This is a genomic window from Streptomyces sp. SCPE 10, from assembly GCF_051980735.1.
In the GTDB taxonomy this organism is placed as follows: domain Bacteria; phylum Actinomycetota; class Actinomycetes; order Streptomycetales; family Streptomycetaceae; genus Streptomyces; species Streptomyces misionensis.
The window spans coordinates 3,837,621-3,894,888 of record NZ_CP197069.1 but is presented as its reverse complement, the minus strand read 5'-3'; the positions used below and the strand labels follow the sequence as shown (position 1 = coordinate 3,894,888).

Annotated in this window: 50 protein-coding genes and 3 tRNA genes (1 of these 53 running past the window's edge); 31 read left to right on the top strand and 22 right to left on the bottom strand. The window is 71.7% G+C overall.

Features of this window, described 5'->3' with window-relative positions; genetic code table 11:
- The 3 genes in view from yidD to rpmH are tightly spaced (at most 21 nt apart) and all read right to left on the bottom strand, a layout consistent with a single transcriptional unit that may run on beyond the window.
- Positions 1-71: the 5' end (the start) of a membrane protein insertion efficiency factor YidD gene (gene yidD / locus ACSP97_RS18070; protein ID WP_355146518.1), read on the bottom strand. Its footprint begins 304 nt before the window's first position; the window shows 71 of its 375 coding nt (coding positions 1-71); its start codon is at positions 69-71; its stop codon lies off the left edge, out of view.
- Positions 68-439 carry a ribonuclease P protein component gene (gene rnpA, locus ACSP97_RS18065; RefSeq protein ID WP_071828733.1) on the bottom strand — a complete coding sequence of 124 codons (372 nt, stop codon included), beginning with the start codon at positions 437-439 and terminating at the stop codon, positions 68-70. Before rnpA ends, yidD begins: the two co-directional genes overlap by 4 nt.
- 21 nt (positions 440-460) lie before the next feature.
- A complete protein-coding gene (gene rpmH, locus ACSP97_RS18060) occupies positions 461-598 on the bottom strand; it encodes a 50S ribosomal protein L34 (RefSeq protein WP_003956500.1) in 138 nt (45 codons plus the stop codon).
- A gap of 394 nt (positions 599-992) precedes the next feature.
- Between rpmH and dnaA the strand changes: the two genes are divergently transcribed.
- The 10 genes from dnaA to ACSP97_RS18010 all read left to right on the top strand — a co-directional run bounded on the left by dnaA (position 993) and on the right by ACSP97_RS18010 (position 15,073).
- A complete protein-coding gene (gene dnaA, locus ACSP97_RS18055) occupies positions 993-2,954 on the top strand; it encodes a chromosomal replication initiator protein DnaA (RefSeq protein ID WP_355146515.1) in 1,962 nt (653 codons plus the stop codon).
- 1,290 nt (positions 2,955-4,244) lie between these two features.
- Complete coding sequence (dnaN, locus tag ACSP97_RS18050) at positions 4,245-5,375, top strand: DNA polymerase III subunit beta (RefSeq protein WP_070028856.1); 1,131 nt, start codon at positions 4,245-4,247, stop codon at positions 5,373-5,375.
- 212 nt (positions 5,376-5,587) lie between these two features.
- Positions 5,588-6,466, top strand: a complete 879-nt coding sequence (gene gnd / locus ACSP97_RS18045; protein ID WP_355525814.1) for a phosphogluconate dehydrogenase (NAD(+)-dependent, decarboxylating) — start codon at positions 5,588-5,590, stop codon at positions 6,464-6,466.
- Positions 6,467-6,496: 30 nt separating this feature from the next.
- Entirely contained in the window at positions 6,497-7,618 is a 1,122-nt protein-coding gene (gene recF, locus ACSP97_RS18040; RefSeq protein WP_358270026.1) for a DNA replication/repair protein RecF, read from the top strand.
- Positions 7,615-8,151: a DUF721 domain-containing protein gene (locus ACSP97_RS18035; RefSeq protein WP_070028859.1), complete on the top strand. Its 537-nt coding sequence runs from the start codon at positions 7,615-7,617 to the stop codon at positions 8,149-8,151. The genes recF and ACSP97_RS18035 overlap by 4 nt, the downstream gene beginning before the upstream one ends.
- Positions 8,152-8,536: 385 nt before the next feature.
- Positions 8,537-10,609, top strand: a complete 2,073-nt coding sequence (gyrB, locus tag ACSP97_RS18030; protein ID WP_358270027.1) for a DNA topoisomerase (ATP-hydrolyzing) subunit B — start codon at positions 8,537-8,539, stop codon at positions 10,607-10,609.
- Between the two features lie 42 nt (positions 10,610-10,651).
- A complete protein-coding gene (gene gyrA, locus ACSP97_RS18025; protein WP_355146503.1) occupies positions 10,652-13,246 on the top strand; it encodes a DNA gyrase subunit A in 2,595 nt (864 codons plus the stop codon).
- A gap of 19 nt (positions 13,247-13,265) precedes the next feature.
- A complete protein-coding gene (locus tag ACSP97_RS18020; protein ID WP_355525820.1) occupies positions 13,266-13,994 on the top strand; it encodes a DUF3566 domain-containing protein in 729 nt (242 codons plus the stop codon).
- Between the two features lie 89 nt (positions 13,995-14,083).
- A tRNA-Ile gene (locus ACSP97_RS18015) sits at positions 14,084-14,160 on the top strand.
- Positions 14,161-14,221: 61 nt separating this feature from the next.
- The gene (locus ACSP97_RS18010) at positions 14,222-15,073 is read left to right on the top strand and encodes an acyl-CoA thioester hydrolase/BAAT C-terminal domain-containing protein (protein ID WP_440558296.1); all 852 of its coding nucleotides are present in this window, start codon (positions 14,222-14,224) and stop codon (positions 15,071-15,073) included.
- Between the two features lie 272 nt (positions 15,074-15,345).
- Here ACSP97_RS18010 and ACSP97_RS18005 read toward each other — a convergent pair whose 3' ends face one another.
- On the bottom strand, positions 15,346-19,431 hold the full coding sequence (locus tag ACSP97_RS18005) for a WD40 repeat domain-containing protein (protein WP_355321516.1): 4,086 nt from the start codon (positions 19,429-19,431) through the stop codon (positions 15,346-15,348).
- A 597-nt stretch (positions 19,432-20,028) separates the two neighbouring features.
- On the opposite strand from ACSP97_RS18005, the gene ACSP97_RS18000 reads away from it, so the two are divergent.
- On the top strand, positions 20,029-20,217 hold the full coding sequence (locus tag ACSP97_RS18000; protein WP_355146495.1) for a ferredoxin: 189 nt from the start codon (positions 20,029-20,031) through the stop codon (positions 20,215-20,217).
- A gap of 16 nt (positions 20,218-20,233) precedes the next feature.
- Here ACSP97_RS18000 and ACSP97_RS17995 read toward each other — a convergent pair whose 3' ends face one another.
- On the bottom strand, positions 20,234-21,007 hold the full coding sequence (locus ACSP97_RS17995; protein ID WP_440558294.1) for a glycosyltransferase: 774 nt from the start codon (positions 21,005-21,007) through the stop codon (positions 20,234-20,236).
- Between the two features lie 196 nt (positions 21,008-21,203).
- Positions 21,204-21,593, bottom strand: coding sequence for a DUF6344 domain-containing protein (locus tag ACSP97_RS17990; protein WP_355321520.1), 390 nt, complete (start codon positions 21,591-21,593; stop codon positions 21,204-21,206).
- Positions 21,594-21,945: 352 nt separating this feature from the next.
- Between ACSP97_RS17990 and ACSP97_RS17985 the strand changes: the two genes are divergently transcribed.
- Together ACSP97_RS17985 and ACSP97_RS17980 are read left to right on the top strand one after the other, a co-directional pair.
- Positions 21,946-22,074: a DLW-39 family protein gene (locus ACSP97_RS17985; RefSeq protein ID WP_003999697.1), complete on the top strand. Its 129-nt coding sequence runs from the start codon at positions 21,946-21,948 to the stop codon at positions 22,072-22,074.
- Positions 22,075-22,324: 250 nt separating this feature from the next.
- Complete coding sequence (locus tag ACSP97_RS17980) at positions 22,325-23,656, top strand: hypothetical protein (protein WP_440558287.1); 1,332 nt, start codon at positions 22,325-22,327, stop codon at positions 23,654-23,656.
- Here the strand turns inward: ACSP97_RS17980 and ACSP97_RS17975 are convergent.
- Positions 23,620-24,969: a serine/threonine-protein kinase gene (locus ACSP97_RS17975; protein ID WP_440558286.1), complete on the bottom strand. Its 1,350-nt coding sequence runs from the start codon at positions 24,967-24,969 to the stop codon at positions 23,620-23,622. The genes ACSP97_RS17980 and ACSP97_RS17975 overlap by 37 nt on opposite strands.
- Before the next feature lie 66 nt (positions 24,970-25,035).
- Positions 25,036-25,584, bottom strand: a complete 549-nt coding sequence (locus ACSP97_RS17970) for a helix-turn-helix domain-containing protein (RefSeq protein ID WP_070028904.1) — start codon at positions 25,582-25,584, stop codon at positions 25,036-25,038.
- Positions 25,585-25,766: 182 nt separating this feature from the next.
- Here ACSP97_RS17970 and ACSP97_RS17965 point away from each other — a divergent pair.
- Positions 25,767-25,839, top strand: a tRNA-Ala gene (locus ACSP97_RS17965).
- 372 nt (positions 25,840-26,211) lie between these two features.
- Complete coding sequence (locus ACSP97_RS17960) at positions 26,212-26,640, top strand: DUF7144 family membrane protein (RefSeq protein WP_355525836.1); 429 nt, start codon at positions 26,212-26,214, stop codon at positions 26,638-26,640.
- Positions 26,641-26,719: 79 nt separating this feature from the next.
- On the opposite strand, the gene ACSP97_RS17955 is transcribed toward ACSP97_RS17960, so the two are convergent.
- Positions 26,720-27,391, bottom strand: a complete 672-nt coding sequence (locus tag ACSP97_RS17955) for a DUF5324 family protein (protein ID WP_355146483.1) — start codon at positions 27,389-27,391, stop codon at positions 26,720-26,722.
- 193 nt (positions 27,392-27,584) lie between these two features.
- On the opposite strand from ACSP97_RS17955, the gene ACSP97_RS17950 reads away from it, so the two are divergent.
- Positions 27,585-28,115, top strand: coding sequence for a peptidylprolyl isomerase (locus ACSP97_RS17950; protein WP_355146481.1), 531 nt, complete (start codon positions 27,585-27,587; stop codon positions 28,113-28,115).
- A gap of 133 nt (positions 28,116-28,248) precedes the next feature.
- Complete coding sequence (locus tag ACSP97_RS17945; RefSeq protein WP_355146479.1) at positions 28,249-29,166, top strand: rhomboid family intramembrane serine protease; 918 nt, start codon at positions 28,249-28,251, stop codon at positions 29,164-29,166.
- A 249-nt stretch (positions 29,167-29,415) separates the two neighbouring features.
- Here the strand turns inward: ACSP97_RS17945 and crgA are convergent, their stop codons facing one another.
- Complete coding sequence (gene crgA / locus ACSP97_RS17940; protein WP_070028916.1) at positions 29,416-29,670, bottom strand: cell division protein CrgA; 255 nt, start codon at positions 29,668-29,670, stop codon at positions 29,416-29,418.
- Positions 29,671-29,821: 151 nt separating this feature from the next.
- Here crgA and ACSP97_RS17935 point away from each other — a divergent pair, with 151 nt between their 5' ends.
- The 5 genes from ACSP97_RS17935 to ACSP97_RS17915 all read left to right on the top strand — a co-directional run bounded on the left by ACSP97_RS17935 (position 29,822) and on the right by ACSP97_RS17915 (position 33,356).
- Positions 29,822-30,610, top strand: a complete 789-nt coding sequence (locus ACSP97_RS17935) for a DUF881 domain-containing protein (RefSeq protein WP_355321526.1) — start codon at positions 29,822-29,824, stop codon at positions 30,608-30,610.
- A gap of 137 nt (positions 30,611-30,747) precedes the next feature.
- On the top strand, positions 30,748-30,909 hold the full coding sequence (locus tag ACSP97_RS17930; RefSeq protein ID WP_107409144.1) for a hypothetical protein: 162 nt from the start codon (positions 30,748-30,750) through the stop codon (positions 30,907-30,909).
- Positions 30,906-31,544: an aminodeoxychorismate/anthranilate synthase component II gene (locus ACSP97_RS17925; protein ID WP_070028919.1), complete on the top strand. Its 639-nt coding sequence runs from the start codon at positions 30,906-30,908 to the stop codon at positions 31,542-31,544. The genes ACSP97_RS17930 and ACSP97_RS17925 overlap by 4 nt, the downstream gene beginning before the upstream one ends.
- Positions 31,541-32,581 carry a class E sortase gene (locus ACSP97_RS17920; RefSeq protein ID WP_440558282.1) on the top strand — a complete coding sequence of 347 codons (1,041 nt, stop codon included), beginning with the start codon at positions 31,541-31,543 and terminating at the stop codon, positions 32,579-32,581. The genes ACSP97_RS17925 and ACSP97_RS17920 overlap by 4 nt, the downstream gene beginning before the upstream one ends.
- A 13-nt stretch (positions 32,582-32,594) precedes the next feature.
- Complete coding sequence (locus ACSP97_RS17915) at positions 32,595-33,356, top strand: class E sortase (protein ID WP_355146473.1); 762 nt, start codon at positions 32,595-32,597, stop codon at positions 33,354-33,356.
- A 73-nt stretch (positions 33,357-33,429) separates the two neighbouring features.
- Here ACSP97_RS17915 and pknB read toward each other — a convergent pair whose 3' ends face one another.
- The 6 genes from pknB to ACSP97_RS17885 form a co-directional block, all read right to left on the bottom strand.
- Entirely contained in the window at positions 33,430-35,424 is a 1,995-nt protein-coding gene (gene pknB / locus ACSP97_RS17910) for a Stk1 family PASTA domain-containing Ser/Thr kinase (protein ID WP_355146471.1), read from the bottom strand.
- A 169-nt stretch (positions 35,425-35,593) separates the two neighbouring features.
- Positions 35,594-37,069 carry a peptidoglycan D,D-transpeptidase FtsI family protein gene (locus ACSP97_RS17905; protein WP_355146469.1) on the bottom strand — a complete coding sequence of 492 codons (1,476 nt, stop codon included), beginning with the start codon at positions 37,067-37,069 and terminating at the stop codon, positions 35,594-35,596.
- A complete protein-coding gene (locus ACSP97_RS17900) occupies positions 37,066-38,514 on the bottom strand; it encodes an FtsW/RodA/SpoVE family cell cycle protein (RefSeq protein ID WP_355146467.1) in 1,449 nt (482 codons plus the stop codon). The genes ACSP97_RS17905 and ACSP97_RS17900 overlap by 4 nt, the downstream gene beginning before the upstream one ends.
- A gap of 27 nt (positions 38,515-38,541) precedes the next feature.
- Entirely contained in the window at positions 38,542-40,104 is a 1,563-nt protein-coding gene (locus tag ACSP97_RS17895) for a Stp1/IreP family PP2C-type Ser/Thr phosphatase (RefSeq protein WP_440558279.1), read from the bottom strand.
- Positions 40,105-40,244: 140 nt separating this feature from the next.
- Positions 40,245-40,781 carry an FHA domain-containing protein FhaB/FipA gene (locus tag ACSP97_RS17890; RefSeq protein ID WP_355146463.1) on the bottom strand — a complete coding sequence of 179 codons (537 nt, stop codon included), beginning with the start codon at positions 40,779-40,781 and terminating at the stop codon, positions 40,245-40,247.
- Between the two features lie 10 nt (positions 40,782-40,791).
- Positions 40,792-41,661 (bottom strand): DUF3662 and FHA domain-containing protein, encoded by an 870-nt coding sequence (locus ACSP97_RS17885; RefSeq protein ID WP_355146461.1) that lies wholly within the window; start codon positions 41,659-41,661, stop codon positions 40,792-40,794.
- 796 nt (positions 41,662-42,457) lie between these two features.
- Here ACSP97_RS17885 and ACSP97_RS17880 point away from each other — a divergent pair.
- The 6 genes from ACSP97_RS17880 to ACSP97_RS17855 all read left to right on the top strand — a co-directional run bounded on the left by ACSP97_RS17880 (position 42,458) and on the right by ACSP97_RS17855 (position 48,484).
- A tRNA-Leu gene (locus tag ACSP97_RS17880) sits at positions 42,458-42,541 on the top strand.
- 511 nt (positions 42,542-43,052) lie between these two features.
- Positions 43,053-44,519: an MFS transporter gene (locus tag ACSP97_RS17875; RefSeq protein WP_440558277.1), complete on the top strand. Its 1,467-nt coding sequence runs from the start codon at positions 43,053-43,055 to the stop codon at positions 44,517-44,519.
- A 240-nt stretch (positions 44,520-44,759) separates the two neighbouring features.
- The gene (locus ACSP97_RS17870; RefSeq protein ID WP_388312539.1) at positions 44,760-45,365 is read left to right on the top strand and encodes a MarR family winged helix-turn-helix transcriptional regulator; all 606 of its coding nucleotides are present in this window, start codon (positions 44,760-44,762) and stop codon (positions 45,363-45,365) included.
- A 266-nt stretch (positions 45,366-45,631) separates the two neighbouring features.
- Positions 45,632-47,086 carry a DUF2252 domain-containing protein gene (locus tag ACSP97_RS17865; RefSeq protein WP_355321534.1) on the top strand — a complete coding sequence of 485 codons (1,455 nt, stop codon included), beginning with the start codon at positions 45,632-45,634 and terminating at the stop codon, positions 47,084-47,086.
- 186 nt (positions 47,087-47,272) lie between these two features.
- Positions 47,273-48,085 carry a hypothetical protein gene (locus ACSP97_RS17860; RefSeq protein WP_355146453.1) on the top strand — a complete coding sequence of 271 codons (813 nt, stop codon included), beginning with the start codon at positions 47,273-47,275 and terminating at the stop codon, positions 48,083-48,085.
- A 69-nt stretch (positions 48,086-48,154) separates the two neighbouring features.
- The gene (locus tag ACSP97_RS17855; protein WP_355146843.1) at positions 48,155-48,484 is read left to right on the top strand and encodes a rhodanese-like domain-containing protein; all 330 of its coding nucleotides are present in this window, start codon (positions 48,155-48,157) and stop codon (positions 48,482-48,484) included.
- 183 nt (positions 48,485-48,667) lie between these two features.
- Here ACSP97_RS17855 and ACSP97_RS17850 read toward each other — a convergent pair whose 3' ends face one another.
- Genes ACSP97_RS17850 through paaA form a run of 5 tightly spaced genes read right to left on the bottom strand, consistent with a single transcriptional unit; the run spans position 48,668 to position 52,293 of the window.
- Entirely contained in the window at positions 48,668-49,732 is a 1,065-nt protein-coding gene (locus ACSP97_RS17850; protein ID WP_440558275.1) for a 2Fe-2S iron-sulfur cluster-binding protein, read from the bottom strand.
- On the bottom strand, positions 49,732-50,259 hold the full coding sequence (paaD, locus tag ACSP97_RS17845; protein WP_440558272.1) for a 1,2-phenylacetyl-CoA epoxidase subunit PaaD: 528 nt from the start codon (positions 50,257-50,259) through the stop codon (positions 49,732-49,734). Before paaD ends, ACSP97_RS17850 begins: the two co-directional genes overlap by 1 nt.
- Positions 50,253-50,984, bottom strand: coding sequence for a 1,2-phenylacetyl-CoA epoxidase subunit PaaC (gene paaC / locus ACSP97_RS17840; RefSeq protein ID WP_440558271.1), 732 nt, complete (start codon positions 50,982-50,984; stop codon positions 50,253-50,255). Before paaC ends, paaD begins: the two co-directional genes overlap by 7 nt.
- Positions 50,981-51,268: a 1,2-phenylacetyl-CoA epoxidase subunit PaaB gene (paaB, locus tag ACSP97_RS17835; protein WP_014673816.1), complete on the bottom strand. Its 288-nt coding sequence runs from the start codon at positions 51,266-51,268 to the stop codon at positions 50,981-50,983. Before paaB ends, paaC begins: the two co-directional genes overlap by 4 nt.
- Entirely contained in the window at positions 51,265-52,293 is a 1,029-nt protein-coding gene (gene paaA, locus ACSP97_RS17830; RefSeq protein WP_440558269.1) for a 1,2-phenylacetyl-CoA epoxidase subunit PaaA, read from the bottom strand. Before paaA ends, paaB begins: the two co-directional genes overlap by 4 nt.
- A gap of 348 nt (positions 52,294-52,641) precedes the next feature.
- Between paaA and ACSP97_RS17825 the strand changes: the two genes are divergently transcribed.
- The 3 genes from ACSP97_RS17825 to ACSP97_RS17815 are packed head-to-tail and all read left to right on the top strand — an operon-like array spanning position 52,642 to position 55,543.
- Positions 52,642-53,586 (top strand): DUF5819 family protein, encoded by a 945-nt coding sequence (locus ACSP97_RS17825; protein ID WP_440558266.1) that lies wholly within the window; start codon positions 52,642-52,644, stop codon positions 53,584-53,586.
- Positions 53,583-54,797: an HTTM domain-containing protein gene (locus ACSP97_RS17820; RefSeq protein ID WP_355146440.1), complete on the top strand. Its 1,215-nt coding sequence runs from the start codon at positions 53,583-53,585 to the stop codon at positions 54,795-54,797. Before ACSP97_RS17825 ends, ACSP97_RS17820 begins: the two co-directional genes overlap by 4 nt.
- Positions 54,794-55,543 (top strand): TrmH family RNA methyltransferase, encoded by a 750-nt coding sequence (locus ACSP97_RS17815; protein ID WP_355146438.1) that lies wholly within the window; start codon positions 54,794-54,796, stop codon positions 55,541-55,543. Before ACSP97_RS17820 ends, ACSP97_RS17815 begins: the two co-directional genes overlap by 4 nt.
- Here the strand turns inward: ACSP97_RS17815 and paaN are convergent.
- Positions 55,540-57,237 (bottom strand): phenylacetic acid degradation protein PaaN, encoded by a 1,698-nt coding sequence (paaN, locus tag ACSP97_RS17810; RefSeq protein ID WP_440558265.1) that lies wholly within the window; start codon positions 57,235-57,237, stop codon positions 55,540-55,542. The genes ACSP97_RS17815 and paaN overlap by 4 nt on opposite strands.
- Between the last annotated feature and the right edge of the window lie 31 nt (positions 57,238-57,268).

The following is a 57,268-nucleotide window of genomic DNA, read 5'->3' as shown; positions in this document are numbered from 1 at the left end:
CACACCGGCCCCAGCAGTGGACTGATCGTCCACTGGTACAGCTTGATCAGAGCCAGCAGCGGGTACTTCATCGCGTGCCCCCTCCCAGCAGCCGCCCTACGGCGGCGTCCAGGTCTTGGGCCAGCTGTGCATGGTCGGCGTCGCCCGCTCCGGGCAGCGCTCGTACGACTACCAGGCTACCGGGGGGAAACAGGTCGACTCGGTCACGCATCAGATGACGCAGTCTGCGCTTCACTTTGTTGCGCACGACCGCGCCACCCACGGCCTTGCTCACGACGAAACCCGCACGCGTCGGAGGAGCGCTCTCCCCAGGCGCGTGCGGGTCCGTGGCACCGCTACGAAGGTGGACGACGAGGGTCGGGCGGCCTGCCCGGCGACCCCGTCGTACCGCGGTCGCGAAGTCCTCGCGCCGCCTCAGCCGGTTCTCGGTGGGCAGCACGATGTCATGACCTGACCGGGATCAGGCGGACAGACGGGCGCGACCCTTGCTACGGCGGGACGCGAGAATCGCGCGGCCGGCACGGGTGCGCATACGCAGCCGGAAGCCGTGGGTCTTCGCGCGACGACGGTTGTTCGGCTGGAAGGTGCGCTTGCTCACTCGGGGGCTCCAGAAAGAATCGGTAGTTGGCGGGATGCCGTCCTGGCTGTCACCGTGCGCCCACGAGTAGCTCGCTTCACGCCCGAGTGCACCGCTTCCCGATCACCTGACGTGATCTGTGCCCATCGGAGGCAGGCGGCAGCAGCCATCGACAACTCGACCTGGTTACGGTACGCGGGGCTACGCCATTCGGTCAAACCGGGGGCGCCGGGGGACACTGTCCACAGGCTGGGGACAACAACTTGAACCGTACCGGCCACGCTGACTACCGTGGCTGGACTCCGATTCGTTCTTTTGTCCCCCGCCCCGGCGGGTTTGCCCCGCCGACCACCCGAATTCATCCCGACCCGTCCCGCGATCACACTTTCGTGGGACCTGCGAGAGAGCGTGCCCTGTGGCTGACGTACCTGCCGATCTTGCCGCAGTGTGGCCACGCGTACTGGAGCAGCTCCTCGGAGAGGGCCGCGGACAGGGTGTGGAGACGAAGGACGAGCACTGGATCCGGCGCTGCCAGCCGCTGGCGCTGGTCGCGGACACGGCCCTGCTCGCGGTGCCGAACGAATTCGCGAAGGGCGTACTGGAGGGCCGTCTCGCACCGGTCGTCAGCGAGACGCTGAGCCGTGAGTGCGGCCGTCCCATCCGCATCGCGATCACCGTGGACGACTCCGCGGGCGAGCCGCCGGCCCCGGCCGCGCCGCCCGCCCAGCAGTCGTCCCCGCCGCGCTACGAGGAGCCGGAGCTGCCCTCCGGGCCGTCGTCCTACGAGGGCTACGGCCGCCACCGCGCGGACCCGCACCAGGGCGGCGAGCAGGCGTCGCGCGCCGACCAGCTGCCCACCGTGCGGCCCGCCTACCCCTCCGAGTACCAGCGTCCCGAACCCGGCGCCTGGCCGCGCGGCGGACAGGACGAGTACGGCTGGCAGCAGCAGCGGCTCGGCTTCCCCGAGCGCGACCCGTACGCCTCGCCGTCCTCCCAGGACCCCTACGGCCAGCCGGCCCGCGACTACCGCTCCCAGGGCATGGACCGCCCGTCGTACGACCAGCAGCGCGGGGAGTACGAGCCGTCCCGCCCGGACCGCGACGCACCGCGGTCCGAGTACGGCGCGCCGCGCCCGGAGTACGACCGTTCCGACTACGACCGCGCCGACTACGACCCCTCGCGGACCGAGTACGACCAGCGCGACCCCGTCCGCCGGGAGCCGCCCGAGCGGCCGATGGGCGACGCGGGGCACCGCGGCGGGCCCGGACGTCCGGACGGCGCCCCGACCGGCGCGCCCGGGCCGCTGGGCGCGAAGCCCGCGCCCGCGAGCGGCCCCGGGGAGCCCACGGCACGGCTGAACCCGAAGTACCTCTTCGACACGTTCGTCATCGGCGCGTCCAACCGGTTCGCGCACGCGGCCGCGGTGGCGGTCGCCGAGGCGCCGGCGAAGGCGTACAACCCCCTGTTCATCTACGGGGAGTCGGGTCTCGGCAAGACCCATCTGCTGCACGCCATCGGGCACTACGCGCGCAGCCTCTACCCGGGCACGCGCGTGCGCTACGTCAGCTCGGAGGAGTTCACGAACGAGTTCATCAACTCGATCCGTGACGGCAAGGGCGACAGCTTCCGCAAGCGCTACCGGGAGATGGACATCCTGCTCGTCGACGACATCCAGTTCCTCGCGGACAAGGAGTCGACGCAGGAGGAGTTCTTCCACACCTTCAACACGCTCCACAACGCCAACAAGCAGATCGTGCTGTCCAGCGACCGGCCGCCCAAGCAGCTGGTCACGCTGGAGGACCGGCTGCGCAACCGCTTCGAGTGGGGCCTGATCACCGACGTGCAGCCGCCCGAGCTGGAGACGCGGATCGCGATCCTGCGCAAGAAGGCGGTCCAGGAGCAGCTCAACGCGCCGCCGGAAGTGCTGGAGTTCATCGCGTCCCGGATCTCGCGGAACATCCGCGAGCTGGAGGGCGCGCTGATCCGGGTGACGGCGTTCGCCTCGCTCAACCGGCAGCCGGTGGACCTGGGACTCACCGAGATCGTGCTCAAGGACCTGATCCCGGGTGGGGAGGACTCGGCGCCCGAGATCACGGCCACGGCGATCATGGCGGCCACGGCGGACTACTTCGGGCTGACCGTGGAGGACCTGTGCGGGACCTCCCGGGGCCGGGCACTGGTGACCGCCCGGCAGATCGCGATGTACCTGTGCCGGGAGCTGACGGACCTGTCGCTGCCGAAGATCGGGGCGCAGTTCGGGGGCCGGGACCACACGACCGTCATGCACGCCGACCGGAAGATCCGGGCCCTGATGGCGGAGCGGCGGTCCATCTACAACCAGGTGACCGAGCTGACCAACCGCATCAAGAACGGCTAGGGCCTCTCGTTTGGATCAAGCCGGGCTCGCGGGGCCCGGCACGCGCATCTGCCGCGTTGTCGTCAGTCGCCGACGCTCCGCGTCGACTCCCTCCTCCGCCTTGCATCTGCACGCACCGGGCCCCGCTCCCTGATCCGGCCTGATCCAAACGAAAGACCCTAGCGACGGGCCGCCGGCGCAGGTCCTGACCGGCTTTCGAGGGCGTCTCCGGGACGGTTGTCCCGGAGACGCCCTTCGGCATGTACGGGCGCGCCGCGCGGACGCCTGGCGCCGGGGTACGCCCGGCGCCGTTCCACGGGCGCCCGGCCCGTTCCGCGAGCGCCCGGCCCGTTCCGCGGGCGCCCGGTGCCGTCCACGGGCTTCCAGCGGCGTCCACGGGCGCCCGACGGTGTTTCCACGGGGCTGGGGGCGTTCCGTGTCGGCTTCGGTTCCGTCGTCGGCCGAGGGCGGAGACCCCCGATCGGCGCCTGCGGGGAGCGTTCACGGCCGAGCAGACGGCCGCGACCGGTGAACCCAGCGCTGGTCCCTGTTCGAATTGAGGGCCGGGTTACGGCCTGTCTCCACAGATTCGGCGACTTTCTTTCTTCCACATCCTGGGGACTGGGAAGTTGTCCCGAGGTGTGTCCACAGGGAGGCTGGGGGTTGTGCATCCGCGCAGCTCAGGTGGCTGTGGAATCGTGGACGAAAGAGATCCACAGGCTGTGGACGAAGCGGGGATCCACAGGCTGTGCAGAAAGTTGTCCACCGGCCACCCACAGGCTGGGGGCGGTTGTCCCCAGTCTGCCGCCGCTTCTCCACATGGCTGTCCACTGTTCGGCAACCCGACCCGCCCTCTCACCGCGTCGAGTGAAAGGCGTCACACGAAGCTGCCGGGTTGGGGTGTGGGAAACCTGGGTATTCCTGGGGACACAGCTGGGGAGAACTGCCCTCAGCCTGTGGGCGGTGTGTGCAGAACTTTCCGTTCTCCACAGCGAGCCCCGGTTGTCCACCGCCTCCACCCACAGGACCGGTGGATAAAAAATCCGTGCTGAGCTGGGCAAACGTGGTTATCCACGGTATCCACAGGCCCTACTACTACTCCCGACTAGAGAGAGCTCGGCAATCGTTTCGAAGCGGGGCCTGTGCACAACTCGGCGTCTGGGGCCCGGCTGCCTCCCGGAGCGACTTGACCCCGACGGGCACCTGCTGTCACTGCGGTGCGTCAGACTGGTCCCCGGTGTCCTTCCCTTCGCAGTGGGCGGTGACACCGAGTCGGAGGACTCAGAAGCAACAAGCAGGAGGCGGCTTACGGTGAAGATCCGGGTGGAACGCGACGTACTCGCGGAGGCAGTGGCCTGGGCGGCACGCAGCCTCCCGGCCCGTCCGCCGGCGCCTGTCCTCGCCGGCCTCCTGCTGAAGGCCGAGGACGGCCAGCTGAGCCTGTCGAGCTTCGACTACGAGGTGTCCGCTCGGGTGAGCGTCGACGCCGAGGTCGAGGAGGACGGCACCGTCCTGGTCTCCGGTCGGCTGCTCGCCGACATCTCCCGCGCGCTCCCCAACCGGCCGGTGGAGATTTCCACAGACGGTGTACGGGCGACCGTGGTCTGTGGATCGTCCCGGTTCACGCTGCACACCCTCCCGGTGGAGGAGTACCCGGCGCTGCCGCAGATGCCGAACGCGACCGGCACCGTCCCGGGCGAGGTCTTCGCGGCCGCCGTCTCCCAGGTGGCCATCGCCGCCGGCCGTGACGACACGCTGCCCGTGCTCACCGGTGTGCGCATCGAGATCGAGGGCGACACCGTCACGCTGGCCTCCACCGACCGCTACCGGTTCGCCGTCCGCGAGTTCCTGTGGAAGCCGGAGAACCCGGACGCGTCCGCGGTCGCCCTGGTGCCCGCCAAGACGCTGCTGGACACCGCGAAGTCGCTGGGCGCCGGGGACAGCGTGACGCTGGCCCTGTCGGGCTCCGGCGCCGGTGAGGGCCTGATCGGTTTCGAGGGCGCCGGCCGGCGCACGACCACGCGGCTCCTCGAGGGCGACCTGCCGAAGTACCGGACGCTGTTCCCGACCGAGTTCAACTCGGTCGCGGTGATCGAGACGGCACCGTTCGTCGAGGCCGTCAAGCGTGTGGCGCTCGTCGCCGAGCGCAACACCCCGGTCCGGCTGAGCTTCGAGCAGGGCGTGCTGATCCTGGAGGCCGGTTCCAGCGACGACGCACAGGCTGTGGAGCGCGTCGACGCACAGCTGGAGGGCGACGACATCTCGATCGCCTTCAACCCCACGTTCCTGCTGGACGGTCTGAGCGCGATCGACTCCCCGGTGGCGCAGCTGTCGTTCACCACGTCCACGAAGCCGGCGCTGCTCAGCGGCAAGCCAGCGGTGGACGCGGAGGCCGACGAGGCGTACAAGTACCTGATCATGCCGGTGCGGCTCAGCGGCTGACGTTTTCCACAGCTATGCACAGTGCCGGGCGCGTTCTGTGGGCGCCCGGCGCCGTGGCCGGCGGCGGTCTCGCCGCCCGCAGCCGGGCGGTCGGGATCACCGTCGTCGGATGAGCGCCTGAGCCCACAGCTGTGCGCCGAAGGGTCGGTTTAGGCTCTGGGCGGCACCTCCCGTGCCCCTCACGCCACCAGCGACCCTAAGGAACACAACTGATGGAGCTCGGTCTCGTCGGCCTCGGCAAGATGGGCGGCAACATGCGCGAGCGGATCCGCCGCGCGGGCCACACCGTCATCGGATACGACCGCAACCCCGACCTCGCGGACGTCCACAGCCTGGAAGAGCTGGTGGGCAAGCTCAGCGGTCCCCGGGTGGTCTGGGTGATGGTCCCGGCCGGCGCGCCCACCCAGTCGACCATCGACCAGCTGGCCGAGCTGCTGCAGCCGGGCGACGTGGTCGTGGACGGCGGCAACTCCCGCTGGACGGACGACGAGAAGCACGCCGAGGAGCTGGCCGCCAAGGGCATAGGCTTCGTGGACTGCGGCGTCTCCGGCGGCGTCTGGGGCCTGGAGAACGGGTACGCGCTGATGTACGGCGGCGACGCCGAGCACGTCGCCCGGGTACAGCCGGTCTTCGACGCGCTCAAGCCGGAGGGCGACTTCGGTTCGGTGCACGCCGGCAAGGTCGGCGCGGGCCATTTCGCGAAGATGGTCCACAACGGCATCGAGTACGCCATGATGCAGGCCTACGCCGAGGGCTGGGAGCTGCTGGAGAAGGTCGACTCCGTCACGGACGTCCGTGAGGTCTTCCGCTCCTGGCAGGAGGGCACCGTCATCCGCTCCTGGCTGCTCGACCTCGCGGTGAACGCGCTGGACGAGGACGAGCACCTGGACGACCTGCGCGGTTACGCCCAGGACTCCGGTGAGGGACGCTGGACCGTGGAGGCCGCGATCGACAACGCGGTGCCGCTGCCCGCGATCACCGCATCGCTGTTCGCCCGGTTCGCCTCCCGCCAGGAGGACTCGCCGCAGATGAAGATGATCGCCGCGCTGCGCAACCAGTTCGGCGGCCACGCCGTAGAGAAGAAGTCCTGAAAGAAGCAGTGAGGAGGTCGGCGCACGGTCATGCACGTCACGCATCTTTCGCTCGCCGACTTCCGCTCGTACGCCCGGGCCGAGGTACCGCTCGACCCGGGCGTCACCGCCTTCGTCGGGCCCAACGGGCAGGGCAAGACCAATCTGGTCGAGGCGGTCGGGTATCTGGCGACGCTCGGCAGCCACCGCGTCGCATCGGACGCGCCGCTGGTGCGGATGGGCGCCGAACGGGCCGTGATCCGGGCGCAGGTCCGGCAGGGCGACCGGCAGCAGCTGATCGAGCTGGAGCTGAACCCGGGCCGGGCCAACCGCGCCCGCATCAACCGGTCCTCGCAGGTCAGACCCCGTGACGTGCTGGGCATCGTACGGACCGTGCTGTTCGCGCCCGAGGACCTCGCCCTGGTGAAGGGCGATCCCGGCGAGCGGCGCCGGTTCCTCGACGAGCTGATCACCGCGCGCTCGCCGCGGATGGCGGGCGTGCGCTCCGACTACGAGCGGGTGCTCAAGCAGCGCAACACGCTGCTGAAGTCCGCCGCGCTGGCTCGGCGGCACGGCGGACGCTCCATGGACCTGTCCACGCTGGACGTGTGGGACCAGCACCTGGCGCGCGCCGGTGCCGAACTGCTCGCCCAGCGGCTCGACCTGATCGGCGCGCTGCGGCCGCTGGCCGACAAGGCCTACGAGCAGCTGGCCCCCGGCGGCGGCCCGCTCGCGCTGGAGTACAAGCCGTCCGCGCCCGGCGAGGCCCACACCCGCGAGGACCTGTACGCACAACTGCTGGCCGCCCTGGCCGAGGCGCGCAAGCAGGAGATCGAGCGGGGCGTCACCCTGGTCGGACCGCACCGCGACGACCTGGTCCTCAAACTCGGTGAGCTGCCCGCCAAGGGGTACGCCTCGCACGGCGAGTCCTGGTCGTACGCCCTCGCGCTGCGCCTGGCCTCCTACGACCTGTTGCGCGCCGAGGGCAACGAGCCGGTGCTCGTCCTGGACGACGTCTTCGCCGAGCTGGACGCCCGCCGCCGGGAGCGGCTGGCCGAGCTGGTGGCGCCCGGCGAGCAGGTGCTGGTCACCGCCGCGGTGGACGACGACGTACCCCATGTGCTGGCCGGTGCGCGCTACGCCGTCTCCGGCGGGACGGTGGAACGCGTATGAGCGCCGAGCAGCACCCGCCCCGGAAGAACGCCGAGCCCTCCGGTGTGGACCTCGCGCGCGTGGCGCTGCGCGCGGCGAAGGAGCAGGCCCGTGCGCGCGGTGACGCGGCGCGGCAGAAGAAGCAGGCCCGGCGGGGCGGTGGCCTGCGGTCCGGGGCGCGCGCCGACGGCCGCGACCCGATGGCGCTCGGCGCGGCGATCAACCGGCTGATCACCGAGCGCGGCTGGGAGACCCCGGCGGCCGTGGGCGGGGTGATGGGCCGCTGGCCGCAGATCGTCGGCGAGGACCTGGCCAAGCACTGCGTGCCGCAGCGGTACGACGAGGACGAGCGGGTGCTCACGGTGGGCTGCGACTCCACGGCCTGGGCGACCCAGCTGCGGCTGCTCGCGCCGGCGCTGGTCGCCCGGCTCAACCAGGACCTCGGCCATGGCGCGGTCCGGCTGATCAAGGTGCACGGCCCCGGCGGACAGGCCCGCCGCTACGGCCCTCTGCGGGCCCCGGGAAGCACCGGGCCCGGCGATACCTACGGGTGACGCACGAGTGACGTACCTCACGTCACCCGGCTTCTCACACCCCCTTTGTCCTGCGGGTTCGCCGTCCGTGGGACCTTCCGCACACAAGTACGAGCGGCGTACTGACCCTGGAGTAGCCAAGGGTTGACGGCTCGAAGCTCTGAGTGCCGCTGTAAAGCTCTTGGAGCCCCCATCCGCATATCGGGACCCGGCCGAGACCGGTTCAGGGCGGCACATGGGGACTCAGGTACCGGCAAACCCCCATCGATGTCAGCGCTACCGGTAGACTGGAAGCCAATCCCGCCCCAACGTGGGGACCGCCCGGGAAAAGCTGAGCAACGCTGATCAAGGCTTACCAACGCAACATGCCGCAGCCGCTCCGGCAACCTGCCGACGAGCCCGGCTCGTGCTGTGCCAGAAAGGGCGCTTCGTGGCCGATTCCGGCAACCCCAACGAGAACATCCCGTCCACCGACGCCGGCGTGTCCGCCGAGGCTCCGGCCTCGGCAGCCTCGTACGACGCCAGCGCCATCACCGTGCTCGAAGGGCTGGACGCGGTCCGCAAGCGGCCCGGCATGTACATCGGCTCCACGGGCGAGCGCGGACTGCACCACCTGGTGTACGAAGTCGTCGACAACTCGGTCGACGAGGCGCTGGCGGGTTACGCGACCTTCATCGACGTGACGATCCTCGCCGACGGCGGCGTCCGCGTCGTCGACAACGGCCGCGGCATCCCGGTCGGCATCGTGCCCTCCGAGGGCAAGCCGGCCCTGGAGGTCGTGCTGACCGTGCTGCACGCGGGCGGCAAGTTCGGCGGCGGCGGCTACGCCGTCTCCGGCGGTCTGCACGGCGTCGGCGTGTCCGTCGTGAACGCCCTGTCCGGCAAGGTCTCCGTCGAGGTCAAGACCGACGGGTACCGGTGGACGCAGGACTACAAGATGGGCGTGCCCACCGCCCCGCTGGCCCGGCACGAGGCCACCGAGGAGACCGGCACGTCGGTCACCTTCTGGGCCGACCCGGAGATCTTCGAGACCACCGAGTACTCCTTCGAGACGCTGTCCCGGCGCTTCCAGGAGATGGCCTTCCTCAACAAGGGCCTGAACATCAGGCTCACCGACGAGCGCGAGTCGGCGAAGGCCACCAGCGGCGCGGACGAGGCGGGCGCCGACGAGAAGGCCGAGGTCAAGTCGGTCACGTACCACTACGAGGGCGGCATCGTCGACTTCGTGAAGTACCTCAATTCCCGCAAGGGAGAGGTGGTGCACCCCACCATCATCGACCTGGAGGCGGAGGACAAGGACAAGAGCCTGTCCCTCGAGGTCGCGATGCAGTGGAACAGCGGCTACAGCGAGGGCGTGTACTCCTTCGCCAACATCATCCACACGCATGAGGGCGGCACCCACGAGGAGGGCTTCCGCGCCGCGCTGACGTCGCTGATCAACAAGTACGCGCGTGACAAGAAGCTGCTGCGCGACAAGGACGACAACCTCACCGGTGACGACATCCGCGAGGGTCTGACCGCGATCATCTCGGTCAAGCTCAGCGAGCCGCAGTTCGAGGGCCAGACCAAGACCAAGCTGGGCAACACGGAGGCCAAGACCTTCGTGCAGAAGGCGGTCTACGAGCACCTCAACGACTGGCTGGACCGCAACCCGAACGAGGCCGCGGACATCATCCGCAAGGGCATCCAGGCCGCCACCGCGCGCGTCGCGGCCCGCAAGGCGCGCGACCTCACCCGCCGCAAGGGCCTGCTGGAGTCGGCGTCCCTGCCGGGCAAGCTGTCCGACTGCCAGTCGAACGACCCCACCAAGTGCGAGATCTTCATCGTTGAGGGCGACTCCGCCGGCGGCTCGGCCAAGTCCGGCCGCAACCCGCAGTACCAGGCGATCCTCCCGATCCGCGGCAAGATCCTCAATGTCGAGAAGGCCCGGATCGACAAGATCCTGCAGAACCAGGAGATCCAGGCGCTGATCTCCGCCTTCGGCACCGGTGTGCACGAGGACTTCGACATCGAGAAGCTCCGCTATCACAAGATCATCCTGATGGCGGACGCCGACGTCGACGGCCAGCACATCAGCACCCTGCTGCTGACCTTCCTGTTCCGCTTCATGCGGCCGCTGGTCGAGGCCGGGCACGTGTACCTCTCCCGCCCGCCGCTCTACAAGATCAAGTGGGGCCGGGACGACGTCGAGTACGCGTACTCGGACCGCGAGCGCGACGCGCTGATCGAGATGGGGCGCCAGCGCGGCAAGCGCGTCCGCGAGGACTCCATCCAGCGCTTCAAGGGTCTCGGCGAGATGAACGCCGAGGAGCTGCGCGTGACCACCATGGACCAGGAGCACCGCGTGCTCGGCCAGGTCACCCTGGACGACGCCGCCCAGGCCGACGACCTGTTCTCGGTGCTGATGGGCGAGGACGTCGAGGCGCGCCGCCAGTTCATCCAGCGCAACGCCAAGGACGTCCGCTTCCTCGACATCTGAGTCGGTCTCAGCTGACCGCACAGGGAAGGATCTTCACCAGCAATGGCCGACGAGAACACTCCAGTCACCCCCGAAGAGGGCGGCGAACTCGCCATGCGTGTCGAGCCCGTCGGGCTCGAGACCGAGATGCAGCGCTCGTACCTGGACTACGCGATGTCCGTCATCGTGTCCCGTGCGCTGCCCGACGTCCGGGACGGCCTCAAGCCCGTCCACCGGCGCGTGCTCTACGCGATGTACGACGGCGGCTACCGCCCCGAGCGCGGCTTCTACAAGTGCGCCCGTGTCGTCGGTGACGTCATGGGCAACTACCACCCGCACGGCGACTCCTCCATCTACGACGCCCTGGTGCGCCTCGCCCAGCCGTGGTCGATGCGGATGCCGCTGGTGGACTCCAACGGCAACTTCGGCTCGCCGGGCAACGACCCCGCGGCGGCCATGCGGTACACCGAGTGCAAGCTCGCGCCGCTGTCGATGGAGATGGTCCGCGACATCGACGAGGAGACCGTCGACTTCACGGACAACTACGACGGCCGCTCCCAGGAGCCGACCGTCCTGCCGTCCCGCTTCCCGAACCTGCTGATCAACGGCTCGGCCGGCATCGCGGTCGGCATGGCGACCAACATCCCGCCGCACAACCTGCGCGAGGTCGCGGCCGGCGCCCAGTGGTACCTGGAGAACCCCGAAGCCTCGCACGAGGAGCTGCTGGACGCGCTCATGGAGCGCATCAAGGGCCCCGACTTCCCGACCGGCGCGCTGGTGGTGGGCCGCAAGGGCATCGAGGAGGCGTACCGCACCGGGCGCGGTTCGATCACGATGCGCGCGGTGGTCGAGGTCGAGGAGATCCAGGGCCGCCAGTGCCTGGTGGTGACCGAGCTGCCGTACCAGGTGAACCCGGACAACCTGGCGCAGAAGATCGCCGACCTGGTGAAGGACGGCCGGATCGGCGGCATCGCGGACGTCCGTGACGAGACGTCCTCGCGCACCGGTCAGCGGCTGGTCATCGTCCTCAAGCGGGACGCGGTCGCCAAGGTCGTGCTGAACAACCTGTACAAGCACACCGACCTCCAGACGAACTTCGGCGCCAACATGCTGGCGCTGGTCGACGGCGTGCCGCGCACGCTGTCCCTGGACGCGTTCATCCGGCACTGGGTGACGCACCAGATCGAGGTCATCGTGCGCCGGACCCGGTTCCGGCTGCGCAAGGCCGAGGAGCGCGCGCACATCCTGCGCGGTCTGCTGAAGGCGCTGGACGCGATCGACGAGGTCATCGCGCTGATCCGGCGCAGTGAGACCGTCGACGTCGCGCGCACCGGCCTGATGGGCCTGCTGGAGATCGACGAGATCCAGGCGAACGCGATCCTGGAGATGCAGCTGCGGCGCCTGGCGGCCCTGGAGCGGCAGAAGATCGTCCAGGAGCACGACGAGCTCCAAGCGAAGATCAACGAGTACAACGAGATCCTGGCCTCCCCGGTGCGCCAGCGCGGCATCGTCAGCGAGGAGCTGGCCGCGCTCGTCGAGAAGTACGGCGACGACCGCAAGACCAAGCTGATCCCGTACGAGGGCGACATGTCCATCGAGGACCTGATCGCCGAGGAGGACATCGTCGTCACCGTCACCCGCGGCGGTTACGTCAAGCGGACCAAGACGGACGACTACCGTGCGCAGAAGCGCGGCGGCAAGGGCGTGCGCGGCACGAAGCTGAAGGAAGACGACATCGTCGACCACTTCTTCGTCTCCACCACGCACCACTGGCTGCTGTTCTTCACCAACAAGGGCCGGGTGTACCGGGCCAAGGCGTACGAGCTGCCCGAGGCCGGCCGCGAGGCGCGCGGTCAGCACGTGGCGAACCTGCTCGCCTTCCAGCCGGACGAGGCGATCGCCGAGATCCTCGCCATCCGGGACTACGAGGCGGCGCCGTACCTGGTGCTGGCCACCAAGTCCGGTCTGGTCAAGAAGACGCCTCTGAAGGATTACGATTCGCCTCGCTCCGGCGGCGTGATCGCGATCAATCTGCGCGAGCGCGAGGACGGCGGCGACGACGAGCTGATCGGCGCCGAACTGGTCTCCGCCGACGACGACCTGCTCCTGATCAGCAAGAAGGCGCAGTCGATCCGGTTCACCGCCACGGACGAGTCCCTTCGCCCGATGGGCCGCGCCACCTCCGGCGTCAAGGGGATGAGTTTCCGCGAGGGCGACGAGCTTCTCTCGATGAATGTGGTGCGACCCGGTACGTTCGTGTTCACTGCCACGGACGGTGGGTACGCGAAGCGGACCGCCGTGGACGAGTACCGCGTCCAGGGCCGCGGTGGCCTCGGTATCAAGGCCGCCAAGATCGTGGAGGACCGCGGTTCGCTCGTCGGGGCGCTGGTCGTGGAGGAGACCGACGAGATCCTCGCGATCACCCTGTCCGGCGGTGTGATTCGCACGCGAGTCAACGAGGTCAGGGAGACGGGCCGTGACACCATGGGCGTCCAACTGATCAACCTGGGCAAGCGCGATGCCGTGGTCGGCATCGCACGTAACGCCGAGGCGGGACGCGAGGCGGAGGAGGTCGACGGCGACGACGCCGCCGACATCGCCGCCGAGGACGTCCAGGCCACCGGCACGGACGAGGGTGAGGCGCCCTCGGCCGAGTAGGCACGAGGAGTGAGTCATCGTGAGCGGAGCCACGGGCGCCGGATCGACCGGTACCTCCACGGGTACGGAGACGGACGGCGGCGGCCGTGGCTCCGCCGCGCACGGGGCGGGTGGGGAGACCGACCCGCACACGACCAACCTGAAGCCGGTGCGGGCGTCCGCGGCGGACGCCTCCGGCTCGTCTGGACCCCAGGGGGGAACTGTGACGGACACCCGTGGCCCGGCCGCGGCCGGCGAGGCGCAGTCGTCGTCTCCGCTCCCCGGGGAGCGGCGCCCCGAGCAGGCGGGCGGCCCCTACCACCCGCCGCAGGCCTACCCGGCGCAGGCGCCGGCCGGCGCGGTACGACGGCCGCGCACCGGGGTGCGCACGGCACCGCGCACCCGCAAGGCACGGCTGCGGGTGGCGAAGGCCGACCCGTGGTCGGTGATGAAGGTGAGCTTCCTGCTCTCCATCGCGCTCGGCATCTGCACCGTCGTCGCCTCGGCGGTGCTGTGGATGGTCATGGACGCGATGGGCGTGTTCTCCACGGTCGGCGGGACGATCTCGGAGGCGACCGGTGCCAACGAGTCCACCGGCTTCGACCTCCAGTCCTTCCTCTCCCTCCCCCACGTCCTGATCTTCACGGCGATCATCGCCGTCATCGACGTCGTCCTGGCCACGGCCCTGGCGACCCTCGGCGCCTTCATCTACAACCTCTCCGCGGGCTTCGTGGGCGGTGTCGAGCTGACCCTCGCCGAAGACGAGTGAGGGCCCGTCGACAACCGATTTTGGGACTGACGTGGTCGTGCGCTAATCTTCAGGAGTCAGCGCGCGGGACACACCCCGCAAAGCGCGGCGGGGCTATAGCTCAGTTGGTTAGAGCGCATCCCTGATAAGGATGAGGCCACAGGTTCAAATCCTGTTAGCCCCACCAGCTGGAATACCCCCGGTCCTTAAGGATCGGGGGTTTTCTCGTTCTCGATGACAGGGGGCTTGTGGACATCGTCGAACGCGAGCCGGCCGGGCCGTGGGAAGGGTTCCTGGCCGCTCCCGCGCGGGGCGCCGACGCCGGGGTGCTGGTGCTGTCCGGGTCCAGCGGGCGGATCGAGCGGGAGCGGGCGCGGCTGCTCGCCCGGCAGGGGATCGCCGCCCTGGCGATCCGCTGGTTCGGGGGGAAGGGGCAGCCGCCGGGGATCTGCGAGGTCCCGCTGGAGACGTTCACCGCGGGGGTCGGCTTGCTGCGGGACGGCGGGGCGCGGCGGATCGGCGTGCTCGGACTGTCCAAGGGGGCCGAGGCCGCGCTGCTCACGGCGGTGCGCGAGCCGCGCGTGGACGTGGTCGTCGCGCTGTCGCCCACCTCACTGGTGTGGTGCAACGTCGGGCCCGGCCGGGACGGCGCCGATCGCCCGTACCGGTCGTCGTGGACCTGGCGGGGGCGGCCGCTGCCCTTCGTGCCCATGGACGACTCCTGGACACCGGCCGGCCCGGCGGGCGGGCCCGTCGCCATCCGCGGCTGGTACGAGCGCAGCGAGCGGACCTTCGCCGAGCGGTGGTCGGCGGCGGCGATCCCCGTGGAGACGGCCCGCGCGGACCTGCTTCTGGTGGCGGGCGGCGACGACGAGCTGTGGCCGTCGCTGCCCCACGCCGAGCGGCTGGCCGAGCGCCGGCGCGCGGCGGGCCGCACGGTGCGGCTGATCGCCCGTGCCGACGCCGGGCACCGGCCCCTGCTGCCGGGCGAGAGCCTTGCCCCGCCGTCCCCGCGCTTCAGGCACGGCGGGACGCCCGAGGCCGACGCGCTGCTCGGCGAGGCGGCCTGGCCGCACATCCTCGACGCGCTGCGCGGCTGAGGCGCCCTGCTTCGTCACCTCCGCGGACTCGTGGCCCGCACGCGCCCGGGGGCAGGCAGGTGAACCGGTTCGCGGTGGGGAAGTCGCGGACGGACCTGATCACGGCGCCGGCTCACCGCCCGGAGGCGGAAAGGAGCCGCCGACTCCACGGCATGAGAAAAGGCCCGATCGCTGGCGACGGGGGATGCACCAGCGATCGGGCTATGGCCAAGGGTAACAAGGTTGTCGGCCCCGTGGGGCCAAGTCGGGGAGGAATCGGGGAAGTTGGCCGATCAGTGGCCGCACGGCGGGTCGTAGGAGAGGCGGGGGAGGTACTCGTGCCACTTGGCGGGGGTGAGGACGCCCCGGGTGACCGAGCAGATGTGGTCGATGGCCGTGTCGGCGTCCAGGTCCCACAGGCGGACGGTGTCGGGGCCGCTGGAGACACCGAGGACCCGGCTGCCCGGGCTGAACGCCAGGAACGTACCGGTCTTGGCGTTGGGCGTCATCGACTGGCCGATCGACCGCGCCGCGGCGGGGTGGGTGACGTTCCACAGCCGGACCGTGTTGTCGTCGCCGCCGCTGGCCAGCGTGTGCCCGGTCGTGTCGAACGTCAGTGAGGTGACCGCCTCGCTGTGGCCGGTGAGCGGATCGCCCAGCGGGGTCGTCGCGGCGGGGTGGGTGACGTTCCACAGCCGGACCGTGTCGTCGTCGCTGCCGCTGGCCAGGGTGTGTCCGTCGGGGCTGTAGGCCAGGGCGTTGACGGGACCCGAGTGCTCGGTGAGCGGAGCGCCGAGAGGTTTCGGCCGCGCCGGGTCGGTGACGTTCCACAGCCGGATGTCGCTGTCCGCGCTGCCGCTGGCCAGGGTGTGTCCGTCGGGGCTGAAGGCCAGGGCGTTGATGTAGCCGTGGTGGCCGGCGACCGGGTCGCCGAGCGGCTTGGGCCGGGCGGGGTCGGTGACGTTCCACAGCCGGATGGTGCGGTCGTCGTGGGCGGTGGCCAGGGTGCGCCCGTCCGGGCTGTAGGCCAGGGCGTTGGGGCCCATGAAGCGGGTCCGCAGCCGCAGTGGCGGGCCGGGCAGGAACGGGTGGGCCGGGTCGGAGACGTTCCACAGGTACACCTTCTGCTCGCCGGTGAGCACGGCGAGGGTGCGCCCGTTCGGCGAGAACAGCAGGGTGCTCGCGCCGCTCCCGCGGGCGAACGGCCGGCCCAGCGGCACCGGGCGGCCGGGCCGTGCCACGTTCCACAGCCGCAGCCGGCCGTCGCGCGCGGTCGTGGCCAGCAGCCGGCCGCCCGGGCCGAACGCCGCGCTGCGGCCGATCATGTCGGACGTCGGGATCGACCACAGGCGCACCTTGGCGTCCCCGCTGCCGGTGGCGAGGGTGCGCCCGTCGGGGCTGAAGCCCAGTGCGTACATCTCCCCGCTGCTGCCCGCGAGGGGCTCGCCGATCTGCGAGGGGGAGCCGGGGTCGCTGACGTTCCACAGGCTGGCCGTGCTGTCCGCGCTCGCGGCGGCGAGCCGCCCGCCGTCGGGGCTGAACGCCACCGACCAGACCGGGCCGGTGTGCCCGGTCAGGGGCGAGCCGAGCGGCGCCGGGTGCGCCGGGTCGGTCAGGTTCCACAGTCGTACGGTGTCGTCCGCGCTGCCGCTGGCCAGGGTGCGCCCGTCGGGGCTGAAGGCGACCGAGTGCACGATGTCCGTGTGGCCGCGCAGCACCTCGCGGAGCGGGTGGGGCCGGCGCGGATCGGTCACGTTCCACAGCCGGATCGTGTCGTCGTCCGAGCCCGCCGCGAGGGTGTGCCCGTCCGGACTGAAGGCGACACTGCGCACCGCCGCCGTGTGCCCGGTCAGCGGGTCGCCGAGCGGGGCGGGCCGGGCCGGGTCGGCGACGTTCCACAGCCGTACGGTGCCGTCCTCCCCGGCCGAGGCGAGGGTGTGGCCGTCGGGGCTGAAGGCGACCAGGTAGATGGTGCCCTCGTGCCCGGTGAGCGGGGTGCCGAGGGGCTTGGGCCGGGCGGGGTCGGTGACGTCCCACAGCCGGATCGTGCCGTCGTCGCCCGCGCTGGCCAGGGTGTGGCCGTCCGGGCTGAACACCGCGCTGCTCACCCAGCTGCCGTGTCCGGTCAGCGGACGGCCGAGCGGCTCGGGCCGGGTCGGATCGGTGACGTTCCACAGCCGTACGGTCCGGTCGTAGCTGGCCGTGGCCAGGGTGTGGCCGTCGGGGCTGAAGGAGGTGAGGTAGACGGCGCCGGTGTGGCCGGACAGCGGGGTGGCCAGCGGCGCGTTCACGATGGAGATCAGCCTGCTGTACGTGCCCTCGTCGTCGGGGCGCAGATGGTGGGCGACCAGGTCCAGCTGGGCGGCCAGCGAGGGGTCGGTGTGCTGCACCCGGTCCGCCTCCGCGAGCACCTGTTCGAACACGGCGTCGTCCCGCTGCTGCCAGGCGAGCACCGCCGAGCCGCCCGCGACCAGCGCCAGCACCACCAGCGCGGCCACCGCCGCCCGGCTGAGCCACACCGTGCGCTTGCGCAGCCGTACCGAGGCGGCCAGGAACTCCACCGCGCTGCGGGTCAGATAGGTGTCGCCCGCCGACCGCGCCCAGGCGCGGGCCTGCTCCAGGCGCGAGCCCCGGTAGAGCAGCGAGCTGTCCCGGTCCGAGTCCTCCCAGGCCCGGCCGTCCTCCTCCAGCCGCTGGCGCAGCAGATGGTCGTTGCGGTTGTCGTCGATCCAGTGCCGCAGCCGGGGCCAGGCGTGCAGCAGCGCCTCGTGGGTGATCTCCACGGTCTCCGCGTCCAGTGTCACCAGCCGGGCGCGGACCAGTGCCTCCAGGGACTCCTCCGTCTTGTCGGGGTCCGCCGACTCCTGGGCCAGCTGCCGCCGGGTGCCGCGCCGGCGTGTGGCCACGGTGTCCTCGCCGAGCCGGACCAGCCGCAGCAGCAGCAGCCGGGCGGCCGTGCGGGCGGCGGGGTCGAGGCCCGACCAGGCGCGCTCGGCGGTCGCCGCGACCGCGCCCTGGATGCCGCCCGCGGCCCGGTAGCCGGCCAGCGTCAGCCTCCCGGCCTTGCGGCGCTGCCAGGTGGCCAGCAGGGCGTGCGAAAGCAGCGGGAGCACGCCCGCGTCGTGCGCCCCGCGCGGGCCGTCGGCGCTCACTTCGCGCACGATCAGCTCGGCCAGCCCGGGTTCCAGCTCCAGGCCCACCGCCTTGGCCGGCCCGGTCACCGCGTCCCTCAACTCCCCGCTGGTCAGTGGGGAGAGCACCATGTGCCGGTGCTGGAGCGCGTCGGCGAGTTCCGGGTAGCCGAGGCACTGCTCGTAGAAGTCGGCGCGGATGCCTAGGACGACCAGGACGGGCGCGGGCCCGGCCGCGCCGAACGACGGGGTGCAGCAGGCGTGCAGCAGCTGGATGAGGGTACGGCGGTCCGCCTCGTCCGGGCAGAGGGTGAACGCCTCCTCGAACTGGTCCACGATGACGACCGGTTGGACCCCCGGCGGCGCTTCCCGGGCCGCCCACGCCGTGACCGCCTCCCGCGCCGCGCGCACGATGCGGGGCGCGTCGCCGCCCGCGCCCGGGTTCTCCCCGGCCTCCTGCCGGGCCGCCGCCGCCCGTTCGGCCGCGCGCGCCTCGGCGGCCACGGGGGCGAGGTCGGGGATGCTGCGCACCAGTTCGCCGAGCGGATCCGCGCCGGGCACCAGCTGGACGACGGGCGTCCGCTGCCCGGCCGCGCCGTCCGGGCGCGGGGTGAGCCCGCTGTCGGCCAGGGCGCCGGCCCCGATCGCGGGCACCAGGCCGGCGTTCAGCAGGGAGGACTTGCCCGCCCCCGAGGCGCCGACCAGCATCACCAGGCCGCCGGTGCGGCCGGCGCTGCGCAGTTGGGCGATGAGCGCGTTCGTGCTCCGCTCCCGGCCGAAGAACCAGCGGGCGTCCTCCCGCCGGTACGAGGCGAGGCCCCGGTAGGGGCAGACGCCGCCGGCGACGGGCGGGGCCTGGGCGGGTGGCCGTCCGTTCTCCTCGGCGGGCGGGGCGGGCGGCGCGGCGCGGTCGCCGACCGGGTCGGCCAGCGCGCGCTCCCACTGCCGCTGCCAGTGGGCGAGGTCGTACAGGCCCGGCGAGACCGGCTGGGGGCGGGTGCGCCGGGCCTCCGGGATGAGGATCTGGAGCACCGCCGCGAGCGCGGTGAACTGGGCGGGCACGTTCTTGGCACGGCGCCAGTCGCTGATCCGCTGCGCGGACACCCGCACCGGACGGCCGCGTTCGTCCACCCGCTGGAGCCGGCCGACCGCTTCGGCGACGCTCTTCAGGGGAGGGTTTCCGGCCTCCTTGTAGAGCAGCGCGAGCCGCTCGGCGAAAGCTGTGCGTGCCCCTGAGTCGGAACCCAAGGCCCCACCCCTCACTTCCCCCCGCCTGTGGACGTCCGGACCGGAAAACTCACCTTATACGTCTGACCTGCAAAGAAGCCGTGCTCCGGAGGTCAAGACCTCCTCCTCGGATGCGGCGGATGGCAGGATCGCAACCCCGGTAGCGAAACCGTCACACACCGTCCGGACAGGCCAACGGCCCGGCGCCCGGAGAGACACCTCATGGCGTTGCCCAATTTCGGCCGACTTCCATCGACAGCCGCGAACTGACCGCAAGCCGTCATCCGAGCCCGTACGAACCCGACCGATCCCGGCCCACCTCACTCCGATTGCTTCGGTCCGTGCCATCACGCCGACACGGCGCGGATCGACGTCCCGCACCGCCCGGCACCGGTCCCCACGAGGGGAGGGACCGGTGCCGGCGGGCGGGGATCCTCCCGTGGGCATACCCGGCGACCTGACCGTCAGTCATCCGCGTTCGCGTCCCCGGCTGTTCCGGAAGGGGTGACGCTCACCCTGGGGGAGACCGCTGGACGCGACCGGCGGCGCCACGGCCGGTTGAGCGCCCGGCTCGCCGGGCAGTGACGTCCTGGAACGCGATCGCCGCTGGAGGGACGTATGAAGGTCACCGTGGACCGCTCCGCGTGTTACGGCTCCGCCGAGTGCGCCCACCGGGCGCCGGCCGTGTTCGGCTTCGAGGACGGCTACGGCTTCGTACGGCCCGGCCAGGAGGAGACCGCCGACGACCCACGGGTGCGCGAGGCGGCCGAGCGCTGCCCCTCGCAGGCGATCCTGCTGGGCGAGTAGCGCCGGGCGGCCGGTCTCAGGCGGGATAGCTCCAGCCGAGGTCCGCCAGCGCGCGGGCCCTGGCCTCCGCCACGGCGGCGCGGGCCGCGCGTTCGGCCGGGTCGGTGTGCGCGGACTGGCCGGTGGCCTGCCCCTCCCACTTGCGGTACAGCAGGCCGGCCTCCGCCGAGAACCACCCGCGGCTCACCGCGTCCAGCGCCAGCAGCAACCCGGTGTCCTCGGACGCGGGCAGCGCCATCCAGCCGCCCAGCGCGGTCAGCAGCTCCCGGCGTACGCAGAGCGTCGCCGGGTGGACCGGGGGCCGGAAGTCGTTCCGCTTCCAGTGGTCGAGCACGGTGCCGCGCTCCAGCGGCCCCTCGTCGGGATCGCCGGGGAAGCCGGCCGTGGAGCCGCCGGGCAGCAGGTCCAGGACCCGGCAGGTCGTCCAGCCGAGGGTGGGGTGCGCCGCCAGGGCGGCGAGATCGCGGGCGAGCGCGCCCGGGGTGAGCCGGTCGTCGGCGTCCAGGACCTTCACGCAGTCGCCCCGCGCGTGTGCCAGCGCGATCGTGCGCGCGACGCCCGGACCGCCCGGTCTGCCCTGGCGGAAGGAGACGCGCGGGTCGTCGGGGACGTAGGGGCGGACCGCGTCCGTCGTGCCGTCCTCCTGGATCACCCACTCCCACTGCCCGCCGCCGGGCAGCTCCTGGTCGCGCAGGGACGCCCAGGCCTGCGGCAGGAACCGGGCCGAGGGGGCGTGGACTGCGGTGACGACGGTGACAAGGGTGGCGCGCCGGCTCACGGCAGCACTCACCACCTTTCGGGACCTCTCCGGGATGTCGCGGCCATCGTCTCAGGCCGTCCCGGGCCCCTGGGAACGCGCGCTTGACCCCCGGCCGGGTGGGCCGGGGGTTTTCCGTGTCGACCATGCGTACGCAAGTCGCCGTGGTGTCGAAACGTCAGCGGTGCCGGGGGGAGAGAGGATCTCTCGGCAGGGGAAGGAGGATCCGTCAGCAGTCGAGCGGTGCGGAGGGCTGCCGGGCCACCGTCCGCTGTTCCGTCTGCTGTGTCTCGCGGGTCTTCTGGGTCTCTTGGATCTCCAGCGGTGTCTGGTCCTCGTCGAGGGGGCGGCGCCGGCAGCTCGGGGACTTTCCGTGGGCCTCGGCCCGGATCCGCTGTTTCATCGTGGGGGGCAGGGCCCGGGAGGAGGGCCAGGACCAGTGGCGTGGGGCCGGGATCGTCGGGACCGTCCGTGAGGCGGTCTCGGTACGCGGGTTCTCGGTGCGCGGCGCGGCGGTCGCGGTGGCGGCGGAGGCGCTCACGAAACCGAGCGCGGTGCACAGGGCGAGAAAGGCGGTGACGATGGCGGTCCACAGCTTCATGACCTTGTTCTGGTCCATTACCCCTCACTTTCGGGTTGGGCGATTTGCGTACTTTCCTCATGATGTGTATGAGGTTCGCGAAGTGGTGGACCGACGCTCGTGGCGCCGCGATGTTCGGATGAACACCACTCGGATGGCCGTAAGAAGGTCGGAAAACCCCTAAATCCCGGTGAGCGGGAGCGAAGGGGGAGCAAAGTGACGGTCCGTGGGGGTGTGATCACCCTCCGATCGGAACGCCGTCCGACCTGGCCTATTGCGCCCGCCGGGGCCCGAGTTGGGGCCGGACGCAGGTCACCGATCGATATCGGTCGGTGTGTATAGTCGGGCGCCAGAGGTCCCCTACGTCAAGGAAAGACGAGGTCGCGCGGTGTTGAAGAAGCTGCTCCTGGTCGCACTGGCCGCCATCGGCGGGCTCCTCGTGTACCGCCAGATCCAGGCGGATCGCGCCGAGCAGGACCTGTGGACGGAGGCGACCGACTCCGTGCCCACCGGTTCGTGAGTCCGATTCCAGAGTCTGAGGCAGACCCCGGCCGCCGCTCGCGGTCGGGGTCTTCGCGTATCCGGTCCGCTTGCGGGCTCCCGGTGGGTGGTGTAGGCGTGGCCGCATCCCCCGGCGCGGGGCGCGGTGTTTAGGACGGTCTCGCGCATTGCCCGGATGGCGCAGCGGCTCCCGGGGCAGGATGGGCCACGGCCCGGCCGCCCACCGCGGCGGGCGGCCACCGGAAGGCCGTGACACAGGGGGTGCACACGTGCGGCGGCACAGGCGTACGGCGTGGGGGCGGTGCCGCGCTCCCCTGACGGCCGCGATCCTGGCACTGGGGCTGTGCGGCACCGCCGCGTTCCCCGCGGCCGCCGCCGACGCCCCCGGCTATGCCTTCTCCCCCGGCGCCCGCACGGTCGAGGGCGCGACCGGCACCGCCGACGCCCCGCGGCTCGACGCCGGCCGGGTCTACCGGGGCTCCCTGCCCGAGCACGGCCGCCTCACCTACCGCCTCCACCTCGCCGAGGCGGACGCCGACGCCACGGCCTACGTACCCGTCACCGCCGTACCGCCCCCGGACGCCACCGTCACCGCCACCGACGGCATCCGGGTGTCCGTCCGGGACGCGCACGGCACGGCCTGCTCCTACGCCACCGCCCGTTTCGGCGCCGCGCTCAGCCCGCATCCGGTCACCGCCCTCGGCAGGCGCGAGGCGGGCAAGGCGCTGTGCCGGGGCGCGGGGACCTACACCGTGCTGGTCGAACGCCTCGACACCGGAAGCGCGGGCACCGGCTCGGCCGGGCGCTGGGACCTGGAGATCGCGCCCGTCCTCGAACCCCGGCTCAGCGCGCCGGCGCCCAGCGACGCGCCCGGGACCTGGGACTCCGCCACCCCCGAGCCGCTCGCCGGCGCCCCTCGGGACCTGACCGGCGGCGCGGGCTTCACCGCGGCCCGCCCGCTGGGCCAGGGCGTCTGGCGGACCACCCTGGTGCCCGGCCAGACCCAGTTCTACAAGGTGCCGCTGGACTGGGGCCGCCGGGTGCAGGCCACCGCCGAACTGGGCGGCGCCCAGGGGCACGGGTACGTCGGCGGCGCCCTGGACCTCGCCCTGTACAACCCGGTGCGCGGCCTGGCCGACGACGCCTCCCTCGGCTACACCGGCGTGCGCAGGCCCGTCTCCCTCGCCCCGCTCCCGCCGGTCGAGTACGCCAACCGGTACGCCGCGCCCGCGGCGGTCACCGCACTGCGTTTCGCCGGCGACTACTACCTGGTGCTGCACCTCAGCGACCGGCTCGACGGCACGTTCGGGCGCGGGCCGTACGACGTGACGCTGCGGGTCCGCGTGGACGGCCGGGCGCACGCCGGGCCGGGGTACGCCGGGCGGCCGGTGCCGGACGGCGTCTTCACGGCCACGGAGCGGGACGCGGCGGTGGCGCCCGTCCCCGTGGCGGGGGGTTCCCGGGGCGACGGGACCGCGCTGAAGGCCGTCGCGGCGGGCGGGTTCGGGCTGGGGACCGCGTCGCTGCTGGTGCTCGGCGGGTGGACGGTGGCGGCCCGGCGGGCTCAGAGCCGGTTCAGGGCCCAGAACCCGAGCGCGTAGCAGACCAGCGCGAGCAGCAGCAGGCAGACCACGGCCCCTGCCGGGGGACCGGGGCGGCGGGGGGCGCGCCGGGCGCGACGGCCGTGTGCGGGCGGGGTGCGGGGCGTGGCCGGAGCGGGTGCCGGAGCGGGCGCCGGGACAGGTGCCGGGGCGGCGGTGTAGGCGGCGGTGACGCTGTCGCCGGGCGATGCGGGCGGCGGAATCCTGGTGGCGGGGGCGGCGGCCGGCAGTGGCGGCGCGGTGGGGGGAGGCGGTGCGGACGGCAGCGGTGTGGAGCCGGTGGCCAGGGGTGGCGGCAGGCGGAAGCTCCCGGTGTCCGACAGGGAGCCGGTGCCGGTCGGCCCGGCCGGGGGCCCGCTCGGATACCCGGTGTCGGCCCGCGGATCGGCGCCCGGGACGGCGACGGACCGCCGGGTCCTCGACGTCTTCCTCTCCGGCCCGTTCGGCCCGAATCCCTCGGGCAGTTCCGGGAGTTGGTCGAAGATCTCGATCGGCTCGTCGTCCAGGCCGCCGAGGTCGGGCAGGAGTTCCCTGACCGGCGCGAGCCCTTTGCGCGCCCCGGTGGCGGTCTGGTACCGGGCCGCCGGATCGGGCTGGAGCAGCGCGGCGACGAACTCCCACAGCGGCGCGGGGATGTTCTTGGGGGCGCTCGGGGTGCCGTGCTCGGTGAAGTACCGCACGAGCTCCTTGGCGTCGGGCTTGGCGCCTTCGAGGAGGTACAGGGCGACCAGGCCCACGGCGAACAGATCGGCGGTGAAGTCCGGGTCGGCCCCGTTGAGTTGCTCGGGGGCGAGGTAACCGGGCGTGCCCACCACGAGGTTGGTCTCGGTCAGCCGCGGCTCGCCGAACCGCATGGCGATGCCGAAGTCGGACAGCCGCAAGCGCGGCCGGCCGGTGCCGGTGGCTTCGAGGAGGATGTTGGCGGGCTTGATGTCGCGGTGCACGACGCCCTCCGCGTGCACGGCGGCGAGACCGGAGAGCAGCTGGTCGAGCAGGACGCAGACGAACGCGGGCGGCAGCGGACCGTAGTCGTTGACCAGGCTGACCAGGGAGCCGCCGGCGACCAGGTCCATGGTGAACAGCACTTTGTCGTCGTCGGCGGCCCAGCTGGCCGGGGCGAGGACATGGGGGTGGTCGATCCGCAGGGCCTGCTCCCGCACGAAGCGCAGCAGGGAGTGGGCGTCGCGTTGCTGGAGCACCTTGGCGGCCACATAGCGCCGCCGGCGGTGGTCCCAGACACGCCATACGACGCCCACGCCGCCGTGCCCGATCGGGTCGGCCAGCTCGTACCGGCCGGAGAACACCTCGCCCATGACTGCCGCAGCTCCTCCCCCTCGGGACCCTGCTTCCGCCCGGCCCCCCCCGAGCCGGGCGGGCGTTCAGTTCTGGTGGGACTGGTAGTGCGCGACCGCGTCGGAGGTGCGGCCGGCACCGTAGACGCGCAGGAACTCGGCGAGTTCGGGCTGGGTCGGGGCGAGGGCGTCCGCGGCCTCGATGATGTCGCTCGCGGCGGCCACCGAGCGCAGCAGCGACTGGATCTCCCGGACCACGCGCTTGACGGTGGGCGCGCCCGAACCGTTCGTCGACTGCGCGGTGTTGCTCAGCACGGAGCCCCCCTGCGACTTCTTGATCTCGTCCATCCGCTCGGTCGCCTCGGCGGCGCTGACGCTGCCGTCCGCCACCTGCGCCGCCAGCTCCTGCAGCTGCTGTACCCGCTGGACCACCGCGGGATTGCCGATCTTCGCCCGCTGCCCGCTCATCAGCTGGGACAGCATCGGAGCGGACAGCCCCAGGACCGCCGCGAGACGGGCCTGGTTGAGGCCGAGATCGTCGATCAGCTTACGGAAGAGCGCCCCCAACGGCTCCCCGTACCAGTTCCGCTGCAGCTCCCGCGCTCTGGCGGTGGCTTCCTGCTGTGCGGCGTCCATTGCGTCTCCCCATCGCTTCCCCTGAAAACCGCGGTTCGCTGTAGCGAACCACGCCGAGCATCTTACGGAGCGTGGTCATCCGCGGGGACCCCCAATCTTTTTGCGGGATACGGGGGGTGACCCGGTACTCTGGTCTGCGGCACCGGCGGGCGCACACCCCTCCGGTCGGCCACACCCTTCCCGGGGCCTTAGCTCAGTTGGTAGAGCGCCGTCTTTGCATGGCGGATGTCAGGGGTTCGACTCCCCTAGGCTCCACTGTCGAGAACCCCCTGACCTGCGGAAACGTCGGTCAGGGGGTTCTTTGGCGTGGAAGGCGGTCGCCATCGCGGTCACCCCCGCGGCCGGCGGGGCGGTCAACTGGCGGGCGGGCCATGGGGTTACGGCTCGCAGGGGCGGCGGGACGCGCGGAAGGCCAGGGCCGGCGGGCGGGCCCGGGGGTACCGGGCCGGGCGGGACCTGCGGTCCGGGGGCGGCGGCCCCGGAGCGGGTGCTCCCGCGCTCCGGGCGGGCGGTGCCCGGACGGCTGCGGTCGCAGGTCCGGGTGATTGCGGTGATCCTGTCAGAGAAGCGTGGCTTGCTCGCGGCCGCCGTGCGCCGGTGGCCGCGCCGCACAGGAAGGCGACGCCCATGACGTCGATATCCGACAAGTCGGAGCGCGGGCATGGAGGCCCCGGCCGTGAACGCATGCTCGACAGCGCGTCCCGGGCCGCCGGGGCCCTGCTGATGCTCAGCGGGCCGCTCAGCATTCTGATGGGCGCGGCCGGCATCGCGGAGGACAGCCTGTTCGCCACCTCGAACGGGTACGCCTACAACTTCCCGCTGACGGCGTGGGGCATCATCCACCTCGTCATCGGCATCGCGCTCACCGTCGCGGGCCTCGGCGTACTGGCGGGCAAGAGCTGGGGCCGCGGGGCCGGCGTGGTGACGGCCGGCGTCAGCCTGATCACCCAGTTCATGTTCGTGCCGTTCTATCCCGGCTGGGCGATCCCGGTGATGGCCCTGGACCTGCTGATCCTGTTCGCCCTGACCAGGTCGCACATCGAGGCCGCCCGCTGACTCCCCGTTTCACGTGAAACGGGCCCGGGGCCGGAAGCGCGTGCTCGCTCCGGCCCCGGGCCCGTTCCGCACGAACCGTTCAGACCTGTCCGTCGCCGTCCGTGGTGGCGGTCCCCTCGGGACCGCTGCCGTCCACCGAGCCGAGGCCACCCGATTCGGGGACCTCCGTCGCGGCCGGCGGCTCGACCAGCCACTCGGGGTTGGCCTGGCGCTCCCACCACTTCCAGGCGGCGAAGGCGCCGCCCGCCACCAGGGCCGTCAGCCCCAGCAGCTTGGCGACCCGGCCGGCCCGACACCTGCGCGCCTTGCGACGGGCGAGCTTCTGGATGTCCTTCGCGGAGACCTGGCCGCGCAGTGCGGCCAGCGCGGCGGCGCCCCGGGCCGCGGCCTCGTCCGCCACCGGCCCGGCCGCGGCCATCGCATGCTCGATCCGGGGCCGTGAGTACTCGGCCGTCTGCCGGGCGGCCTTACGGGCGCGGCAGGCGGCCTCGTGGGCCGCCAGGTCCACCTTCGGCGGGACATAGGTGCGCCGGGCCTGTTCCAGACGCGGGGCGAGCCGGGCGTCGTACTGCACGCGGGCCTGTTCGGCGGCCTGCGACACCACGGGCGCCAGCCGTACGCGTGCCTCCTGCGCGTAATGCGCGGCACGCTCCTTGGCCGTGTCGGCGTAGGGCGCCACCACGTCCGCGGCGTGCAGCACGCTGTCCTTCGCCGAGCCGGTCGCGGCGCGCACGCTGTCAATGCGGGTCACGGGTTCCTCCTCCTCGGTGGCGTACGGTATTTCGACTTTCCACCCTTTTACGGATCATGCCTGCGAACGGCCGGGGCGGCATGTGCGGACGCGCATATGGGTGCCGATCGCTCCTTCGGTTGGCCGACTGGCGCCGTGGTGGGCCATACGTGCGAGGATCGGAGCGTCACAGGAAGACAACGGAAGGCAGATCGTGGCTGAGCAGCTTTACGCCACCCTGAAGACCAACCACGGCGACATCGAGGTCCGGCTGTTCCCGAACCACGCGCCCAAGACGGTCCAGAACTTTGTCGAGCTGGCCAAGGGCGAGCGCGAGTGGACTCACCCCGAGTCCGGCAAGAAGAGCAACGACCCGCTCTACGACGGCACGATCTTCCACCGTGTCATCAGCGGCTTCATGATCCAGGGCGGTGACCCGCTGGGCTCCGGCATCGGTGGCCCGGGCTACAAGTTCGGGGACGAGTTCCACCCCGACCTGGCCTTCACCAAGCCCTACCTGCTCGCGATGGCCAACGCCGGCCCGGGCACCAACGGCTCGCAGTTCTTCATCACGGTCGCCCCGACGGCCTGGCTGACCGGCAAGCACACCATCTTCGGTGAGGTCAGCACGGACGCCGGCAAGAAGGTCGTGGACGAGATCGCGGGCGTGAAGACCGGCCGCAACGACCGTCCGGTCCAGGACGTCGTCATCGAGTCGGTCGTCGTCGAGACCCGCGAGGGCTGAGCCCCGCGCCGGGGCCGCCCGCCGGGGACGGGTCCCCCGGAACGCCCCACAGGGAACCAAACGCCCCGCTCGTCCGTAAGGATGAGCGGGGCGGGGTATGTGCCGGGGGAGCGCCACGAGGAGCGAGGGGATCATGGACCACGTCGCAAGCAGCGCACCGGACGCCCGGAGCGTGCCCGTGTGCTACCGGCACCCGGACCGGGAGACCGGCGTGCGCTGCACCCGCTGCGAGCGCCCCATCTGCCCCGAGTGCATGGTCAGCGCCTCCGTCGGCTTCCAGTGCCCCGAGTGCGTCCACGGCGGCGGCCCGGCGCCGAGCGGCGGGGAAGGCGGCGGCACGGCGCGCCCGATGGCCGCGGCCCGGCCGCGCACCATCGCCGGGGGCACCATGACGGCGGACCCCCGGCTGCTCACCAAGGTGCTGATCGGGATCAACCTCGCGGTGTTCCTGGTGCAGCTCGCCGTCGGTGAGAGCTTCACCCAGCGGTTCGAGCTGATCGGGCGGGCCTACACCCCCCTGCTGCCCGGGATCCAGGGCATCGCCGAGGGCCAGTACTTCCGCCTGCTGACCGCCATGTTCCTGCACGGCGGCTACGCCCACATCCTGTTCAACATGCTCAGCCTGTGGTGGATCGGCGGTCCCCTGGAAGCGGCGCTCGGGCGGGCCCGCTATCTCACCCTGTACTTCGTCTCGGGCCTGGCCGGCAGCGCGCTCACCTATCTGATCGCCGCGCCGAACCAGCCGTCGCTCGGCGCCTCCGGGGCGATCTTCGGCCTCTTCGGCGCCACGGGTGTGCTGATGCGTCGGCTCAACTACGACCTGCGGCCCCTCGTCGCCCTGCTGGTCGTCAACCTGATCATCACCTTCACCCCCGGTTTCAACATCGCCTGGGAGGCGCACGTCGGCGGCCTGGTCGCGGGCGTCGTCGCCGGGTACGCGATGGTGCACGCCCCGCGCCGCAACCGGGCGCTCGTCCAGTACGGCACCTGTGCGCTCGTGCTGGTGGTGGTGGCCGTTCTCACCCTGGTCAGAACGGGTCAGCTCACCTGACGCGGCACCGTTGTCCACAGCGGGTGGCGGATCTTGTGCATACGGTGCGGGATCAGCTGCGGGCCTTACCGCTCGGATGAGTTTTCGCAGGTGACGCGGGGTGCGAACGAATGTGTGGGACGCCGGTACGGCAGTCGTACCGGCGTCAACACCCGATGAGTTATCCACAGATCGTAGTCTTTTCCCCAGGGGGATGTGGAAATCCTCAGGCCTGTGGATAACTCGGCGGAGAACCCGTGGGCAGAGCCCCTACTTCCACTGCGTGGAGACACCGAACCCGGCGGCGATGAAGCCGAAGCCGACCACGATGTTCCAGTTGTCCAGGGCGTCGATGGGCAGCGAGCCGTCGGTCACATAGAAGACGACGATCCAGGCCAGACCGATGACGAACATGGCCAGCATGACGGGGGCGACCCAGCCGCTGTTGTTCAGCTTGATCGCCGCGGCCTGCTTCGCCGGCGGCGGCGTGAAGTCGGCCTTCTTGCGGATACGTGACTTCGGCACGAGGGTCTCTCCTGTCGATGCGCTGCGTGGCCGCGCAGGTAATGGGTCGGGCTCGGGGCAGCGTACAAGGGGCCAACATGACGACTCTGTGTGCTCCCCCGGGCGTCCGTTAGCGTAGTGCTTCCGCGGCGCCGAAGGAGATAAGGGTACGTTGAGCAATTCTGCCGACTCCCCCGGTACGGGAGCAATGGGTTCCGGCCCCCGCCGCAGGCCACGGGTGCGTCCGGGACGGATCCTCACCGCGGCCGTCTTCGCCCTCGCGGGCCTGATCTTCTTCACCAGCTTCGACACCGCCAGGGGCACCGACATCCGCCAGGACGGCTCCCTGCTGAAGCTGTCCGACCTGATCCAGCAGCGCAGCCGCAAGAACAAGGACCTGGACGAGTCCAACGCCGCCCTGCGCGACGGCGTGGAGTCCCTGGCCGCGAGCGACGGCGGCAGCACCAAGGCACAGGACCGGCGGCTCACCGGGCTGGAGAAGAGCGCCGGCACCGAGAAGCTCACCGGCAAGGCGGTCACCGTCACCCTCAACGACGCCCCGCCCAACGCCACTGCCAAGCTCCCCGGCTACCCCCCGCCGCAGCCCGACTACCTGGTCATCCACCAGCAGGACCTGCAAGCCGTGGTGAACGCCCTGTGGCAGGGCGGCGCCAAGGGGATCAAGGTCATGGACCAGCGGCTGATCTCCACCAGCGCGGTGCGCTGCGTCGGCAACACCCTGATCCTCCAGGGCCGGGTCTACTCCCCGCCGTACAAGATCACGGCGATCGGGGACCCGGGGCGGCTGCAGCGGGCGCTCGCGGACAGCAAGGCGATCCAGACCTACATGGTGTACGTCAACGTCTACGGCCTCGGCTGGAAGGTCACCGACGACGGAACGGTGACTCTCCCGGGTTACTCGGGCACGGTGGACCTGCACTACGCGAAGCCCGTGCAGTAGCCGTCCGCCTCGCCGGGCGCACCCGGACTCCACCCAGCCTGTGGAGTCAGGCGTACCGGGAGCGCCGCGCCGCTAGTCTGGTGACGTACGGCGTGTGTCTGGTGCCGTAGGGACACGGAAGGGACGGCAAGGACGGCATGTACGGCTGGATCTGGCGGCATCTGCCGGGAAACGCATGGGTGAGGGCGCTGATCTCCGTCCTGCTGGTCCTCGCCGTGGTCTACGTCCTGTTCCAGTACGTCTTCCCGTGGGCCGAACCGCTGCTGCCCTTCAACGATGTGACGGTGGACAACCAGTGAGTGCGCGCATTCTCGTCGTGGACAACTACGACAGCTTCGTCTTCAACCTCGTCCAGTACCTGTACCAGCTGGGCGCCGAGTGCGAGGTGCTGCGCAACGACGAGGTGTCGACCGCGCACGCCCAGGACGGCTTCGACGGCGTCCTGCTCTCGCCCGGCCCGGGCACCCCGGAGCAGGCCGGCGTCTGCGTGGAGATGGTCCGCCACTGCGCGGCCACCGGGGTGCCGGTCTTCGGCGTGTGCCTCGGCATGCAGTCGATGCAGGTGGCGTACGGCGGTGTGGTCGACCGGGCGCCGGAACTGCTGCACGGCAAGACCTCGCCGGTCGAGCACGAGGGCAAGGGCGTCTTCGCCGGGCTGCCCTCGCCCTTCACCGCGACCCGCTACCACTCGCTGGCGGCCGAGCCCGCGACGGTCCCGGCCGAGCTGGAGGTGACCGCCCGCACGCACGACGGCATCATCATGGGCCTGCGCCACCGGGAACTCCCCGTCGAGGGCGTGCAGTTCCACCCGGAGTCGGTGCTCACCGAGCACGGGCACCGGATGCTGGCCAACTGGCTGGAGGAGTGCGGCGACCAGGGTGCCGTGGCGAGGTCGGCGGGGCTCGCCCCGGTGGTGGGCAGGGCCACGGCGTGACCGCCCTGCGCCCCGAGCGCGAGGAGGTGGACGGCGGCGGGCGGCCGTACGAGCCCCCCGCCGGTGCGCCCGGCGCGGCCCCCGTCGACGACGAGACGATGGCGCTGCGGGTCGCCGACCCGGCGTCCATGAGGGCGCGCAGGGGTCCTCTGGGGCCCTCTGGAGCCCCATCGGCCCCTGCCGTCACCGGACCTGCCCCCGGTGGCCGTGCGGGCCGCAGGAGGGCGGCCAAGCATCGCGGCGGGCGCCGTGGCGGGAACCGCGAGCCCGCCGCCTGTGAAAGACCCGCGCCGGACCGGGCGGAGTCCGACCCGGACCGCCCGCTGAGCCGGGTGGAGGCCCGGCGGCGGGCGCGGCAGGCCAGGCCCGGCCCGGCGGTGGTCGCGAGCCGGGTGCTCGGCGAGGTGTTCATCACCACCGGCGTGCTGATGCTGCTGTTCGTCACCTACCAGCTGTGGTGGACCAACGTGCGGGCGCACGCGCAGGCCGGCAGCGAGGCCCATCAGCTCCAGGACGACTGGGCGAACGGCAGGCGCAACCCCGGGGTCTTCTCGCCTGGCCAGGGCTTCGCCATCCTGCACATCCCCAAGCTGGACGTGGTGGCGCCGATCGCGGAGGGCGTCAGCACCACCCGGGTGCTCGACAAGGGCATGGTCGGGCACTACGGCGAGGCGCCGCTGAAGACGGCGATGCCCGACGCGAAGACCGGAAACTTCGGGCTGGCCGCGCACCGCAACACCCATGGCGAGCCGTTCCGGTACATCAACCGGCTCACCCCCGGTGACCCGGTCGTGGTCGAGACCCAGGACACCTACTACGTCTACAAGGTGACGTCGACCCTGCCGGTCACCTCCCCGTCCAACACCAGCGTGCTGGACCCCGTACCCAGGGGCTCGGGCTTCACCAGGCCCGGCCGCTACATCACCCTGACCACCTGTACACCGGAGTTCACCAGCAAGTACCGGCTGATCGTCTGGGGCAAGATGGTCGAGGTTCGCCCCCGCAGCAAGGGCAAGCCGGACGCGCTCCTCGAGTAAGGGCTAGGACACTGTGGCAGCGACCGCCGACGAGAACGAAGCGACCGACGAAACCACTGCCGCGCCCGGACCGCAGGCCGCCGAGCGGCGCCGGCGCCCGGGCAGGATCGCGCAGGCCGTCAGCGTCTTCGGGGAACTGCTCATCACCCTGGGCGTGTTGCTCGGCCTGTTCGTCGTCTACTCGCTGTGGTGGACGAACGTGCTGGCGGACCGCAAGGCCGATCGGCAGGCCGACGAGGTGCGCCGGCACTGGGCGCAGCAGAAGGACTCGGGGCCGGGCGCGCTGGACACCAAGGACGGCATCGGCTTCCTGCACGTGCCGGCGATGAAGAACGGCACGGTCCTGGTCGAGAAGGGCACCGGCACCGACGTCCTCAACGACGGTGTGGCCGGCTACTACACCGACCCGGTCAAGGCCACGCTCCCGACGACCGGCAAGGAGGGCAACTTCGCCCTCGCCGCCCACCGCGACGGCCACGGCGCCAAGTTCCACAACATCGACAAGCTGGAGAAGGGCGACCCGGTCGTCTTCGAGACCCGGGACGACTGGTACGTCTACAAGGTCTTCGCGATCCTCCCGGAGACCTCGAAGTACGACATCGGCGTGGTCGACCCGATTCCCAAGGAGTCCGGCCGGAAGAAGCCCGGCCACTACATCACGCTGACCACCTGCACCCCCGTCTACACCTCGCGCTACCGCTACGTCGTCTGGGGCGAACTGGTCCGGGTGCAGAAGGTCGACGGCAAACGCACCCCGCCCGCGGAACTGCGCTGAACCACCGGGGAGACGAAGGGGCCCCTGCCGGAGGATTCCGGCAGGGGCCCCTTCGTTCGCGGGCGCGCGGGGATCAGCCGTGCAGGCCGCCGAAGAAGTTGGCGCCGTTGTCGTTGCCGTTGTTGCCGCCCGGGCCGCCGCCCATGGTGACCACGTCGATGGCCTGACCCTGGTTCACCTGGGTGCCCGGGGGCGGGTTGGAGCTGACGACGATCGCGTTGTCGTCGCCGCCGTTCTGCACGTTGCCGAGTTGCAGGCCCGCCTGCTGGAGCATCTGCTTGACCTGCCCGAGCTTCTTGCCCACGATGCCCGGCACCTGGACCTGGCTGGGCTGCTGGGCCTTGCCGACGTTGATCGCGACGGGCGTGTTCTTGGAGACCTGCTGCCCGGCCGGCGGGTTGGTCGACAGGACCTTGCCGTTGTCGTCCGGGTTGTCGGTGGGCTGGTCGTTGCAGCTCGGCACCAGGCCCATGCCCTGGAGCTCGGCCTTGGCCTCGTCACAGGACTTGCCGACGACGTCGCTCGGGATGGTCACCTTCTCCTCCGCCTTGGCGACGGTGAGGGTGATCGTGGTGCCCTTCTGCTTGCTGCTGCCGCCCTCGGGGTCCTGAGCGGTGACGACGCCCGGCGTCTGGGTCGACACCTCGTCCTTGCGCTCGACGTCGAAGCCCTTGTCCTTGAGCCGGGACTCGGCCTCGTCGAACTGGAGGCCGCGGACATCGGGCACGGTCACCTTGGGTGCGCCCGTGGAGATCACCAGGTGGATGGTGGTGTTCTTGTCCACCTGGGTGCCCTTGGCCGGGTCCTGCGAGCACACGAGGCCCTTGGGCTGGGTCTCGCAGGGCTTGCGGTCGGTGACGTCGACCTTCAGATCGACGTTGGCGGCGGTGGTGGCGGCCTGCTTCTCGGTCTCGCCGACGAGGTTGGGCGCGGAGAGCTTGCCGTCCGCGCCGTGCCCGCCGAAGGCGTACTTGCCGATCAGGATGGCGCCGATCAGCACCAGCACACCGGCGACGATCAGCAGGATCGTGGAGGTGTTCTTCTTCTTCGGCTGCTGGCGGCGCCGGTCGGGGCGGTCGTCGTAGCCGAAGCCGCCGTCGTCCGGACCCATCGGCGGGAGCATGGTGGTGGCCGCCGCCTGCGCCTCCGGGCGCAGCGCCGCGGTCGCCTGGTCGTCGCCGTAGCCGGCGTAGCCGACCGCGCCCATCGCGGCCGTGGCCCCGACCGGCTGGCCGTCCAGGCACGCCTCGATGTCGGCGCGCATCTCGTCGGCCGACTGGTAGCGGTAGTCGGGGTCCTTGACCAGCGCCTTGAGGACGATCGCGTCCATCTCGGGGGTGATCTCGGGATCGAAGACCGAGGGCGGCTGGGGCTCCTCGCGGACGTGCTGGTAGGCCACGGCCACCGGGGAGTCGCCGACGAAGGGCGGGCGGACGGTCAGCAGCTCGTAGAGGAGGCAGCCCGTGGAGTAGAGGTCGGAACGGGCGTCCACCTGCTCGCCCTTGGCCTGCTCGGGCGAGAGGTACTGGGCCGTGCCGATGACCGCCGCGGTCTGCGTCATCGTCATGCCGGCGTCGCCCATCGCGCGGGCGATGCCGAAGTCCATCACCTTGACCTGACCGCCCCGGGTCAGCATCACGTTGGCCGGCTTGATGTCGCGGTGGACGATGCCGCTGCGGTGCGCGTACTCCAGGCCCTGGAGGATGCCGATGGTCATCTCCATGGCGCGCTCGGGCAGCAGCTTGCGCCCCGAGTGCAGCAGCTCGCGCAGGGTGGAACCGTCGACGTACTCCATCACGATGTACGGGATGGACACCCCGTCGATGTAGTCCTCGCCCGTGTCGTAGACCGCGACGATCGCAGGGTGGTTGAGCGAGGCGGCCGACTGGGCCTCCCGGCGGAACCGGGCCTGGAAGGACGGGTCGCGCGCGAGGTCGGCGCGCAGCGTCTTCACCGCCACGGTGCGGCCGAGCCTGGTGTCATGCGCGAGGTAGACCTCCGCCATGCCACCACGGCCGAGCACCTGGCCCAGCTCGTACCGGCCGCCGAGGCGACGCGGCTCTTCCATAGCTACCTACCAGCCCTCTCCGTCGGTCTCGGCCGACACATCGCTGTGCGCCGAGGCTGCCGTCCGGGCCTACGGTACCCGGCTCCCTTTGTATGACCTGGCCAAGTCCGGAACCCGATACCGGACCGGTATCGCAACGTGCGTCGATGTGAAGGCACTGTGATGGGGGTCACTTCTTGGAGTTGATGACCGCCTCCATCACGTTCTTCGCGATCGGCGCGGCCAGGCCGCCGCCGGAGATGTCGTCACGGTTGGCCTGGTCGTCCTCGATCACCACGGCCACGGCCACCGGGGAGCTGCCGTCGGGGAGCTTGGCGTAGGAGATGAACCACGCGTACGGGTTGGCGCTGTTGGCCACACCGTGCTGGGCGGTACCGGTCTTGCCGCCGACGACGGCGCCGGGGATCTTGGCGCTGGTACCGGTGCCCTTGTCGACCACGGTCTCCATCATCGACTGCAGGATCTGCGCGTTCTGCGGCGACAGCGGCCGGCTCATCTCCTGCGGCTTGGTCTTCTCCACCGGGTCGAGGTTGGAGGCCTCCAGCTCGTCCACCATGTACGGCTTCATCAGCTTGCCGTCGTTGGCGACCGCCGAGGCGACCATGGCCATCTGGAGCGGGGTGGCGGCGGTGTTGTACTGGCCGATGGAGGACAGCGCGGTCTGCGAGGGGTTCATGTCCTTGGAGAACACCGAGGCGTTGGAGCGCACCGGGGTGAACTGCTCCGCGTCGAAGCCGAACTTCTTCGCCTCCTCCAGCATCTTGTCGTTGCCGAGGTCGGCGCCGATCTTGCCGAAGACGGTGTTGCAGGAGTACTGGAGCGCGACCCGCATGGTGGCGTTCTTGCAGGGCAGGTTGCCCTCGTTGGGCAGCGGGGTCGTGGTGCCCGGCATGGTCCACGGCAGCGGGGAGTCGGTCGGCTGGTCCGCGGAGGTGTACTTGCCGTTCTCCAGCGCCGCCGCCGCGGTGACCACCTTGAAGGTCGAGCCCGGCGGGTAGGTCTCGCGCAGCGCCCGGTTGAGCATCGGGTCGGCCGGGTTGTTCTCCTTCAGCAGCTTGTTCCTGGCCGCTGCGTCCGCGTCGGTGTTGCCCGCGAAGGACGAGGGGTCGTACGACGGGAAGGAGGCCAGCGCCAGGATCTTGCCGGTGGACGGCTCCAGGGCGACGACCGCGCCCTTGCCGCCCTGCTTCTTGAGGCCGTCGTACGCGGCCTTCTGCGCGGCGCCGTTGAGCGTGGTGACGACGTTGCCGCCCTGCTTCGGCTTGCCCGTGATCATGTCCAGGGTGTTGCGGAAGAACAGCCGGTCGTCGTTGCCGGTGAGGATGTCGTCCTCCAGGTTCTCCAGCTGGGTGCCGCCGAAGGCCTGGGAGGAGAAGCCGGTGACCGGGGCCCACATGGGCCCGTCCTTGTAGGTGCGCTTGTACTTGAAGTCGCCGTGCTTGACCTCGGTCGAGCCGGTGATCGGGTTGCCGTCCACGATGATGTCGCCGCGCGGCGCGGAGTACCGCTCGATGGCGACCCGCCGGTTGAGCGTGTCGGTGCGCAGGCTGTCCGCCTTGACGTACTGGAGGTAGTTGTCGCGGACGAGCAGGGCCAGGATGAGCAGACCGCAGAAGATCGCGATCCGGCGCAGGGGCTTGTTCATGACGGGCGGACCACCTGGGTCATCTCGGCGTCGGGGTTGGCTGCGGGGGCGGGCGCCGGGCGGCGGGCGGTGTCGCTGATGCGGATCAGGACGCCGATGAGCGCCCAGTTGGCGATCACGGACGAACCGCCGTACGCGAGGAACGGCATGGTCATACCGGTCAGCGGGATGAGGCCCATCACACCGCCGGCCACGACGAACACCTGGAGCGCGAAGGCGCCGGAAAGGCCGATGGCCAGCAGCTTGCCGAACGGGTCGCGGGCGGCGAGGGCGGTGCGCACACCGCGTTCCGCGATCAGGCCGTAGATCAGCAGGATCGCCATGATGCCCGCCAGGCCCAGCTCCTCGCCGAAGGTGGCGAGGATGAAGTCGGAGTTGGCGGCGAACTTGATCAGCTCCGAGTGGCCCTGGCCCCAGCCGGTGCCGAGGGTGCCGCCGGAGCCGAAGGCCCACAGGGCCTGCTGGAGCTGGTCGGAGTGGGCGATGCCGTCGTGGGTCACCATCCGGCTGAGCTTGTACTCGTGCATCGGGTTGAGCCAGGCCTGCACGCGGGTCTGGATGTGCGGCTCGAAACTCGCCACGCCGACGGCACCGGCCGCGGACATCAGCAGACCGAAGACGATCCAGCTGGTCCGCTCGGTGGCGACGTACAGCATGATCACGAACATGCCGAAGAACAGCAGCGACGTACCGAGGTCGGTCTCGAAGACCAGGATCAGGATGGACATCGCCCAGACCGCGAGGATCGGGCCGAGGTCGCGGCCGCGGGGCAGGTAGAGGCCCATGAAGCGGCGGCTGGCGAGGGCCAGTGCGTCCCGCTTCACCATCAGGTAGCCGGCGAAGAAGATCGCCAGCACGATCTTGGCGAACTCGCCCGGCTGGATGGTGAAGCTGCCGATGTGGATCCAGATCTTGGCGCCGAAAACGTTGGCGCCAAGGCCCGGTACCAGCGGCAGAAGCAGCAGGAGCAGCGCGCAGACCATGGAGATGTAGGTGTAGCGCTGGAACGTGCGGTGGTCCTTGAGGAAGTACAGGACGGCCACGAACAGGGCGATGCCCATCGCCGTGTACATGAGCTGGTTGGTGGCCTTGCCGCCCGCGACATGGATCTGCTGGAGCGCCTTGGACTGGTCGAGCCGCCAGATGCAGACCAGGCCGAGCCCGTTGAGCAGGGTGGCCAGCGGCAGCAGCAGCGGGTCGGCGTACGGGGCGAACTTCCGTACGACGAGATGGGCCACGCCGGCCAGCAGGCCGAGGCCCAGGCCGTAGCTCAGCAGCCCGGCGGGCACCTGGTTGTCGATGGCCAGGCCCACGTTGGCGTAGGCGAACACCGGGATGAGCACCGCGAAGATCAGCAGGGCCAGCTCGGTGTTGCGGCGGCTCGGCGCGCCGATCGCGCCGATGGTGGACGTGTGGTGCGTCGGCGAGTTAGTCGTACTGCTCATCGTGTGACAGGGCCTCTCACGGCTTGCCTACTGCTTACCGCACAGCGAGACGACCTTCTGCTCATCCTCCGAGAGAGTGGGGCCGGGGCTGGGGGTCGCGGACGGGGTCGTGGTCGAAGACTTCGAGGATCCCGGGGCTGCCGGGGAGGTCGCGGTCGCCTTCGGGTTCGTGGTCGCGGTCGTCCGGGTGAAGGCCGCACGGGTCATGGTGCCCGTACCGGTCCCGGCGCCGCCGGTGGTCTTGCCCGTGTGCGGCTTGCCCGGCTGGGTGCGCTCGGCATCCTGCCGCTCGGACTCCTTCTTGCAGGCGGAGGCCTGCACGGCCAGCTCCTGGATCTTCGACTGGGCGTCCTTGAGGCCGCCCTCGGCGATCGTCGCCTTCACCTGCTTCTGCTGGTACGACGGCAGGTACTTGAGTTCGATCTCCGGGTGGTCCTTCTCGATCTTCGACAGCGACACCCAGGCCAGGTCCTGGCTGATCCCGCGGTACAGCGCGACGTGCTCCTCGTTGGCGCCGACGTAGTACTGCGTCTGCGTCCAGCGGTAGCCGCCGTACAGTCCGCCGCCCACGACCGCGAGGGCCAGGGCGCTGTAGAGCGAGGCCTTCAGCCATCTGCGGCCCTTGCGGGGCTTGGTGAAGTCGCCGTCGGCGTACTCGTCGAAGCTGTCCGACGGGGCGTAGCCGTTGCCGTCGCCGGAGCCGGGCGGGCCGAACTCGCCGCCGCCGTGGCCCTGCCTGCCGAGGTGGGAGGCGCGCCCCGCCGGGGTCTGCATGATGCCGTTGTCGTGCAGGTGGAGCTGGTTCTCGGCGACCGCGCCGACCACGACCGGCTGGTCGGACAGCTGGCCCGCGAGGGTGTCGCCGGTGTCCAGGTCGAGGACGTCGGCCACGATCACGGTGATGTTGTCCGGGCCGCCGCCGCGCAGCGCGAGCTGGATCAGCTCCTGCACCGTCTCCTGCGGGCCCTGGTAGCTGGCGAGGGTCTCCTCCATCGTCTGGTGGGAGACGACGCCGGACAGGCCGTCGGAGCAGATCAGATAGCGGTCGCCGGCGCGGACCTCGCGGATGGACAGGTCGGGCTCGACGTGGTCGCCGCTGCCGAGGGCGCGCATCAGCAGGGAGCGCTGCGGATGCGTCGTCGCCTCCTCCTCGGTGATCCGGCCCTCGTCCACGAGCCGCTGCACCCAGGTGTGGTCCTGGGTGATCTGCGTGAGCACCCCGTCCCGCAGCAGGTAGGCGCGCGAGTCGCCGACGTGCACCAGACCGAGCCGCTGCCCGGTCCACAGCAGCGCGGTGAGCGTGGTCCCCATGCCTTCCAGCTGGGGGTCCTCCTCGACCATGGAGCGCAGCTGGTCGTTGGCGCGCTGCACGGCCACGCCGAGGGAGGTGAGGATGTCGGAGCCGGGCACGTCGTCGTCGAGCGTGACCAGGCTGGAGATGACCTCGGAGGAGGCGACCTCGCCGGCCGCCTGACCGCCCATGCCGTCGGCGATCGCGAGCAGGCGGGTGCCGGCGTAACCGGAGTCCTCGTTGCCCTCGCGGATCATGCCCTTGTGCGAACCGGCGGCAAAGCGCAGTGACAGACTCATGCGCACCTCGCCCGTCGGCTCCGAATGCAGCCGGTCGTGTCGAGCCACACTGCCCACCCTCCGGTCGGGAGCGCGCCGGGGACCGGACGGCGGTCCGCCGCTGCGTGCTCGCTCCGCTCGCGCTCACTCATGATGTAGCACTACTTCCGCAGCTCGATGACGGTCTTGCCGATGCGGATCGGCGCGCCCAGCGGGATCGGTGTGGGGGTCGTCAGCCGGGACCGCTCCAGGTAGGTGCCGTTGGTCGACCCGAGGTCCTCGACGATCCACTGGCCGCCCTGGTCCGGGTAGATCCTGGCATGACGGCTGGAGGCGTAGTCGTCGTCCAGCACGATCGTGGAGTCGTGCGCACGGCCCAGGGTGATCGTCTGGCCCTGCAGCGCGACGGTGGTGCCGGTCAGCGTGCCTTCGGTCACGACCAACTTGCTGGGGGCGTTGCGCCCGCGCCGGCCGCCGCCGCTGCTCTGCTGGCTCCGCTGCTGCGGGGGCGCGGCCTGCTGCTGCCGGGCCGCCCGGCCGCCCGCGGGCTGGGCCCGCCCGGTGTCCCTACGCGATCCGCGCTGGGTGACGCGCGTACCGAACAGGTCGCTGCGGATGACCTGCACGGCCACGATCACGAACAGCCACAGTACGGCCAGGAAACCCAGCCGCATGACCGTGAGGGTCAGCTCTGACATTGCCCCCGCTTCACCCTTCGGCTTGCCTATAGATAACGGTGGTGCTGCCCACGACGATCCGCGAGCCGTCGCGGAGCGTAGCGCGGGTGGTGTGCTGCCCGTCCACCACGATGCCGTTGGTGGAACCGAGGTCCTGGATCGTCGAGGGCGTTCCGGTCCGGATCTCGCAGTGCCGGCGGGAGACGCCGGGGTCGTCGATCCGTACGTCGGCCTCGGTGCTGCGGCCCAGCACCAGGGTCGGCCGGGAGATCTGGTGGCGGGTGCCGTTGATCTCGATCCAGTAGCGGGTGCGCCCGCCGCTCATCGGAGCGGCCGCGGGGCGCTGGGTGGCGGGCTGCGGGTAGCCGTAGCCGCCGGGGCGGGCGCCGGGCGGCGGGGCGGCGGGCATCGGGGGGGCGCCGGCGGGCGGGTAGCCGTACCCGCCCTGACCGGGACGGCCGGCGGCCGGTGCGGCGGGGCCCGGCGCCGCCTGGGCCGGCCCGGGCGCCGCGCCCTGCTGGTCGCTGGAGGAGGCGAGGGTGCGCGAGCGCACCCGGTACAGCCCGGTGTCCAGGTCGTCGGCCTTCTCCAGGTTGACCTTGATCGGGCCCATGAAGGTGTAGCGCTGCTGCTTCGCGTAGTCACGCACCATGCCGGCCAGCTCGTCGCCGAGCTGGCCGGAGTAGGGGCTGAGGCGCTCGTAGTCGGGCGCGCTGAGCTCCACGATGAAGTCGTTCGGTACGACGGTGCGGTCGCGGTTCCAGATCGTGGCGTTGTTGTCGCACTCGCGCTGCAGCGCGCCGGCGATCTCCACAGGCTGGACCTCGGACTTGAAGACCTTGGCGAAGGTGCCGTTCACCAGACCTTCGAGACGCTGCTCGAACTTCTTCAGGACTCCCATGGGGCACCTCCTCCGTCCTTGCCGTTTCCTTGCCCTGCTCTGTGTACTGCTGTGTGCGCTGACTTGCCGGGTACCGCCGGTACTGCTTCCGGTACTGCTTACTGATCGTATCCACGCCCCCGGCAAACAGGCGGTTCCCCCAGCCGGTCCGCTTCGAACTCCTCCCCGGACCAGCGCGCGGGAACCCTTCCCGGCATGGATCGTAGAGGCGGCCGAGCACCAGTGTCCCGCACCCGGCCTCGCTCCCGGTCCGCCTCCTGGGGAGATGGCCGGGACCGGTACGAGGTTGATACGTGAACCAGGTCTCCTTGATACGGGAACCACCACGTGAACCGGCCCTCCTTCATACGCGCCGGAGAGGCGCGGCGCTGTGCGGATGGTCACGGGTGTGGGGACGGTCACGGTGAGCGGGGGGAGGGGCGGGACTCGGTGGGGGGCAGAGGGCGAGTGGTCGGGGCGCTCGGGGTGATCAGGGGATCGGGGAGTCGGGGAGGGGAGGGGGCGGCGGGGGCAGTGGGGGTGGCGGGGGTTGGGTGGAGCGGTGGGGTGGAGTGGGGTGGCGGTCGGGGACGGGGTGCGGGTGGGAAGACGGCCGTGGTGACGGCCACCCGGCAGCCGGGGCACGGGTGGTGGCCGGCCGCGGGCGGCGGCGCGGACCTCGGCTGCCCCGGGTTGCGAAGCCCGGCTGATCCCGGTCGAGAAGAAGGGATGTGAACCCACCCCGTACGACGTGCTAATGTTCTGCATGTCGGAAGGGGCCAGCCCGAAAGGGCCGAAACCGGAAGACACACCCAATGCGCGGGTGGCGGAATAGGCAGACGCGCTGGATTCAGGTTCCAGTGCCCGAAAGGGCGTGGGGGTTCAACTCCCCCCTCGCGCACAGTGAGAATGGGCGGCATCGCAATGGCGATGCCGCCCATTCCTCTTTTCTCCGGCTCTAGTCCGGGTCCCTCCCGTGTGTTGTGCGTCCTGCTCGTGCGTCGTCCGGGCCCCCTCCGGATCGTCTTCGTCTCCCGGGTTCTCCGCGTGATTCAGCATGAGACGTGATGTGGGTGGCGGGTGTGAGGAAGCTCTCAGGGGTGGTGGTCCCCCTGTGCCTCATCGGAGTCGCGACGGATCGCCCCCCGGCAACACCCGTTGCCGAAGAGGTGAGTTGGGGCGGTCCCGTCGGCACGCTCGCCCGGATCGGGGGCAACACCGAGTAAGCCGGTGCCCAGTTGGCGCGGCGGACGAGGGCGGGGTGCTTCGGCGGGCCTTCTGCGTCTTCTGTGCGGACGGGGCGGGCCGCCACAGGGCCGGGTGCGGGAGGCGGGGTGCGGGGTGCGGGATGCGGGGTGCGGGCCGGATAGAACGCTTGCCAAGTATTTCGGTGACCGATGTAATCTGGTGGCATGGCCACCGACACCCGACCGCGTGCGTCCGGACGGCGCGGGCTCGCCCTGCTCACCGTCGAGCGGCCGCGCCCGCAGTCGATACGGTCGCGGCCGAACGGCTGGTGGCTGGCCGTGGCCACGGTGTGCTTCGGCGCCTTCATGGGACAGCTGGACGCCAGCATCGTGACGCTCACCTACGGCGGTCTGCGGTCCGGCTTCCACGCCTCGCTGGCCGCCGTGGAGTGGGTCTCGCTGGCCTATCTGCTGGCCCTGGTGGCGCTGCTGGTGCCCGCCGGACGGCTGGCCGACGCCCACGGCCGCAAGCTCCTCTACCTCTACGGTTTCGCCGTCTTCACGCTGGCCTCCGCCGCCTGCGGCTTCGCCCCCTCACTGACCGCACTCGTGGCGTTCCGCGTGGTTCAGGCGGCCGGAGCGGCCATGATGCAGGCCAACAGCGTGGCCCTGGTCACCACCAGCGCGCCGCGCGAGCGGATGCGCAGCGCCCTCGGGGTGCAGGCCGCCGCGCAGGCCCTCGGGCTGGCGCTCGGGCCGACCGTCGGCGGGGTGCTGGTGGCGACGCTCGGCTGGCGCTGGGTGTTCTGGGTGAACGTGCCCGTCGGCGTGATCGCCCTGGTCGGCGGGCACTATCTACTGCCCCGTACCCGGGCCAGGACCCGGGTCACCCACTTCGACTGGCCGGGGCTGCTGCTGCTGGCGACCGCGACCACCAGTGCCCTGATGGGCGTCTCCGCGGCCTCCGGGCTCCCGGTGCCGGGCTGGGGCGTGGCCGTGCTGTTCGCGCTGGCGGCCTGCGCCGGCCCGGCCTTCGTACGGCGCCAGCGACGGGCGGCCGCGCCGCTGCTGGACCTGGCCCTGCTGCGGGTACGGGCCGTGACGTACGGCCTGGTGGGCGCGCTGAGCGGCTATCTGGTGCTGTTCGGGCCGCTGGTGCTGGTGCCGGTCGTGCTCACCGCGCGGGGCGTGTCCGAGCTGACCGCCGGGCTGGTGCTCACCGCCCTGCCGGCCGGGTTCGCGCTGGCCGCGACCGGCGGCGACCGACTGCTGCCGTGCGGCCTCGCCGACCGGACCCGCTGTCTGGCCGGTGCCGGTGTCTTCACCCTGGCGATGGCCGGGCTGCTGGTCGTCCCGCCGGCCGTCGGACCGCTGGTGCCGCTGCTGGCGGTGACCGGGCTGGGGCTGGGACTGTTCACCCCGGCCAACAACACCCTGATCATGGGCGCGATACCGGCCCGGTCCTCCGGCACGGGCGGAGGGCTGGTCAACATGACCCGGGGACTCGGCACCGCGCTCGGCGTCGCCCTGGTGACACTGGCCCTGCAACTGGCGGGGACCGCCACCGACGCCGCCCTCCGGGCCGGACTGCGCTGGTCCGCGGTGGTGCTGGTGGGGGCGTCGCTCGTCGCGGTGGGGGCGGCCTGGGCCGGTCCTCGGGGGGAGAGTCCGAGGGAGCGGGCGGGCTCGTGAGGGAGCGGGCCGGGGCCTCGTGACGGGGTTCGTGTTCCTGGGCAGGGGTTCGGGGGCGGTTCGTGCACCGGGGACCGGATTCGTGCACCGGGGACCGGATTCGTAGACCGGGGGCCGGATTCGTGGGCCGGAGGCCGGGGACGGGGGCCGGATTCGTGGGCCGGTGGCCAGGGGCGGGGGACGGGTTTCCCGGTCCGGCGGCCGGGCCGTTTCGCGGTGTGGCCCGGCTAGGCTTTCCGCATGTCCGCGCAGCCACGCCCCGACGTCTCCGCGCCCGGCCCCGCCGCCCGTGCGCCCGAGGCCCGTCTGCTCACCGAGGCCGTCACCCGGCTGCGCCGCGCGCTGCGCTCCTCGATCCGCACCGACTACCCGTGGGAGACCCTTCCCATGGCGCAGGTCGAACTTCTCCAGGTGCTGGGCGAGCACTCTCCCGCGCGGATCAGCGACCTGGCCGCCCGGCGGCGCCTGGCGCCGAGCACCGTCAGCGGGCTGATCGGCCAGATGATCACCGCCGGACTGGTCGCGCGGGACGTCGACTCCGCCGACCGCCGCGCCTCGGTGGTCACCCTCACCGACGCCGGCCGCGAGAAGCTCGCGGCCTGGACCACCGCCCACGAACGCCGCATCGACGCCGCCCTCGCCGCGCTCGACGACGACTCCCGCACCGCCATCGGGAACGCCCTGCCCGCGCTGTTCCGGCTGGCGGAGAACCTGGGCGGGGAGACGGGGGAGGGAACGAGGGAGGACACGACGGCAGGTGCGGCGGAGGAGGCGGCGGGGGGCGTGGCGGAGGGTGCCACCGAGGGTGCCGCGGGGGGTGTGGCGGAGGGTGCGAGGGGGCGCTGAACTCGGCCGTCACCTGGCCGAGTTGCCCAAGTCGAGGCCGCCCACGCGAGGTTGGTCCCAGGTGGGATCGCCCCGGAGCTTTCCCCAGTGAGGCTGCCCGAGGGGTGGGCGGGAGTTCTCGGTCGGGCTGTCCCGGGCGGTGGACATCTCCCCGCCGTCGGGTCGTCCACGGCAGCCCGGTTGTCCACAACCGCCGAGTTGTCCACAGGCGCTGACGCGGATCCCGGCACCGGCTGTACCGTCTCCCCGAGTTGATGTTCGTCTCGATGCGTACGGGGGAGGCGGTCGCCGTGGCCGAAAGCGGTGCGGGTGGGCCGGGGCGGAAGACGCGCGGTGAGCGCAGGCTGCCGGCGGTGCGGGGGTTCGCGCAGTGGCCCCGGCAGGGTTCGCCCAGGAAAGAGGGCAAGGCGCTGCGGTCGAGCGTGCCGCGCCGCGCCCATCGGTTCCTCGAACTGGACGCCACCCGTCCCGACGCGGTGCGTGCCGTCGAGGAGTCCAACACCGGCCGGATACCCGAGCTGACCGCGATCCGGGTGGGCCGGATGGCGGCCACCCCCTTCGCCTTCCTGCGCGGCTCGGCCGGGCTCATGGCGCACGACCTGGCACGCACCCCCGTGACCCGGATCGGCACCCAGATATGCGGTGACGCGCACGCGGCCAACTTCGGTCTGTACGGCGACGCCCGCGGAGGTCTCGTCATCGACCTCAACGACTTCGACGAGACCGTGCACGGCCCCTGGGAGTGGGATCTGAAGCGGCTCGCGGCCTCGCTCGTGCTGGCCGGCCGCGAGACCGGCGCCGACGAGGACACCTGCCGCGCCGCGGCGCGGGACGCGGTCGGCGCCTACCGCCACACCATGCGGCTGCTGGCGAAGCTGCCGGTGCTGGACGCGTGGAACGCCATCGCGGACGAGGACCTGGTCTCCCACGCCGACGCCCACGATCTGCTCGGCACCCTGGAACGGGTCTCGGAGAAGGCGCGGGCCAACACCAGCGGCCGGTTCGCCGCGAAGTCGACCGAGCCGCACGAGGACGGCGGGCGCCGCTTCGTCGACGCCTCTCCGGTGCTGCGCCGCATACCGGACCGCGAGGCCGCCGCGGTCGCCGCCTCCCTGGAGGAGTACCTGACGACCCTGCCCGAGGACCGGCACCCGCTGCTCGCCCGGCACGCGGTGCACGACGTGGCCTTCCGGGTGGTCGGCACCGGCAGCGTCGGCACCCGGTCGTACGTCGTCCTGCTCCTCGACCACCGCGAGCATCCGCTGGTGCTCCAGGTGAAGGAGGCCCGCCCCTCCGCGCTGGTCCCGCATCTGGCCGCCGCCGGATTCGAGACCCCGCCGGTGGAACACGAGGGCCGCCGGGTCGTCCTCGGGCAGCAGCGGATGCAGGTCGTCAGCGACATCCTGCTCGGCTGGACCACGGTCGACGGACGGCCGTTCCAGGTACGCCAGTTCCGCAACCGCAAAGGCAGCGTCGACCCCGCCGCCCTCGCCGCCGACCAACTGGACGACTACGCCCGCATGACCGGCGCCCTCCTGGCCCGCGCCCACTCCCACGGCGCCGACCCCCGCCTGATCGCCGGCTACTGCGGCAAGAACGACGAACTGGACGAGGCCATCGCCACCTTCGCCGTCGCCTACGCCGACCTCACCGAGTCCGACCACACCGCCCTGACCACCGCGATACGAGCGGGCCGCATCCCCGCGGAGCCGGGAGTCTGACAGGGGCTGGTCCCGGGAGCCGGGAGAGACCGCGCGACCGGCCACGACGAGCCCGCCCCGGCACCCGCCCGGCCGCCCCGGCACCGTCCGGCCGCCCCGGCACCGTCCGGCCGCCCCGGCAACCGTTCGCACGCCGCTGAGACCGGCCGAACCGGCCGGGGTGGGGCGCGGCGCTACGCTGGGCGGGTGACCACCCCGGAAGCTGACCAGCCCGCCGAACCCCGTCCCGAGGAGCGGCTCGAACGGGCCGTCCGCGCCGCCGAGCAGGCGTTGATCGAGTACGAGATCGCCGTGGAGACCTTCCGCGTCGAGGTCGAGAACTTCTCCCGGCTGCACGAACAGCGGCTCGGCCCGCTCTATCTGCGCATCGAGGAACTGGACGCCGAGATCGCCGAGGCGAAGGCCGCGCGCACCGGCGATCCGGAGGACGTGCGCCGTGCCGAGGAGGCCCGCGCCCGCGTGCTGCCGATCCCCGGCGTCGAGGAACTGCTGGGCGGCTGGATGGACGGCCACGGCCTCTACCCGGAGGCCGCCGCCATGCTCACCGACCAGGCCGTCCGCCCCCCGGAGCGGGTACGGCCCGGCGAGGAGGCCCGCAAGCTCTACCGCGAGCTGGCCCGCAAGGCCCACCCCGACCTGGCGCAGGAGGAGGACGAGCGCAAGCGGCGCGAGGAGTTCCTGACCCGCGTGAACGCCGCCTACGCCCGGGGCGACGAGAAGCTGCTGAGGGAACTGGCCGAGGAATGGGCGGCCGGTCCGGTGCCGCCCGAGCGGCTGCCGAGCCCCGCCGAGGAGCTGTACGCCCGCCTCGAATGGCTCTCCCAGCGCAAGGAACTGCTCACCCTGATCGCCCGCGAACTGGAGGACGGCGCCATCGCCGGCATGCTCCGCCTCGCCCCGGACGACCCCGACGCGCTGCTGGAGGAGATCGCCGGCAAGCTGCGCGCCGACATCGCTCAGCGGGAGGCGGAACTGGCGGCCCTGCGAGAGCAGGACTGAACCGGGACCGACAGGACTGAACCGGGTCCGCCTTCGGGTAGCGTCGGAGACATGAATTTCGGAGCTGGTGTGCCCACGGCCGGGGTCACGGACCTCAAGGACGGCGACTTCCTGCTGGACGTCCGCGAGAACGACGAGTGGCAGGCGGGTCACGCCGAGGGAGCGCTGCACATCCCGACGAGCGAGTTCGTGGCCCGTTACGGCGAGCTGACCGAAGCCCTCCCCCAGGACGGCCGCGTCCATGTGATCTGCCGCTCGGGCGGCCGGTCCGCCCAGGTCACCATGTATCTGGTGCAGCAGGGCATCGACGCGGTGAACATCGACGGCGGTATGCAGTCCTGGGCCGCCGCGGGCCGCCCGGTCATCACCGACGACGGCCGCCCGGGCCACGTGCTCTAGTACACCCCGCGGGGCCGGCCGGGCGGGTGGGCCGCCCCCTGCACCGCCGCCACGCCTGGGCCGAGCACCTGGAGCCGGTGCTCGGCCCGGCCTCGGCGACACCACGCCCGTCCGACGCCCGGGGGAGGAGCGCGAGGACACCGGGAGAAGGGAACCCTCGGCGGTTCCCCCTCGTGGTGCTCCTCAGCGGTCGAAGTCCAGCTCCACCTGTTCGGTCAGCGGATGGGACTGGCAGGCCAGCACATATCCGGCGTCCGTCTCCTCCTGCTCCAGGGCGAAGTTGCGGTCCATCCGGACCTCGCCCGAGACCAGGAAGGCACGGCAGGTGCCGCAGACCCCGCCCTTGCAGGCGTAGGGCGCGTCGGGGCGGTTGCGCAGCACCGTCTCCAGCAGGGACTCGCCCTCCTGCACGGGCCAGGTGCCGCCGCGGCCGTCGAGCCGCGCGGTGACCGTGCTGTGCGCGGCCGCCGGTGCGGTGCCCGACGCGGCCGGACCGGAGTCCACATGGAAGATCTCCTCGTGGATCCGGGCGCGGTCCACGCCCAGCCCGCGCAGCGCCCGCTCGGCGCCCTGCACCAGCCCGTAGGGCCCGCACAGGAACCATCCCGCCACCTCCCCCAACGGCACGAGCCGCGGCAGGAGTTCGGTGAGGCGCCCCTCGTCGAGCCGGCCGGAGGGCAGCCCCGCCTGCTGCTCCTCCCGGGAAAGCACGGTCACCAGCTGAAGCCGCTGCGGGTAGCGGTCCTTCAGGTCGGCGACCTCCTCCAGGAACATCGTCGAGGCGGCCGTGCGGTCACCGCGGATCAGGCAGAACCGGGCCTCGGGCTCCCGCGCCAGCAGGGTGGAGACGATGGACAGCACCGGGGTGATGCCGCTGCCGCCGACGATCGCCGCGTACAGCCCCGGCGCCGGGTCCAGGGTGAAGCGGCCGGCCGGGGTCATCACCTCCAGCTCGTCCCCGATGCCGATCTCCTTCAGCGCGTAGGTGGAGAAGGCGCCGCCCTCCACCAGCCGCACTCCGACCCGCAGACGGTCGGGGCCCTCGGCGTCCGGGGTGGGGGCGGGGGAGCAGATCGAGTAGGTGCGCCGCACTTCCGTGCCGTCCACCCGGCGCCGCAGCGCGAGGTGCTGGCCGGGGGCATGGCGGTACTCGGCGCGCAGCTCGGGCGGGACGGTGAGGGTGAGGGCGACGGAGTCGTCGGTGAGCCGGTCGACCGCGGCCACCTGGAGCGGGTGGAAGCGCGCCATCACAACTCCTTGAAGTGGTCGAACGGTTCGCGGCAGGACAGGCAGCGGCGCAGCGCCTTGCACGCGGTCGAGGAGAACCTGCTCAGCAGCTCGGTGTCGGCCGAGCCGCAGTGCGGGCAGCGGACCGGTTCGGTCTCGGTGGCGTGGGTGCGCGTCGGACCGAGGGCCAGCGCCACCGGCCCGGAGGACTCGCGCACCCGCGGGGGCGCTATTCCGAACTCCCGCAGCTTGCGGCGGCCTTCGGGGCTGATGTCGTCGGTCGACCAGGCCGGGGCGAGCAGGGTGCGGACGGTGACCTCGCGCATGCCGTGCTCCCGCAGGACCCGCTCGATGTCGAGGCTCATCGCCTCGATCGCCGGGCAGCCGGTGTAGGTGGGGGTGAGATCGACCTCGGCGGTCTCGGCGTCGCGCAGACGCACCGCGCGCACCACGCCCAGCTCGTGCAGCGTGAGCACCGGAAGTTCGGGGTCGGGGACCGAGCCGGCCAGCTCCAGCAGCTCCGCCTCCAGGGCGGTGGCGGTCACCATGACGCTCCCGGGTGGCTGCGGTGCAGATGCTGCATCTCGGCGAGCATCCGCCCGAACGGTTCGGTGTGGATGCCCTGGCGGCCCGCGCCCGCCGACCAGGCCCCGGTGCGGGGACCCTCGGGGAGGCTCAGGGTGGCCCGGTCGAGCACCTCGGTGACGGACTCCAGCCAACGGGACTCCAGGGCCGACCAGTCGACGTCCAGGCCCTCCACGGGCTGGAACATCTCCCCGGTGAACCGCCACAGCGCGGCGCAGGCGCGCCGCATCCGCTCATGGCTGGTCTCGGTGCCGTCGCCCAGGCGCAGCATCCACTGCTCGGCGTGGTCGCGGTGGTAGGCGACCTCCTTGACCGCCTTCGCGGCGAGCGGCGCGAACGGGCCGTCGCCCGCGGCGAGTTCGGTGTGCAGCAGGTGCTGGTAGGTGGAGAAGTACAGCTGGCGGGCGATGGTGTGGGCGAAGTCGCCGTTCGGCTGCTCGACCAGCTGGAGGTTGCGGAAGGCGCGTTCCTCGCGCAGGTATGCCAGTTCGTCCTCGTCGCCTGCCAGGGACAGCAGCACCCGGGCCTGGCCGAGCAGGTCGAGGGCGATGTTCGCGAGGGCGACCTCCTCCTCCAGGACGGGGGCGTGCCCGGCCCATTCCCCGAGGCGGTGGGAGAGCACCAGGGCGTCGTCACCGAGGGCGAGCGCGGCGGTCACCGGGACGGTGGCGGGGACGGTGGCGGTCACAGGTGCTTCACCCCTTCCGGGATCTCGTAGAAGGTCGGGTGGCGGTAGGGCTTGTCGGCGGCCGGTTCGAAGAAGGGGTCCTTCTCGTCCGGCGAGGACGCGGTGATCGCGGCGGCCGGGACGACCCAGATGGAGACGCCCTCGCCGCGCCGGGTGTACAGATCCCGGGCGTTGCGCAGGGCCAGCTCGGCGTCGGGGGCGTGCAGGCTGCCGGCGTGGGTGTGGGAGAGGCCGCGCCGGGAGCGCACGAAGACCTCCCACAGGGGCCAGTCGGTGGTGCTCATGCTCGCTCCGCTCCCGTCGTGTCGTGTCCGGCGGTTTCGGTGCCGCCGGTGTGCTTGGCCGCGTGGGCCGCGGCCGCTTCCCGTACCCACGCGCCCTCGTCGTGGGCGCGCCGGCGCTGGGTGAGGCGCTGTTCGTTGCACGGGCCGTTGCCCTTGAGGACGTCCCAGAACTCCGACCAGTCGATCGCGCCGAAGTCGTAGTGACCCCGCTTCTCGTTCCATGTGAGGTCAGGGTCGGGGAGGGTGAGGCCCAGGGACTCGGCCTGGGGGACGCAGATGTCGACGAAGCGCTGGCGCAGCTCGTCGTTCGAGTGGCGCTTGATCTTCCAGGCCATCGACTGGGCGGAGTGCTGCGACTCGTCGTCGGGCGGGCCGAACATCATCAGCGAGGGCCACCACCAGCGGTCCACCGCGTCCTGCGCCATCGCGTGCTGCTCCGGGGTGCCCTTGCTCAGGGCCAGCAGCAGCTCGTAGCCCTGGCGCTGGTGGAAGGACTCCTCCTTGCAGATCCGCACCATGGCGCGCGCGTAGGGGCCGTAGGAGCAGCGGCACAGGGGGACCTGGTTGGTGATCGCGGCGCCGTCCACCAGCCAGCCGATCGCGCCGACGTCGGCCCAGGTCAGCGTGGGGTAGTTGAAGATCGAGGAGTACTTCTGGCGGCCGCTGTGCAGCTTGTCGAGCAGTTCGTCGCGGCCGGTGCCGAGGGTCTCGGCGGCGCTGTACAGGTACAGGCCGTGGCCCGCCTCGTCCTGGACCTTGGCCATCAGGATCGCCTTGCGGCGCAGGGAGGGCGCGCGGGTGATCCAGTTGGCCTCCGGCTGCATGCCGATGATCTCGGAGTGCGCGTGCTGGGCGATCTGGCGCACCAGCGTCGCGCGGTAGGCGTCGGGCATCCAGTCGCGCGGTTCGATGCGTTCGTCGGCGGCCACGGCCGCGTCGAAGACGCGCTGGTAGTCCGCCGGGTCCCCGGCGGTGGCACCGTCCGCCTGCGGGCGGGCCGTGCGCTGCGCGGCTGCTGTGGCCATGCGGTCCCCCTGACCTCGGTCTCTGTGGTGGGATACTCCCGACCGATCGTTCGGTCCGTGTGAATCAATGGTGTGCCGGGCCGCCGGACAGTGTCAACCGCTGTGGAAAACTCCGCGCGGAACCCGCGGACGAGCGGGGCCTGTGGACGAAGCGTGGGGGGACGGGAGGGTCCCCGCCCCCGGACTGGGCCGGAGGGCCCGGGGCTGAGTACCGTTCCGTGCGAGTGCCGCGGTGTGGCGCTCGTGGACCGTGCGGCGCCGGTGGCGGCGGCCGTACCGACGAGCAGACCCATGGGGCCGGCCCGGCGGGCCGGCCCACGACCGAGCCGGAACAGGGGACGGGGCGGAATGGACGCGTACGACGAGGACCCGGGGGCCGCGCCCGGCCCGGACGGGTCGACCGGGGCGCGTCCCCCGGAGCACGCCCCGGAACGTCTGCCGGACGGCGAGCGCGACACGGGCGCCGCCGGTCCCGCGCACGACGGCGGCTTCGCCCAGCGGGGGCCGGGCCGGGAAGCGGTGGGCCGCGCACTGCCGGATCGGCAGCCGGTGGACGGCGAGCCGGCGGACCCGCAGCGGACCGGCCCCGATCCGGCGAACCGCCCGGAACCGCCCCACCCCCCGCCGACCGGTCCTCAGCCCGCCCGGCAGGGAATCCTCGCGCTCTCCCCCCGCTACCAGGTCGCCGCGGCGCTCGCCGTCGCCGCCGTCGCCGTCGGGGTCGGTGTGCATCTGCTGATGGTGTTCCTCAGCATCGCGCCGCCGAACGCGGTGTCGAAGCAGCACGGCAAGGCCGTCGAGGCGTGGGTGTTCCCGGAGTTCGAGCAGAACTGGAAGCTGTTCGCGCCCAACCCGTTGCAGCAGAACATCGCCGTGCAGGCGCGCGCAGAGGTGCGGACGAAGGACGGCAGCCTGATCACCACCGGCTGGACCGACCTGTCCGCGCAGGACGGTGCCGCCATACGCGGCAACCTGGCGCCCAGCCACGCCCAGCAGAACGAACTGCGCCGGGCCTGGGACTTCGTCACCGCGACGCACACCGACGACGACCGTCCCGTCGGCATGCGCGGCTCCCTCTCCGAGGACTACCTGCGCCGGATAGTCGTGCTGCGCCTGTACCGCACCGATCCGACCAGCCGGGACGGCGTCATCCAGCGGGTGCAGGTCCGCTCCCGCACCACCAATGTGCAGCCCCCCTCGTGGAGCGACGAACGGGTGCCCGACAAGCCCTACTACCGCGAGCTGCCCTGGTGGACGGTGCGCGCCGACGAGGCCGCCGGAGGTGTGCGGTGAACCGGCTCCCCTCGACGCTGTCGCGCGCGCTCACCCGTGTCACCGAGGCGGCCCTCGGGCCCTACCAGAGTGCCGTCATCCGGATCGGCTTCGCCCTGACCTGGCTGCTCTACCTGCTGCGCGAGTTCCCGTACCGCCAGGAGCTGTACGGCCCCAGCGGGCCCTGGAACCTGGCCATGGTCAGGCGGCTGACCGGGGACAACCACGCCTTCACCGCCCTGACGTGGTCGAGCGGGCAGCCGTGGTTCGAGTTCTGCTACGCGCTCGCGATCCTGGCCGCCGCGGCGCTGCTGCTCGGCTGGCGCACCCGTACGGCGTCCGTGCTGTTCATGGTGGGCGTCGTCTCGCTGCAGAACCGCAGCATCTTCATCGGCGACGGCGGCGACAACGTGCTGCACCTGATGTCGATCTATCTCGTGTTCACGCGCTGCGGTCAGGTGTGGTCCCTCGACGCGCGGCGGGCGGCGCGCACCGCGGCGGCTCGCGCGCGGGGGGAGCGCGCCCCCGCCGACCGGACCGGCCCGGCGCTGTGGGCGGTACTGGGACTCGCGCTGGTCGTGGCGACCGCGACCGGCAGGCTCTTCGGCAACAGCTGGCTGATCCCCGCCCTGCTGTGGACGGTGTGGGCGGCACTCGGGCTGTGGCGGCTGGTCCAGCGCCGGGCGCGGTCGGCCGAGCCGCGCCTCCTGCTGGACGTGATCGCCAACGTCCTGCACAACGGCGCCCTCGTGGTGATCATGGCCGAGGCCTGTCTGATCTACGCCACGGCCGGCTGGTACAAGATCCAGGGCTCGCGCTGGCAGGACGGCACCGCCGTCTACTACCCGCTCCACCTGGACTACTTCACGCCCTGGCCCGGCCTCGCCGGTCTGCTGTCGGCCAGTGCCACCATGCTGACGATCGTGGCGTACGGCACCGTCACGGTGCAGGTCGCCTTCCCGTTCACCCTGCTCAACCGGCGGGTGAAGAACGTGCTGCTGGTGCTGCTGATCCTGGAGCACGCCGTGATCGCCGTCGCCCTCGGACTGCCGTTCTTCTCGCTGGCGATGATCACGGCCGACGCGGTCTTCCTGCCGACCTCCTTCCTGCTGCGCGTCGGCCGCCTCGCGGCACGCGCGCGCGGGCGCTTCGGACGCGAGGGCGGCGGCACGGTGCCCGCGCCACGCTCCCCGGAGGAGAGCACACCGGGCCACGTAGGGTTCACGGCATGACCGACCCGCTCATCCGCTGGCGCGAGCACGCCGCGTCCGCCGTGCTGCTCGACGGCTTCCACGCCCTGAAACACGCGCTGCGCTTCGGGGCCGAGGTGCCGGTGGCGGTCACCACCGACCGGCGGGCCGCGCTCGACCTGGCCGGGGAACTGGCCGAGGACGTACGGGAGATCATGGACGGGCTGCTCACCGAGGTGCCCGAGCGGACGTACGCCGCGCTCGTCCCGCGGCCGCATCCGACGGGCGTCGCCGCGCTCGCCGTACGCCCCTCCCGCGAGGCCCATCTGCGCACGCTCGCCCGGATGCCCCGCACCAGCCCCGTGGTGGTCCTCGACAACCCCCGCAACCTGGGCAACGCGGGCGCCGTGATCCGGCTGGCCGCCGGGTTCGGGGCGACCGGAGTGGTCACCACCGGCACCCTCGACCCCTGGCACCCCACGGTGGTGCGCGGCGGCGCGGGCCTGCACTTCGCGACCGCCGTGGAGCGCCTGGACGTCGGCGAACTGCCGCCCGGGCCGCTGTTCGCGCTGGACCCGGAGGGCGAGGACATCCGCGGCACCGAGCTGCCCGACGACGCCGTACTCGCCTTCGGGTCGGAGCGCAGCGGGCTGTCGGCACCGCTGCGCGCGCGTGCCGACCACCTGCTGCGGCTGCCGATGCGCCCCCAGGTCTCCAGCTACAACCTCGCCACCAGCGTGGCGATGACGCTGTACCACTGGAGCGCTACCGGGGGCGCGCTCGCCTAAGCCTTCACGTCCCGGCGCACCTCGACCACCCGGAAGCGGTTCGCGACGAAGGCGCCGTCGCACAGGGCCGCGTTCGCCGCCGGGTTGCCGCCCGAGCCGTGGAAGTCGGAGAAGGCCGCGGTCTGGTTCACGAACACCCCGCCGGTGAGGTTGAAGGACAGCTGGGCCGCCTCCTCCAGGCACACCTCCTGGACGGCCCGCTCGACCTCGGCGTCGGTGGTGTACGCGCCGACCGTCATCGCGCCCTTCTCGCGCACCGTGCGCCGCAGCAGTTCCACCGCGTCGGTCGCCGAGTCCACCGCGACGGCGAAGGAGACGGGGCCGAAGCACTCGCTCATGTAGGCGGCCTCGGCGTCGGGCTTGGCGCCGTCCAGCTTGACGATCACCGGGGTGCGCACCACCGCGTCCGGGAACTCGGGGTTGGTGATCTCCCGGGACGCGAGGGCGACCTCGCCGAGGCCGGCGGCGGCCTCCAGACGGGCCTTGACGTCCAGGTTGACGATCGCGCCCAGCAGCCCGTTGGCCCGCGCGTCGTCGCCAAGGAGGCCGTCGACCGCGCGGGCGAGGTCGGCGGTGACCTCGTCGAAGGTCTTCGGGCCCTGGTCGGTGTGGATGCCGTCCCGCGGGATCAGCAGGTTCTGCGGGGTGGTGCACATCTGGCCGCTGTACAGGGACAGCGAGAACGCCAGGTTGGACAGCATCCCCTTGTAGTCGTCCGTGGAGTGCACGACCACCGTGTTGACGCCGGCCTTCTCCGTGTAGACCTGCGCCTGGCGGGCGTTGGTCTCCAGCCAGTCGCCGAAGGACGTCGACCCGGTGTAGTCGATGATCCTGATCTCCGGGCGGGTCGCGAGGGTCTTGGCGATGCCCTCGCCGGGGCGCTCGGCGGCGAGGGCCACCAGATTGGCGTCGAAGCCGGCCTCGGCGAGCGCCTCGCGGGCGATCCGCACGGTCAGCGCGAGCGGCAGCACCGCGCGCGGGTGCGGCTTGACCAGGACCGCGTTGCCGGTCGCCAGGGAGGCGAACAAGCCCGGGAAGCCGTTCCAGGTCGGGAAGGTGTTGCAGCCGATGACCAGGCCGATGCCGCGCGGGACGGGGACGAACTCCTTGCTGAGCACCAGCGGGTCGCGCTTGCCCTGCGGCTTGGTCCACTCCGCGGTGCCCGGGGTGCGGACCTGCTCCGCGTACGCGTACGCCACCGCCTCCAGGCCGCGGTCCTGGGCGTGCGGGCCGCCCGCCTGGAACGCCATCATGAAGGCCTGTCCGCTGGTGTGCATGACGGAGTGCGCGAACTCGTGCGTCCGGTCGCTGATCCGCTTGAGGATCTCCAGGCAGACCACGGCCCGTACCTCGGGGCCGGCGTCCCGCCAGGCCCGCTGGCCCGCCTTCATCGCGGGCAGCAGTACGTCCAGGTCGGCGTGCGGGTAGCTCACGCCCAGCTCGATGCCGTACGGCGAGACCTCGCCGCCGACCCAGTCGTCGGTGCCCGGCTGGCCGAGGTCCAGGCGCGAGCCCAGCAGGGCGTCGAAGGCGGCCTTGCCCGCCGCCGCGTCCAGGCTGCCGTGTTCGCCGTAGGCCTTGGGGTGCTCGGGATGCGGGGACCAGTAGGCGCGCGTGCGGATCGCTTCCAGGGCCTGGTCGAGCGTGGGCCGGTGCTTCGCGATCAGCTCCGGGGCGGTCAGTTCGGCGGCCATGCGGGACCAACTCCTCGTCTCGGGAACTCTT

Coding starts and splice junctions, on each gene's coding strand:
- ACSP97_RS17990 (WP_355321520.1), bottom strand. CDS start 21,593: ATGGACCAGAACAAGGTCATGAAGCTGTGGACCGCCATCGTCACCGCC.
- paaB (WP_014673816.1), bottom strand. CDS start 51,268: ATGAGCACCACCGACTGGCCCCTGTGGGAGGTCTTCGTGCGCTCCCGG.
- ACSP97_RS18035 (WP_070028859.1), top strand. CDS start 7,615: ATGAGCGCCGAGCAGCACCCGCCCCGGAAGAACGCCGAGCCCTCCGGT.
- ACSP97_RS17890 (WP_355146463.1), bottom strand. CDS start 40,781: ATGTCAGAGCTGACCCTCACGGTCATGCGGCTGGGTTTCCTGGCCGTA.
- paaD (WP_440558272.1), bottom strand. CDS start 50,259: ATGGTGACCGCCACCGCCCTGGAGGCGGAGCTGCTGGAGCTGGCCGGC.
- recF (WP_358270026.1), top strand. CDS start 6,497: ATGCACGTCACGCATCTTTCGCTCGCCGACTTCCGCTCGTACGCCCGG.
- ACSP97_RS17900 (WP_355146467.1), bottom strand. CDS start 38,514: ATGAGCAGTACGACTAACTCGCCGACGCACCACACGTCCACCATCGGC.
- ACSP97_RS17875 (WP_440558277.1), top strand. CDS start 43,053: ATGGCCACCGACACCCGACCGCGTGCGTCCGGACGGCGCGGGCTCGCC.
- ACSP97_RS17905 (WP_355146469.1), bottom strand. CDS start 37,069: ATGAACAAGCCCCTGCGCCGGATCGCGATCTTCTGCGGTCTGCTCATC.
- ACSP97_RS17825 (WP_440558266.1), top strand. CDS start 52,642: ATGGACGCGTACGACGAGGACCCGGGGGCCGCGCCCGGCCCGGACGGG.
- ACSP97_RS17815 (WP_355146438.1), top strand. CDS start 54,794: ATGACCGACCCGCTCATCCGCTGGCGCGAGCACGCCGCGTCCGCCGTG.
- gnd (WP_355525814.1), top strand. CDS start 5,588: ATGGAGCTCGGTCTCGTCGGCCTCGGCAAGATGGGCGGCAACATGCGC.
- ACSP97_RS17865 (WP_355321534.1), top strand. CDS start 45,632: ATGCGTACGGGGGAGGCGGTCGCCGTGGCCGAAAGCGGTGCGGGTGGG.
- paaA (WP_440558269.1), bottom strand. CDS start 52,293: ATGGCCACAGCAGCCGCGCAGCGCACGGCCCGCCCGCAGGCGGACGGT.
- ACSP97_RS17885 (WP_355146461.1), bottom strand. CDS start 41,661: ATGGGAGTCCTGAAGAAGTTCGAGCAGCGTCTCGAAGGTCTGGTGAAC.
- pknB (WP_355146471.1), bottom strand. CDS start 35,424: ATGGAAGAGCCGCGTCGCCTCGGCGGCCGGTACGAGCTGGGCCAGGTG.
- ACSP97_RS17975 (WP_440558286.1), bottom strand. CDS start 24,969: ATGGGCGAGGTGTTCTCCGGCCGGTACGAGCTGGCCGACCCGATCGGG.
- ACSP97_RS17930 (WP_107409144.1), top strand. CDS start 30,748: ATGTACGGCTGGATCTGGCGGCATCTGCCGGGAAACGCATGGGTGAGG.
- ACSP97_RS17960 (WP_355525836.1), top strand. CDS start 26,212: ATGACGTCGATATCCGACAAGTCGGAGCGCGGGCATGGAGGCCCCGGC.
- ACSP97_RS17870 (WP_388312539.1), top strand. CDS start 44,760: ATGTCCGCGCAGCCACGCCCCGACGTCTCCGCGCCCGGCCCCGCCGCC.
- ACSP97_RS17970 (WP_070028904.1), bottom strand. CDS start 25,584: ATGGACGCCGCACAGCAGGAAGCCACCGCCAGAGCGCGGGAGCTGCAG.
- paaN (WP_440558265.1), bottom strand. CDS start 57,237: ATGGCCGCCGAACTGACCGCCCCGGAGCTGATCGCGAAGCACCGGCCC.
- ACSP97_RS18000 (WP_355146495.1), top strand. CDS start 20,029: ATGAAGGTCACCGTGGACCGCTCCGCGTGTTACGGCTCCGCCGAGTGC.
- ACSP97_RS17850 (WP_440558275.1), bottom strand. CDS start 49,732: ATGGCGCGCTTCCACCCGCTCCAGGTGGCCGCGGTCGACCGGCTCACC.
- ACSP97_RS17945 (WP_355146479.1), top strand. CDS start 28,249: ATGGACCACGTCGCAAGCAGCGCACCGGACGCCCGGAGCGTGCCCGTG.
- ACSP97_RS17895 (WP_440558279.1), bottom strand. CDS start 40,104: ATGAGTCTGTCACTGCGCTTTGCCGCCGGTTCGCACAAGGGCATGATC.
- gyrA (WP_355146503.1), top strand. CDS start 10,652: ATGGCCGACGAGAACACTCCAGTCACCCCCGAAGAGGGCGGCGAACTC.